Below are 57,671 nucleotides of genomic sequence, written 5' to 3'. Positions count from 1 at the left end.
CATCGAGGTTGCGGAACGCGAGCCGCAGGACCTCGGCGGCCAGGGCGCGTTCCAGGATCTCCGGCCGTTGGAGGGTCAGGTAGGGAGGCGGGGTTGGGTCGTTGGTGATCGATGACGGGTTCGCGAAGTAGTGCTCGTCGTGGCTGCGTCCCCGGCAGACAGTCAGCGCGACCGCGACCGGCGAGGCCCGGCGGCCGGCCCGCCCGACGCGCTGCTGGTAGTTGAAGCGGCTGGGCGGCATGTTGGCCATCAGGACGGCGGACAGCGGTCCGATGTCGACGCCGGCCTCCATGGTGGTGGTGACCGCAAGGAGGTCGATCCCGTGCACGAGCGGGACCTCGGGCGGGTCGTTCAGGAAGACGTGCTGGAAGCGGGCCTGACGGGACTGGGCATCGAGACGGTCCGTCTGGCCCGTCAGCTCGGCGCAGTTGAGGCGGAAGGCGGCGCGGTCACTGGCTGCCTTCCACGCGTAGTAGTCGCCTGCTTCCGGGTTCCTGTCAGGTTCCGGCTGCGCGGGGAGGGTGCTGTGGCACCGCGTGCAGGTACCGGCGCTCGGGGTGAGGTGCCGGCGCCCGCACTGGCCGCACCGCCACGAGTGGCTGGGGGAAGGCTGGACGGCCGCCTTCCTCGGGTCGATGAGGTACTCCCGTACCGTATCGCCCCACGCGGCCTCGGCGGCGATCTGCACATCGTCGGGGTGCTTGTCCTGGTGCTGTGCGACGGCTTTCCAGTACTCCCGGAGCTGCGCCGGAGGCTGGTCCCTGCCGTCGCGGAGGTCCTGGAAGCGGCGTAGTTCGGCGAGGATCCGCAGGCTGGCGCGGCCGAGGCCGTCAGGGTCGGGGACAGCTGGTGAGGGGGCGACAGAGCCCAGTCCGAGCGATTCGATATCGCGTCCGGCACCGGAGAAGAGGGCTTCGAGGGTGTTCTCCAGGAGCCCGTTCTCGGAGCTCAGGGCAGCCCTCTGGGCGTCTGAGGTTCCCAGCTGAAGCGCGGGGGGCTGCTGTTCCCAGTCGAAGAGCTCGTGCCAGGGCAGGTCATTGACGTGCTGCACGCTCGGCTTCGGGCCCGCGGGGTTGACTCCCAGGGAGAGCAGGCGCTTGTTGACGTGCACCTTGGCCAGAGCCTCGAGGGCTGGCGGGGATGCGAGCCGTGCTTCCGATGCGGCCGCGTCGGCTTCATTCTGGAGCAGTAGTGCCAGGCGCAGGGCGTTCAGGTCGTCTTTGTTCTGCGCGCTGAGGCGTTCGACGGCAGCGGTACCGGCCTCGGACTGCCCTTGCGGATCGGCGCGAACGGCAGCCACGTCTTCAGCGGCTCGGGCAGACCGTCCCAGCTCGTCCAGGGCGAGCAGCCGGATGAGGTCCTGGTAGTGCCGCAGGGCGATGCCTGCGGAGAGCTTGGCGGCGTCCTGCCGGCTGTCCGTGAAGACGATCAGCTTGCGCTCGGCAGGGTCGGTGAACTGCTCGGCGAGCTCGTCCGACAGCACCTGGTTGATCTTCTCGAAACCGGTCCTCATCGTCCGCACGGACGATGCCAGCCGCGCGGGGTCGGTGATGGGCCTGCGTGTGCCGTGCTTGGTGTAGAGGCGCTCCCAGTCGGCTCCGCAGCACGGGCTGCGGGTGGGGAAGGGCGGGAACGAGGAGAGCGCGTGCTTGGGCCGGCCGGTGTTCTTGTCGACAGGCGTGCTCACATGGAAGCTCCAGCCGGTGGCCTTGGCTGCCCCGTTGGACAGCAGCCCGGTAGCCGGATCGTAGGCACTGCGACGGAAGGCGAACGTGACACTGCTGTTGTCGGCGCTCCACTCAGCGTCGTCGTCAGCGCGCTGCGGGCCCTTGGAGGGCCAGTAGACGATGTAGTTCTCCGCTGACCGGTCCTTGCCGGCCTGGTCGGGGGCACGGGACAGGTCAGGGCTGTCAGGCAGCAGGACGGACTTGAAGACTCCGCGTCCGGTAGCGCTCTGCGGCACGTAGCCGCCCAGCATGGCCTCGCCGCAGGACTGGCAGTAGAGCAGTTCCAGGACGCGGGCGCCGCAGTCGCAGAAGGTGCGGGGGACGGAGTAGATCCTGCCGACGGACCGTGACGGGTCCTGGAAGGGGGCAGGGACCTCCGGGCACCGGGGGTCCGAGCAGGCCCACATGCCGGCCACGTTGCGGAAGAAGAGGTGGATGCGGATCCTGGGCAGGCCGTCGACCCCGGCCTCGGCAGCAGCACGGATGGCGGCCGCCGTCCCCTGCAGGGCCTTGCCGGCTTCCTCGCTGCTGCTGGAGGGGAACAGCTTCCTGGCGAGGGCCGCAGAGGCCATGGCCGGGGCGGAGGGACCGGCCGACCCGGCACCGAGCGCGCTGGCCAGCGCCTGCGCCGCACCGGTCGCGGAGAGCAGCTCGGCGGCCTCAGCGGGACCGGGCTCAGTCCCGGCGTACCGTGCCAGCCCAGGGGCGGCTGCGGAGATGTCCTCCGGGCCCGCGGCACGGGGAGCAGCCTCTCCGGAGATGAAGTGGAAGGACTTCTCCCCTGCAGCGAAGAACTCCTGGAGGAAGCGGCGGTCCTTCTCACGGGTCTCGTCCAGTGATGCGGAAGCGGCGAGGATCCTGAGCTTCTCTGGGCGCTGGTTCAGGCCGAGCCGGTGGAGGAGGTTGCGGACCAGGTAGGCGGTCTCGGTGCCCTGCGTGCCCCGGTACATGTGGAGTTCGTCGAGCACCAGGGTGAACCGGGCGTCGTCGTGCGAGTCCAGCCACTGCGCGGTGCGGAGGAAGAAGTCCTCGTCGCGGCTGCGCCGGAGCATCACGTTGAGCATGGAGTAGTTGGTGATCAGGATGTCGGGGGACGAGTGGTACATGTCCCACCTGCTGCGCATCTCCGCCCCGTCCAGGCGGGGGGCGAAGTAGCGGATGTCCTCTCTGCAGCTCTCCTCGGCGGCCGCACGGGCGCGCTCGCCGCGGGCAGCGGTTGCCTTCAGGTAGCTGCGCAGCTCGTCGACGGCGTAGCGCTGCTCCTGGCTGCCGGTCACGGGGGTGCTGCCGGTGAAGCGCCCGAAGTAGAAGCGGTGGCCGCCGCGGTGGGCGCGAAGCCACGTGCGGGCCCGGTCGCTGTCCAGGGCCCGCCTGAGCCTGACGAGCTGGTCGTCCACGAGTGCGTTCATGGGGTAGAGGATCATCGCCCGGACTGCGGGCGTGTGCCCGGTCTCGCCCTGCCGCTGGGGGCAGTAGTCCGCTGAAGACCGCTCCCACCACGGGTTGGGCACTGCGGGCTCGCCCTTCCAGTCCTGTGACTCGCGCAGCAGGTCGGCCAGGATGGGCAGGAGGAATGCTTCAGTCTTCCCTGACCCGGTGCCGGCTGTGATCACTGCGTTCCGGCCGGCGGCCATGGTGCTGGCCAGGGTCCGTTCCTGGTGGGTGTAGAGCTCCATCCCCTTCTCGAAGAGCCCGCACTCGGCGAAGTCGGCCAGTTCGGGGGGAGCTCCGGCTGCCGTGGCTGATTCGGCGATGCTGCGCCCTGTGAGGGCGTAGTCCGGCCGGAGTTCGACGAAGGGGTCGGCGAAGACGCCGCCGGGCTGGTCGAGCAGAGCCCGGCGTTCCGCTTGGAGGCTGTTGTTGCGAAGCCGGAAGGCGGTGTCGTAGTAGCGCAGGTAGGCCTCGGCCAAGGCGTTGTGCGTCGTGAAGGCGTCCAGGCCGGGCAGGGGTGTGCTCATTCAGTCTCCAGACGGCGGTGCAGGGTGCGGGCAATGCGGTCGGCGATGAAGAAGGGGACCCCGTCGTAGTGCTCCGTGCCTGCTGTGCGCAGGCTCGCCAGCCCTGTGCACAGGACCGCTGCCCGTTCGTGGGCCAGCGGCAGGGGCGCCCTGCGGTCAACGGTCATGCGTCCCAGCGTGCCGGCGCTTCGGCTGCCTGTTCGGTCGGCTTTCCAGCGCAGGGGGAACGCTGCCGGCGGGATGACGTGGTGGATGCCTGCCCTCCGGTCGACGCTGTGCCAGGTCTGCTCCGGGAACGGGTCGGGAGTGTGCAGACGGCCGGGAGCCGAGGGCAGCCTGGGCCGGTGGAGCAGGGAGTAGCGCTGCAGGCGGTTGTACTGCGTGAACCGGTACAGGCCGGGGGCGGGCCAGCTGCCGCCGAGGGCGACGGGGACGAACCGGCCGGCGACGGGGTCGAACCGTTCGGCTGGGCTGTCGCGCGCCGGGGGAGCCGCCGCAGGCCCCAGGGTGAACGGACGTAGGGACCTGGCGGCGGACTCAGCCGCGCACGGGACGGCCGCGGAGCCGGTGGACGCCGCGAACTCATGGAGGCGGGAGCGCTCCGAGTACTGCAGCCATACGGCCGTCGGCAGGGGTATCCCGGACTCTTCAGGTTCCTGGGGTACGGCCGTCACCGCTCCGTGCTCCTGGTAGAAGCCCGGCCCGACGGGCCGCGCACCGGTGAGGACGGCGGTCTGGGTGTTCCCGGGCAGGTCCGTGATCTCGCAGGCGTTCGCGCTCCACCGGCCGGTTCGCCAGTCGATCGTGACGGCGCCGAGGGCTTCGATGCGGCTGAGCCACTGGGTGGCGGGCCGCCTGTCGCAGCCGGCGGCCCATGATGTGTGGCGGATGAGCGCGGCCAGGGGGCCGCTGCCCTGCTGTGCCATCCAGGAGATGAAGTGGTCCGGGTCAAACACGTGTGAATCCCCCTCGCGGGAACTGGCTGAGGGCTGCCTCCCTGTAGCGCTTCCACAGGGTCGAGTGGGCTGTGCCGGCCAGGTCGAGCAGGACGAGCCGGCTCCAGTAGTCCTTGGCAGCCCGGCTGAGGGAGCCGAAGTCCGGCTCCTGCGGCTGCAGCAGGGTGACGGCGGGCTCGCCGGCGCCGGAAGCAGCCACCAGCCAGACAGCGCCGGGCGGAACCGGTATGCGGGCTGTCCCGCCGCCGCAGAGCGCGGGGGCGCGGTCCCTCCACCACGCGGGCTCCTGAGGCCGCCGGGCCGCGAGGAAGTGGCCTTGGGCGGTGAGGAAGCGCACGTCGCCGCCCAGGGGAACGGCGACGGTTCCCGGCGGGGCACCGGGCACGGGGCCGCCCGGAGCGTCGGCCAGGGGCTCCGGCGCCGATGCGAGGTAGAAGTCAGCGGCGGTGCCGCCGGCTGCCAGTACGTGCCGCCCGGGGGCGAGGCCCTTCCCCCGCAGCACCGTCAGGCCGTCCGGCGGGACGGCCAGCGGCTGGCCGTCCAGTGTCACCAGGCCGGGCCGGCGGTAGGCCTCGGGGACCATGGCATCGGGCTCCCCGCCCAGTAGGAAGAGCGAGCGGTGCCGCCACCCGCGTTCGACGAGCAGCCCGTTGCGAAGGCTCAGGCGCTGCTGCGGATGGTGGCGGACGCTCCCGACAGCGGACCGGGACAGAGCCGCGGCCAGGGCCTGCTCGTCGTCGAACCGCAGCTCGGGAGTGACCTGCCAGCCCGGAACCGGGACGGGCTCAGGGCGGCGCCACTGATGGCCTGCATCGGCCAGGAGGCTCTGCAGCGGACCCTGGCCGGACGGGTTGAACAGGAACACATAGGGCTCGAGGGCTGTCAGCACATCGGTTTCCGTCCAGCCGCCGGCGAGAGGGTCCTCGCGCAGCGCCAGGACACTGCGTCCGCCTTCGACGCAGGCTTCGGCCACCGCCCCGCGTGCACAGAGCCCGTGCTGCAGGGCCTGGGCCAGGTCAGGTATCGCCCCGGAGAGTTCGTACACCTGGTCCGCGAGCGCGATTTCCAGCGCTCCGGCGGGATGCCGGAGTAGGTCGTGCTCCACACCGGACACGGCCTCCGCGTGCCAGCGCGCTTCCCATCCTGTGAATTCGTCCTCGAGGACGACGCGCAGGCGCACCTGGGGCAGGCCGCTGCTGCCGTGTCCCAGGTTCGTGCTCCCGTCCCAGCCCTCGAACAGGGTGACCAGCAAAGGCTCCAGGAGCGGACCCTCTGCATGGGAGCCGAGCGCCTGGCGAAGCCGCTGGGACAGGCCCCCTGGATTGACGGAGCTCCACATCTGGAGCTTCTCCAGCAGCCGCCTTCCGTGGACTTCCTGGCCTGGCGACAGGTTCTCCGAGCGGAAGAACCGCCGCAGGGCCGCGTGGTCGGACGCCCTGACCAGAGCCTGGGACTGGGCGTAGCCGATCTTCCGTAGGGCCGGGTTCCTCCTGATAGTGCTGAGGCCGCGTGCCCCGCCCTGCTCCCGGAGCCATTCATCCAGGCACAGCCACTGGCCGACGACGGCCTCGTAGTTGCTCTCAAGCGGCTTCCGGTGCCGCTCCCCGCCCCAAGAAGGACAGAGCACCTCGGCAAGGCGCGCGTAGTACGCGGGAGCGCCGGGCCCCGCTTCAGTCCGCTGCATCCTGGCAGCTGCCAGCACAGCTGTCGCGAGGAGCGGGAGGCAGGGCGGAGGATCCTCGCGCTTTCCGCGCCTCCATACGCGGCAGCGGTCCGAGACCGGTTGGTACGGGTCCCCATGCCAGGCGAGCACGGAACTGACGGCTGTGCTGAGGCCCTGGACCTCGGCGTTGCCCTGGAGCTCGCGTAGCTCGTTGTCATTGATGAAGAAGAGGACCGGTGTGTCTTTGCGGTGCCCGCCGAAGAACGCCTCGGCAAGGCGGGTCTGCCACCACTCGTATGCGGCCCAGCGGCTGCCCGGCCCGTCGCCGGACTCATCCCTCACCTGTCGGTTCCATGTCCGCGACCAGTCCCGGCAGCCCGGACCTCGGCCTGGCCGCGCGCAGGCAGTGCAGCGGCCGCGCTCACATGCATGAATAGCCCCCCAGCTCAGGAACATGCTGATGATCAGTCAGCACTGCTCAGATTTATCATCTTGGCCGGGCTGTTCATAACCAGCAGCTTCATGGAAGGAGACGAGGCTAGGCTGGCTCGGAGGTTTCTTCAAAGGGCACACGAACGCGTCTGCCTGAATGTAGGGTTGAAGATTGTCCAGCCCTGGGCGAACTGGTTGGCCTCGCCTTCCTGCGGTGACGACGCCGCCCCAAGGCGGTGTGCACCCGGCGGACTTCAGCTGTACGGCAGGAGCCGGGACGGTCCTGGGGCCCGGACTGGTTCGGCAGGCGCCGGATGGACACGTCCCGCGGGGCCTTCGCTGCCTGTCACAGCAGCCTGGGGTCGACCGAGACTGTAGCCAGGCCGGCGGGACCGTAGAGATGGATCACCAGACCGGTAGTGCCCCTGTCCACGGCGATGCCGTGGACAGGGGCACCTGTCAGGACGGTGTGGACGAGATCGCCGGTGCGCGGGTCCCAGATCCTCACGCCGCTGGTGCCGCCTGAGACGAGCAGCGTCCGGCCGCCGGGGAGGGGCAGGCCCGTCATGGCGAAGGTGTCCGGGGACTTCCACACGGTGGTCTGCGTCAGGGTGGCCACGTCCCAGACGCCGATGTCCGTGCCGTTGGACATCGCCAGCAGCAGGCCCCTGCCGCCGGGCAGAGTGCACAGGACACTGCCGTGGCCGCCCTTGTGGTCCCAGTCGGACAGCGTGCCGGCAAGCCGCCCGGAGGCGGCATCGATGAGCACCGTCTCCAGGCCGACCCCTGCCACGACAGCGACAGCACCGGACGGGGAAGGGGGCAGGGCTCCCAGGAGGCGGACGGCTGATCCGCCCGTGTCGGCGCTGAGCGGGAGCGTCCTGAAGACGGGCTGCCCGTTCTCGTAGTCAAGGACGACGGTGGTGAGGTTCGGGCCGCTGCCAGTGGCGGCCAGGGAGACAGACATCGGCAGTCCGTCTGCATTCCATGCGACGCATGAGGACAGGGTGGACTGGGACAGCTCCTTCCGGACCGTCATCACCTTCTGTCCCGACGGGAGGTCCCAGACAGACAGGTTGCCATCCGGGTCGCTGACAGCCACCCGTGCCTCCGTACGGGCGAGCGGCAGGACCTGCCCGACAAGACCCGTACCGATCCGCTTGAGCAGGAGGCCCGTCGTTGCGCTGTGGATGTCGAGTCCGCTCCGGGTCGCGAGGACGAGGACGTCGCTTCCCGGGGACTCACCGTCGGCGGGCAGGAACGACCTGCACATAGACCAGGTGGGCGCACTCCGTCGGCGCCTGTCCAGCGAGGGGCCCCGGTAGGCCGACTCGTCCAGCCCGTCCTCGTACAGCGGCCCGCCGAGCCCGGGATCCCAGACCCGGATGCCTTCCGGGCCGGCCGACATCACTCGCGGCCCTGCCGGGTCCTCCGCAACCGCGAGGGCGTCTACGGCCGGGATTTCAGCGTCGAACGTGCGGACTGTGCCCTCGTCAAGGCTCTGCAGGACGATGCGGTTGCGTGCGACGTAGGCGAACGCCGTCCCGCGGGCACCGGCCACTGCCGTGCTGCCGCCTTCCCGGCTGGACGCCACCTGCTCGAAGGTGAAGGGGTTCCACACCCGCAGGGGTACCAGGGGATTGGGGGACTCGGCAATCAGGAGGTCGTCCCCCTCCAGCCGGGTGACGCCCACCAGTCCGGCGACCTGGCTGCCTCCGAAGGGAGCGCTCACGGTCGTTCCCGACACGGGGTCCCACAGACGGATCCCGTCCTCACAGCAGACAGCGACGACGGCCTTGCCGTCCCTGGAGCGGACCACTGCTGTCAGTGACGGCTGTCGCCGGGAGGGTTCCTGGACCTGGCCGTACCTCTGCGTGATCCCGTCCGGGAAGCCGGGAGCTTCGAACAGCCTGTTAGCCCGCGGCCTCCACAGGAATGCGCCCTTGCGGGTCAGGACGAGCAGTTTCCACAGAGCCGGGCCGTCTGCCAGGACGTGCACATCGTATGTCCGCGGGACCGGCGTCTGGGCGATGGGCTGTCCGGAGACCGGGTCGTAGATCCGCACCTCGTACTGACCGCTGTCCGACCGTCCCGCTGTCACGAGGAAGGTGCGCCCGCCTGTGGCCATGATGGTGCACATGCGGTGGACTGTCCCGGTAGCCAGGTCCGCGACAGGCCTGCCCGTCCTCGCGTCCCAGACCCGGACACCGCCGGCATCGGCCGCCAGCGCAGCCAGTTGGCGCCCGTCCGGTGTCGGCACCACGCACATGGCCTTCGTGTGCCCCGGTGCAGGCGCCAGTACGTTCACACGTGCCGCCCACCGGCCCCACAACGGCTTTACCGGCAGCCGGTCAAGCACGTCGGGCCGAATGCCGCCCTCCCCGTCCAGGCCTCGGACAGCACGGTGGAAGGCAATGCTGCCCAGGCGCGAGGCGTAGTCCGCGCCCGCACCGGCGAACGGCTCGATCAGGGCCGCCGCCGTCAGGTTCCGCCGCCCGGGGTCTCCGGCCGGAAGCGGCAGAGCGAGGCGGGCGCGCAGCGTCCCGGAGGACTCCTGCGCGAGGAGCTCCACTGGCACCTCGGAGTCGGTCAGAACGCCGCCGGCGTCGGCATGGTGCAGCAGGTGCCTGCGCACGTACGGATGGGCCAGATGCGGCGTAGTCCGCTCCACCAGCCCCGCTAGCGCACGGGAGATCGCAGCCTGCGCAGCCGTGAGCGCCTGCGGATCGTCGCGGTCCTCCCGGCCAGCAGCCGCAGCTGTCGGCTCCAGCAGGCGGGTGCAGCCGGTCAGCAGGAGGTCGGTCAGCCGCTGGTGGACAGGCCGGTAGACAGCTCGGCCATCCTCCTCAGCGCTGGCGAGGTACCCGGTGAGACGGCCGGAACGGAGGATGCGGATGGCGTGGTCGGCCGCCTCGACGTCCGTGAAGCCGGGACCGTATGCCTCCGAGGCCAGTGCGACGGTGACCGCGGGCCAGACCTCAGCCCACGGCAGCCCGGCCCCTGGTGCGAACGCAGTCGCGCGAAGCGCGGCGACCAGGAGGCTGCTCTCCACCCCCGCCGCAGAGGCCACAGCCCGGATGTCCTCGCGCAGGAGCCCGGTAGTGCCGTCAGCGAGGCGCTTCAGCCACCCGGTCTCCTCCAGGTCCTGGCAGGCACCGGCCGTCCTGAGCTGCTCGGCAGCGATCCGGGCATCGAGGAAGGAGGGAGCGACCGCCTCAGCGACGTGGAGCGCCGCTGCGTCCGCAGCCTCCGGCTCTCCGTGGTACGGGCTAGCCTGCGGGGCGCCCAGCAGCGCAGCGGTGTACGCGGCGATGTCACTCGTGCAGTCAGGCCCGTCGGTGCGCAGGATCTGCGAAGCGACGCCCTCTGTACGGAGGGCGTCGGCCAGCCGCTGCAGCAGCTGGTCCGCCCGCTCGTCCCTCAGGGCCCCTCCCGACGCGTACTCACCGCTCGAGGGCGAGCTGCGGACACCTACCACGAGCCGGACGGCCCGCCTCTCCCCGAGCCGGGACAGCGGGACGATGACATCGCCGACACAGGCCAGCGGATCCTCGGCCTCATCCAGTGCGTCGATGACCACGTTGACGGGTCCACCGGAGCCGGAGGCCCTCGCGGCCAGGAGGCCGAGCAGGCTCTGCAGCGGGAGCTCGCCGTTGCTCGGGGCGCCGCCGAGCGCGGCCAGCAGCTCCTCCACGACCACCCGGGCCGACTTGTTGCGGGCCAGGACGGCTACGTCGACCGCTCCCGGGTCCGGCCGCAGTTCGCCAGGGATGCCTGCCACCACGTCGGCATACCTCGGGTCGGCTGCGAACCCGGTGTCCGCCAGGGTCACCAGACGCGCCAGAAGGGCGGACTTCCCGGACCCGGCAGCTCCGGTGACGACAAGGACACCCGTGCCGTTCCGGATGAAGGCGACCATGCGCCCCATCGGCTCAGCACGCCCGCTGAAGTACCAGCCGGGATCGTCAGCTCCTGTCCGCCCCGAAGCCCGCTCCAGCCAGAACTCATCCAGCGGCCCGGAACCGAGTGCGAGCTGGCGCAGCGCGGGGCCGGCCACGCTCTCCACCGGCCGGAAACGCGGATTGGGCAGGCACGCGCTCGGAGCACTGCCGCGTGAACTCGGCACGACCCACTCGGCGCTGACCAGCCCCTTGTCCGCACCGTCTTCATCCAGGCCTACCTGGTGCAGGAGCTGCTCCCACTCCGCGAACGACAAGTGGGAGCCGGTGTAGCCGGCGGCCTCGTCGCGCATCCGCTCCCAAGCCAGGGCGACGCGCCGGGTGAAGGAACCCACCAGGGGCTTCTCGTAGTGGTGGCCGGCGGTGACGACCGCGGCCCCTTTGTGGCTGTGGCGTTCGTCGGACAAATCCTGGAACAGGCTTGCGAGTTCGGCGTGGAGCGTTCCGGAGTGGCATGAGTCGACGAGCACCAGGACGTGCTCGGACTGGCTGTCCAGGACTGTGGTGATGAGCTCGCTCGTCGGGAACGCGGTTGCCAGTAGGCGTTCCTCCTCCGTAGCCGGAAGCGTCAGGTAGTGGCGCGGGGAATTGCGGCGCAGCCCGTGGCCGGTGATATACACCACCACCGCCTCCTTGTAGCTGGCCGCTGCCAGCTTCTGGTCGTGCAGGAAGGCGCGCAGATCGTCCACTGAGCGGGGCGAGTGCTCGGCCTTCACCACCTCGAAGCGGCGGTCGTCGCCGAGCGCGGGGTCGGCCAGCCATCCGGTGATCCGCTCCACCTGCGCGGCGACGGCCTCGGTGAAGCCTTCCTGCCCGTCCTCGTAGCTGTCGACCGCGACGACAACCAGCCGCCTGCGGACGATGCCGTCCAGTCCCTCTGTGCTCAAACCCGCCCCCCTCTGTCTGGCCTTGCCAGCCTAGCCTGGCCTGTACCGGCTGCCGCGAGCCTGGCTACCATCAGCCGTCTACAGGCTGCTGAGGCAGCGGATGGGGGGATTCATGAGCGCGCTGCAGATCGTCGGGGTGCACGGAATCAGGCAGGGGGCGGGGGCGACCACGACCGGGCTGAGCTCAAGATGGCAGACCAGCATCGACGGTGCGCTGGCTGCCGTCTCGCCCGCCGCCCCCGGGGTCGCTGTGACCGTTCCCTCCTACCAGGCGGTCTTCCCCCGGACGCCTACCCGGTTCATCCGGCTCGGCGGCCCGGAGGCGGGCTCCCCCTCCCAGGACGGGCCTGTCGGCGAGGAGGAAGAGGCCTTCATCCTCGAGGCGCTGGCGGCTTATGCCCCGTCGGCTGTCGAAGACGCTTCGCCCGGGGCGGGCCTGACGCTCGGGGAGAACGCCCTCACACCACGGATCGTGCGCAGGATCCAGGCGGTGGACAGGAAGGTGGGCAGAGGAGTCACGAGCCGCCTGCTGTGGCTCGTCCGTGAGGCCTACACCTATCTGCGTCATGAGGAGACGGCCTACGCCGTGCGCGCAGAAGTCGCCAGGGTTCTGGCAGCGACAGGTGCGCGTTTGGTCATTGCCCACTCCCTCGGCAGTGTAGTCGTCTACGACTTGCTCAGCCGCGGTGAAGCTCCCGGTGTGACAAGGCTGGTGACGTGCGGCTCCCCGCTCAGCTGGCTCGCGGGCCGCAAGGGAATCCATTCAGAGGGCGAACCGCTCGCAGTCCCCGCCGGAGTGGAGTGGACGAACCTGTACGCGTCGAAGGACTTCGTGACCGGGTGCGCCGGCCTGTCCCGGCTCGCCACCGGCATCACGGACATCGAGGTGAACAACGGCGGTTTCCCCTCCTCCCACGACGTCCACCGCTACCTCGACAAGCCGGACCTAGCCGCTCTCATCCTCAAGAGCTGCACCGCCTGAGGAGTACGGCCCGGCCTGCGGCATACCCCGCGCCCCGCCACGGTCCGAATCTGTACCAGGGCGCGGGGATACGCGTCGGACGCAGATCAGCCGGCGTGCTCCGCGAGGACGGCGGCTACCGCCTCCTTCTCCTGCTCGGACGCCTTCTTGTCCCGGAGGTTGTTCTTGATGATCGTGGGGATCAGCGAGGTGTCGAGCTCGAGCGACCTCAGGGTGTAGACCTCGCTGCCGCCCTCATGGCTGGTCGCGATGTCGAGGCCCAGCTCCCGCAGTTCCCGGGTGCGGCGCTCCGTGTGGACGGAGTCCCTGGTGACCACGCGCAGGAGGGCCGCACTCACCGGCTGCCCGAGCCTGCGCAGGAGCATGGAGAACAGCTGCTCGTGGGTACGGCTGCCGTAGGGCACGGTGAGGTAGCGCTCCGGGATCCGCTCCCCGTACTCCTCGGCCATCCGCTCGGCGAGTTGCGCACGGAGGTCCCGGAAGGTGTCGCACTCTGGGGGCAGGTCGGTCCGTACGAGGGCCTGCATGGACTCGGCCAGCAGGCGCTTGGCGTAGAGGTAGGCGTCGAGGAGGTTCTGGGCGTCGGCCTCGGCACCGTCCTTCTTCAGCAGGTCGAGGACGCCCTCGACCGCGAGGGCGGTGTCCGGCTTGAGCCGGTGCCAGTCGGCGGCGGGGTCGGTGGGGTGGTCGGCCATGTTCAGGGAGTCCTATCGTTTCGCCGCAGCCGTGATCGAGCTGTCGGGTGGGTAGCGGAGGATGTGCACGTCCTCTCCGGCGTCCTCGACCGCTTCGAGGTCGTCGAGCCATTCGCGGAGGAACTGCTCGCCCTCCTGGTCCGCGCGGTTGGCCCGCATGAACCTGACCTCGCTGCCGATCGTCACCCGGGGGTCGCGGGCAGCGCCGCCCCGGGTGCTGAGCGAGTCCTGGAGGCTCAGGCCCGCGGCGAAGCGGCGGATGTCGGAGACGAAGTCCAGGACGACGACCTTCTCCTTGCCGGGGGCCAGGCGCAGTCCGCGGCCGAGCTGCTGGACGAAGATCCGGCGGCTGTGGGTGACCCGCTGGAAGACCACGATGTTGACGTCCGGGACGTCGACGCCCTCGTTGAGGACGTCGACCGCGCAGAGGATGCCGGTGCGGCCGTCGGCGAAGTCCCACAGGAGGCGGTTGCGGGTGGCTGCGTCCACCGCCCTGCCGTCTCCCGTGCGCGAGGCGATCACCTCGGCGCTGGTGAACCCGAGCGCGTTGATCCGGCCTGCCATCCGCTCCGCGTGGTCGATGGTCCCGCAGAAGACGATGCCCCTCGGGCTCTTCTGCTCGGCCCATGCCTCGGCGAGGCGGTCGACGACTGCGTCGTCCCACTCGTCGATGAAGACGGTCCGGTTGATCCCCCGGGGTGTGAGCGCGGGGGCGGTCTCGGCGAGCCCGGCTGCCAGAGCGTCCCAGTCGATGTTGTCGGTGAACATCCGGTAGTCGACATTGGCGAGGTACCCCTCGCGCAGTCCGCGCACCATGTCGATGTCCACGACGGGGAAGTCGAACCAGGTGTGCAGGGACTTCCCGTCGGGCCGCCAGGGGGTCGCGGTCATCCCGAGGAGGAACGCGCCGCCGTCGGCGGCCGACAGCTCGCCGAGCACGGCGTTGTAGGCGGTGGTTCCGAGGTGGTGGCACTCGTCGACGACGACCAGGCCGAACTCCGGCAGGTCGCGCCCGGCCTCGACGGCGGTGGCGACGCTGTCCACGCAGGCGAACACGACGTCCAGGTCGTTGAGCGCGTCCTTGTCCGGGCGCTCGTAGCCGTTCCACACCCCGGTCGCCGCAGAAGCGGGCAGCAGGGGCCAGAACGCGCGCTCGAGCTGGTAGACGAGCTCGTTCCGGTGGGCGAGGACGAGGGTCTTCGCCCCGGGCCGCAGGGCGCGGGCGCGCCGGTGGAACTCGGCGGCCACGAAGGTCTTGCCGAGTCCGGTCGCGAGGACGACGAGTGCGCTGCGGGCACCGTTCACCAGCTCGTTCATCAGCCCGTCCACCGCGCGCTCCTGGTAGGGGCGGAGCTGGAAGCGGTCCGGGTCCTGCAGCGCCGGCGGCGTGTCCGGGACGCGCTCCGCCTGCTTGCGGAGCGTGCGCCGGTCCCACAGCTGCAGGGGGATCCCCCTGGCCGCGAGCTGCTCCTGCTGGGCCCGGACGGAGGCCTCGAACCCGTTCAGGCTGACGACGACCGGGATCTGCGCGTCGTAGCGCCGGCAGGCGTCGACAGTCTGTGCGATGACCTCGGGCCCTACCGGGGACCGCCACCGCTTCATCTGGAACAGCCAGCGCCGCCCGTTGAGGCTGCCGATGACGTCCGCTCCGCCGTCGCCGGAGGCTCCTGCCAGCTGCACCCCGGTGTACCCGCGCGCCATGACGAGGCGCTGCACGGTCCGCTCGAAGGACTGCCAGCCCGTCCCGGCCAGGTTGAGGTCGGTGACGATGCGCTGGGTCATGCGAGCTTCCCGGCCAGGAAGTCGACGGCGGCCCGCGCACGGACGACGATGAGCCGTTCGGGCTGGTCGTAGCGGAGGTAGGAGGCGCAGTCCTCGAGGCAGCGCAGGTACTTGACCCGGAGGTCCTCCTGGAGCTTCCGTGCGATCAGGGGGCCCGCCTCGTTCTCGCTGGGCCACGGGTCCTCCCAGACCAGGCCGTTGAACCAGCCCTCGGGGTGGCGGCCGAAGAAGGCGCTGACCGTGTCGCGGTCGCAGTAGCGGAGGTAGCCGCCCGTGGACTTGAGGCGTCCGAGCTCCGCGAGGTCGGCACCGGATTTGATCATCGACTCGGCGAGCGCGAGCTGCTGCGCCTCGTCGAGCTCGTCGTAGAAGCGGTCCGCGTGCGGCGCCCTGAGGATCCGCTCCGTGATCTGGTCGAACAGCGACTTGATGTCGTTCCGGACGCCGTCGGCGCTGTCCGTCACCGCGTCGCCCCAGCCCTTCTTGAGGACTTCAGCGGTCAGTACGGCGGCCGTGTGCCCGGGCCGGCCCTGGAGGTTGCGGTGGAGGGAGTGGAGGAACTGGGCGACCTCGGTCGCGACCAGGAACTCCGGCCGCAGCCCCATCGCCGTGAACACGGGGTGGGTGGGGTCGATGTAGACGGTGATCTGCCGGGTGTCCGCACTGGTGACGAGCGGCACCGCCGGCTGCCCGAAGGCCGGGAGGATCGGCCGGTGCGTCGCACGGACCCGGACGTCCAGCGGGCTGCTCGGCTTCCCGTCCGCCAGCACGACGGCGAGCTGCTCCGCGCTGAGCTCCTCGACGTCCGCGGACGCGGAGCCCAGGGCGGCGGGGCTGGCCGGGTGCGGCGCGTCCTTGACGTGCCCGCACTGCTCGCAGCGCTCCGTCCCCGCCTTGTTCTCCTGGGCGCAGAACGTGCACTTCCAGGGCAGCTGGACCCTGGGCACCTGGGACATGCCGCAGTGCGGGCAGACCGTCGCGGAGCGCAGGATCTGCTTGCCGCACCCCGCGTCCAGGCACGGCTTCCCGTCGAGCACCTCTCCGCAGCCTCCGCACTCCTCGGCCGTCGGCGTGTTCTGGAAGCCGCACTCCGGGCACTCGGGGAGCACCTGGATCGGAGGCTCTGCGGCCGTCTCGACGAGCTCCCACCACTTCGCGTCGTCGTAGTAGCCGGGTTCGCGGTTGAGGAAGCGCCGGTAGTACTCCTCCTCGACGCTCCGCGGGATCCGGTCGGCCTTGCCCTTGGCCGGGTTGTACTTCCCCATGTACATGTCGCCGCGGCCGAAGTTGCGGACCTTCCGGTACCCCTGGAAGAGCAGCGACACCGGCGAGTCGTTCACCTCGCCGTCGGTCCAGTTGTTGGGCAGCAGCGAACCCCCGCGCAGGAAGCCGATGGCCTCCTGCCACTCGTCGGAGGCCAGCTGGAAGTGCTGCTTCTGGAAGTCGACCGGCACCTGGTCGAGGTGGACCTCGCCGACGATCCGGCCGTACTGCTGGTCCACCGGGTACTCACGCTCGACGCGCCCGGTGGTCTCGTCGGCGAACTCGAAGAACGCCGCCTTCTCCGCCTGGCGGATAGCCCGCCCGTTGCGGATCAGGTCGATCCCGAAGTCGTTCTGGTCGTCGAAGCGCTGGATGCCCACCCAGCCGCGCACCCGGTGCCTTATCTCCCGGCTCTCCGTCCCGCCGCACCGGGGGCAGGCGTCGTGCTCGCCGAAGTCGGTGCCGTCGTGGAGGCAGCGCCTCGCACTGCTGATGACCCGGTCAAAGCTGATCTGGGCGGGGATCTTGCCGTGGGACTTCCGCTCGACGAAGCGTTCCGGCGACCACACGCAGTGCTCGAAGGCCTGGCAGCGCTCGTTGTTGACCGTGATGACCACCGGCTCGGCCGCGCCCGGCCGCAGCAGGGTGGCGTACCGCCGCCCCAGCCGGCTGCGCAGCGTCTTCTTCGGCATCCTCGCGAGCTCGCGGATGAAGCCGCTGTTGGCGTCCCCCTCAGGCCACCAGCTCCGGACCTCCACGACGGTGCCATGGCGCAGGCCCTGCGGCTTCTCGATCTGCTCGGCGCGCGCAGTGAAGGTCTGGGACTGCATGAGCTCGGGCAGGTCGAGCGTGACCTGGACGGCGTGGTCGTCCTCCTCGCGCGCGGAGACCACCCGCGTGATGCGCCCGAGCTTCCCGGTGGCGATGTTGAATCCCATGCCGAACAGGCCCAGGGTGTCGAAGTGGTTCTTGGAGGTGTAGCCGGCCCGCATCGAATCGGCGATCTGCCCCTCGGTGAGGCCCGGCCCGGTGTCGCGGACGCGGACCACCCCCTCGCCCCGCGCGACCTCGGCGGATCCCGGAACCTCGATGATCACCTGGCGGACCGACGAGGGGGCTCCCGAGGTGGCAGCGGTCCGGAAGGAGTCGACGGCATTGTCGATGAGCTCGCTGAGCGCGTCGATCGGAAGGATCGGGGTGCGCGTGAGCGCCACGAGCACCTTGGGGTCGGGGGTGATGTCGATCGGCTTGTGCGCCATCTTCTGGTCGGCTCCGTGTCCAAAATCCGAGTAGTGGGTCCGCCTCCTCGCGAGCGCACCGGCCCTCAACGGGCCGTCCGCACGAGCACCGGCGGTCAGGCCTTCGGCTGCACCTGGCGCGCGGCCAGCCTCTGCAGCGGCAGCCGGTCGGTCTCGCCGGCGTCCTGCACCAGCTGGACGAACCAGGGCGCCACCCAGGTGTCGCTGCGGTACGGCCACTCGCCCTGGGCGAGGGCGGACCCGGGATACCACTCCGGAGCGGGCCTGGTCTCCGACCGGACTGCTGCGCAGAGCTCCACGAGGGGCTCGTCGTCGTCAGGCACACGGAATCCGAGCTCGGCCGTCACTCCGATCAGCCACCACTGGAAGTGCCGGCGCCGTTCCGACTCCGCGAGCTGCCTCACCGTACGGGTCGTGAGGCCCGCCGCACGGTAGGCCTCCAGCGCCAGCCCGTCCGGCGGCGCGATGACATGGGCGTTGTCGTCCGTCACCGAGAAGTCCGCCTCGGCGCCGCGCTGCGCCACCGCCCCCGCCGCCCGGTCGATCTCGTCGTAGGCGGCGGTGGTGAGCTCGGTGCCCGGTGCGAGGAACTCCTCGATGCCCTGGAAGAACTGCCCCGGCTGCTCGATGCGCAGCTCGGCGCCCGTCCGCTGCCGCAGCTCCTCGAAGAGCTGCGGCCACGGGCGCTTCCCGCCCTTGCCGTCGAGCTCCTCGTACCAGTCCTTCTTCGAATCAGCGGACACGAGCAGGACCCGTTTCACTGCCGGGTCAGCCGCCCTGTCCAGGATCTCGGCCCAGACGAGGTAGTCGCCGACCCGGTCCAGGGGCTTGCCCTTCCCGTCGTCAGCGAATCCAGGAGGGATCTCGTTCGGGAACCGGAAGGACAGGGCCTCCTCCAGCCTGCGCTGCACCACCGCATACTCGGTCGGCGGGGCGAGGCGGTCCCCGAAAAGCGCCGCCACCTCCGGCAGGACGGGATCGTCGGACTCGACAGCAGCGGGCAGGAGGTCGTGGCCGGACTTGAGCTGCTTGGCGTGGTCCCTCAGGAGGTCCTGCCACCCGGCCAGCAGGGCCTTGACGGACGCCTGGTTGATCGTCTCGTCCAGACCGCTCTGCGCCGCGTCGTCATTGGCGTACTTCTTCAGAAGCCGCTTCACGTGCGCGCTGGCAGCCAGCACCGATTTGTAGGCCTGCTGCAGGTGCCGGTCGATCACGGCCGGGGCGTCGCCGAGCTCCTTGCTGCGCTCGATGATCACACGGCGCCGGCCCCGCACAAACTCCTGCCCGACCTGGTACGGAAGCCAGAGGCGCCCGGAAATCTGCGCCAGGAGCGACAGAACCTGGTTGCGCACGGCAGGGTTGTACTCGTACAGGCTGAGGAGCACGTTGGTGTCGAGCACGACGAGGGCGTCCTCGAAGAACGCCTTCCGGTCGGCTGCTGCCACACCGCTGTCGGGGAGGATCCAGGATCGGAACTGCTCCACCAGCGGCAGGTCTGCCTGGTCCACGCTTTCTTGCTCCCTCCCCAGCTGCGGGTTCACCATCCTGTCGAGGCAAGCGGAACCCGTCAAGGCACAATTACGGAGCGCAGTCGCGTTAACGGTCCTGAGCCCTTCCCCCGGCTGTGCAGCGGGTCCTCTGTGCCCGGTGCGACCCCGCCCGGGAGCACCAGACCGGGGCGGCACCGCCCCCCTGCCCGGAGGCGAGCAGCGACCCGGGCGCCGGAGCGCGGCGTTTTGGGCTGTGTCACAGGTGTCGCCTACTCTTCAGGTTCTGCTGGTGCCACCTGTCACAGGGAAGCCTGCAAGCACATCCGGCCCGGATACCGGGCACATGCTCGCGAGGCGGCCGCCAGCAGCGGCAGCAGAGCAGGCGGCTGCCACTGGCAGAGGAATACGTCGGCGTCCGCTTCGAGGGCGGCGCCACCGAGAGGAGGTCTCATGGCACCTGAGCGCCTTGAGGTGGTAGAGATCTGCGCCGGCGCGGGCGGACAGTCCCTCGGCCTGCACAATGCGGGATTCACGCACAGGCTCGCCCTGGAGCTCGACCAGAACGCCGCCGCAACCCTCCGCCACAACCTCGCCCGGCTCATGGAGGCCGAGGGCGCGAGCCCCGAGGACGCCGCACTCCACGCGGAGGCCGTCGTCAAGATCGGGGACGTCGCCGATCCCTTGCTCTGGGACCCCAGCGCACACAAGGACGTCGACCTCCTCGCCGGGGGCGTCCCCTGCCCTCCGTTCAGCATCGCCGGCAACCAGCTCGGCGCGACGGACGAGCGGGACCTCTTCGCCTGGGCCGTGCACCTGTGCAGGGACATCCAGCCGAAGGCGCTGCTCCTGGAGAACGTCAAGGGCCTGAGCGGCAACCGGTTCTCCGCCTACCGCCAGCACATCCTCGAGCTCCTCCACGGCGCCGGATACGTCGGGGAATGGCGCCTGCTGGAGGCCCACCAGTTCGGCGTCTCCCAGCTCCGGCCGCGGTTCGTCCTGGTTGCCCTGCAGAAGGAGTTCGCCGAGTACTTCCACTGGCCCGAGCCCTCCAAGGAACCGGCTCCCACTGTGGGCGAGCTGCTCAAGGACCTCATGGGTGCCAACGGCTGGGCCGAAGAGCACGTGGAGGCGTGGGCCGAGAAGGCCTCCGCCATTGCGCCCACCATCGTCGGGGGCTCCAAGAAGCACGGCGGCGCCGACCTCGGCCCTACCCGGGCCAAGGCCGCGTGGCGTGCGCTGGGGGTCGACGCCATGGGCGTCGCCGACTCCGCCCCCGGGCCGGACACAGACGGCGACCACCTCCCGAAGCTCACCACCGCCATGGTCGCCCGCATCCAGGGCTGGTACGGCAAGGACTACCACTGGGAGTTCCAGGGCCGTAAGACCACGGTCTACCGCCAGATCGGCAACGCATTCCCACCGCCCGTCGCGGAGGCGCTCGGCAAGGCGATCGCCAGCGCCCTGCGCAAGGAGGAGAAGCGGCCCGACTCGGTCGAATGGGAGCACCCGGAACTCGACCCGGTCTACCTGCTGCTCCGCCACCACCCGGTCAAGACCCTCACCGCCCAGAAGATGGCCGACCTCATCGCCAGGTCCGGCGCGAAGAAGCTCCCGCCGCCAGAGATCGAGCGGCGCATCGCCCACATCGAGCGCGACTTCCACGTGGAGAAGACAGCGCGGAAGAACGGAGAGCTGGTGTACCGGCTCGGTGAGTTCAAGGCCTTCGTCGGCCAGCAGGACCACGCCCGCCACGACTACTTCGCCCAGCACCGGGGGAAGGTCAGCTGACGGTACCGCCTGCGCGCCGCTGCCGGACCTGGTCCACCACCATCGGCGCGCAGGCCGCCGGGGACTCGTGCTCCCAGAAGCGCAGTACGAGCCATCCCTCGGCCGCGAGCCGGGCGTCGGTGTCACGGTCCCGCTGGACGTTGCGGCCGATCTTCTCCCGCCAGTAGTCGGGGTTCGTCTTGGGCGGGACGAAATGCTCTGGGCACCCGTGCCAGAAGCAGCCGTCGACGAACACTGCGACCCGGGTCTGCCGGAACACCAGGTCGGCACTGCGACGCATGCCCTGCAGGGGCTTCGCAGCCACGCGGTACCGGAGCCCCGCAGCGTGGACGAGACGCCGGAGCGCGAGCTCCGGCTGGGTGTCCCGGCTGCGGTTGCCCAGCATGCTCCGCCGGTTGGCCGCCGACGACGCCCAGGACCCGGGCGGCGGGGCCCACTCCTGCGGTGTCTCCCCCGGTGTGCCAGTGGCCACGACACAGGCTCCTGTTGCTCGGGAGGACCGGGCGTCCGCCGCCGACGGGCGCCGGAAAGTCCTCGCTGCTGTTCCCCAATCGGGCGGTAGCCAGCCTAGTACTCCGCCACGACTTCGATGTCCTGCCTGTTCAGAAGGCTGCGCGGCGCTGAGGGCGCGGGCGCGCCGGGCTCCGTGCCGTGACCACACTCGGGATGCTATCGACGCCGCACCGTGCGCGGGCGGGATCGTCCTGGCGGCCACGGCTTCCTGGCTCCAGCCCGCCCCATGCCGGCATAGGAGGCAGCCCGGTGGGGATGGGCTCTGGCATGGCAGGAAGTCCCGACACGGTGCTGGTGGTGGTACGCGGCCCGGGCGGCGCGGGGAAGTCGAGCGTCGCCGCACGGCTGCGCGCCGCCTACGGGCGCGGCATCGCCGTCGTCGCCCAGGACCTGCTGCGGCGCACCGTACTGCGCGAGCGCGACGTCCCGGAAGGAGCAAACATCGGGCTTATCGACCTGGTGGCGCGCCACGCTCTCGACCACGGCTTCCACGTTGTCGTCGAGGGCATCCTCGACGCCGAGCGCTACGGGGGGATGCTGGCCCGGCTCACCGCCGACCACCGCGGGCGCAACCACCTCTACTACCTCGACGTCGACTTCGACGAGACCGTACGCCGGCACGCCACCCGCCCCCAGGCCGCCGAGTTCTCCCCCGACGACATGGCCGGGTGGTACCGGGCTCACGACCTCCTCCCCCACGGCACCGAACACGTCATCAGCCGGCACAGCACCCTCGACGAGACCGTCCAGCGGATCCTCATCGACACCGCCCTCACCCCGACCGGCTGGACTCCCCGCCCCTGACCGCGCACTCCGACCGGAACGCCGCTCGCGGGATACGCGTGGGGAACGGCTCGGCCGACGCCGCCCTGTGCGCAGCAGCCGCTGAAGCTGATCGGCGGTGGGGACTTTCAGAGTGCCGCACGCGGAGGACGTCCGAGCGCAGGGCAATGGTCGAGCCGTTCGGCAGGCTGCGCCGCACGGGAAGGCAGTCCGTCCCGGCGAGGACGGCTCGGCCGGTTCGACGGCACCGCCCTGGTTGTCGTTGTCGTCGGGCAGGGCGCGTTCTGACGGGTGCCCACGGTCGTCGTCGGGCTGGCTGCCTCGCGGGATATCCGGTGTTCCTGGCAGCCTCCAAGCCGCCACGACCGGTGCAGGTCGCCTTCGACGTCGGCCTGCGCGAGCAGGGGCGGTGAAGAACCGCTCCCAGGTTCCGTCGATCGCCCAGTACCGGAGCCGGGTGTAGGCCCCTTCTACAAGCCGTACTTCGCGGGCAGGAACCAGGGACGCTACGCCCAGCAAGATGTCGAGGGCCGTGCAGACCGCTCTCAGACTGCCGCCGCTACCGCGGGTCGCGGCTGAGGCAGGCCGAATGCCGCAGCAGCGACGTGTGCGGCAAGCAGAGGCGGCACGGCGTTGCCCGCCTGCTCGTACTGCTTCGTCTGGGTTCCCTGCCACGGATAGCCTGCGGGGAAGGACTGCAGCAGGCCCGCCTCCTGGACCGTGATGCGCGCTGTGTCGGGTGCGGCGGTGCGGCCCTTCCACAAGCCTCGGTCGCGGGACTCGGCAAGAGCGCGGCGGGCCTGGGTCGGGAAGGGCTCGGCACCGCCGGTCTTCCCCCCTCCGGCAGTGACTGTGGGGGCCGGCCGGTCGGTGGCACCCCAGCCGATGCCCTCCGCCATGGAGACCCAGCGGGCGCGCGCCTCCCCGAAGAGGCTGCCTTCCTCCCCGTATTCGGTGTGGGTGGGCTCGGGAGGCTGTGCGGTGCGCAGCCTCGACGCGATAAGGATGGCGCGGCGTCGGCTCTGCGGGACGCCGTAGTCGGCCGCGTTCAGGTTGCCGCACCAGGTGCTGTAGCCCCAGCTGCGGAGCACCTCCGCATAGTGGCGGAACAGGGGGAGGGCGTCGGGGACCTCCTCCATCACCACGTCCTCGGGGCGCAGACCGCTGAGGTAGCGCATGGGCTCAGCAGCGAGGAGGGAACGGGGGTCCTTGCAAGCGGCCAGCAGCTCCGCCCGTGTATCACGGTCGCGGGCAAGGTCATCGATAGCTTGGTGAACTAGGGGTTGGTCCTCGAGTCCGAGCTGCTTGCCTGCCCGCGACCAAGCCTGGCAGGGCGGAGACGCGATGAGACGACGGATACGGCCGGCCATTGGCGCAGTCGCGATCTGGGCGACGTCCGCACGAACAGTCCGGTGTCGCGCACTCGCTCGCGTCTGGCAGGCCGCGGCATCCCATTCGACCCCGATGTCAGTGATGCCGTGAAAGGCGCGCAGCCCCTCAGACCAGCCGCCGGGCCCGGCGAAGAGGTCCAGGGTGTCAGGGGCATCAGGGGCAGGCATTAGGTCTCTCCGAAGCAAGTGCGGTGGCAGAATGGCGCGGTCAGGCCCAATTTGCCGCACCGTGTGGGGCTGATGGTGCGGAAACGACCGGCAGCCGACTCGAACGACCATACAGGCGCGGACCGTCAATGCGGCTGCCGGGACGGAGCAGCCGCCTCCACGGGGCCCTTCATGCACAGACCCGCTGGTCCAGGCTTGCGGGCCTTCCTGCACCGAGCAAGTTCCGCACCGAACACCGGGCCCTCTGCTGACCGCTTTCACTCGCGTGTCCGCTGCCCCTCATGGCTCACCCATTCCGAAGCACTCATCATGAGCGCACTTCCCTAATGTGCTTGTGCGCGCAAGCACATACCCAGCCTCAGAATCGCACGGCTGGCCCGGCACCGGGGTGGCAACCGCGGCCAGGTCCTCCCGCGGGCCGCCGCCTCGCGGCCGGACCGCATCAGGGCCGCATGGACCAGGCGGGCGCCACGCCGCCGACGGCCCCGTGCAGACCCGTGAGGTACGCCTAGAGGTTTTTCTGCGCGGACCGGAACGGCTCGTCCTCCCAGACAGCCTCCCCCAGCAGGTCTGTGAAGACGGTAGGCATCGGGGTGGCCGTCAGCTGTCATCTACGGGGTACCCGAGGGCGCGGGCTTCGCCGGCGATGGTGGCGAAGTCGCCGCGGGCCGAGAGCGCGGTGACCGTGCGGCGGTCGAGCGGGGCGCCGTTGAGGACGGCCGCGACGGCATCCTCGTCGACGGTGCGCGTGTAGTAGTCCTGGGCGTAGTCGGCGAAGGCCCGAGTGCCGTCAGGCGCGGTGAGGAGGTCGAAGAGCCAGTCGGCACCGTCCGTGTCGCCGTCGGCGAACTCGACCGGCCCGCATCGCCAGGCGGTGGATCCGGTCTCGTACCAGGCGCACACGGTCGCGTCGAAGAAGCCGTCGAACAGGAATTCCTCCGCCTGTGCGTAGGGCGCGAGTGAGGCGGGCAGCCCGTCGAGCAGTCCGGGCCAGTGGGCGCGGTCCTCCTCGCGCCATGGCGTGGCGTCGCTCTCGTGGTCGAAGCCATAGAGGAACACGCCGGCCGGGTCGAATACGACGGCGTACTGGTCACCGGAGCCGGTGTCCATGAAGGCCAGGTCGACGCCCGAGCGCCAGTCGACGGTGAAGGTGTGGCCGGGGGCGTACGGCACGGAGACGATCGCGTCGAGCAGTGCCACAGCGCGGCAGCGGGCCCGCAGGTCGTCAGGTCGGGGCAAGGCGGCGATGAGGTCGTGGACAGTCATAACGCTACCCAACACGACGCCACCGACAAGCCGCCCTCGGAGACCTTCGGGGCCGCAGTGGGACCGGTGCCGGTCGTTGGGTCAGGTCGGGCGGCCTGAGCCGCTGGCGGCGGTACCCGCTCCGAGCGCCGGTTCAGCTCGTTCATCGTGGGCCTGTTCGTCGGGGCGGAATGCTGTGCACGGCTGGGGCTCGGGGGCGTGCTGGTGCCCGGTGGTGCGGGCCGCGGCGTGCAGTGGACAAGCTGTGATGTCGAACGGCGTGAACGGACCCGCGCCGAACACCTGGGCCAGCCAGGAGGCGGAGGCCTTCGCCGCCCACCTGCGGCGCACCCGCCGCGCGTCCTGTGGCTGACCGACCCGCTGGAACGGGCCTCGGCCTCCTGCAGGGTGCGGCACGACGGAGTGCCGCGGACGGTCAGTCCCGGGACCGATCCGAACGGCCTGCTGGCCGCGCTCGGCGCCGGCCGGCTGCCTGTCGACCCGGGCCGGGGCCGGGGCCGGGGCCGGGTGCGGCTCACGGTCCGAGGGGTCGGCCCCCGGGGGGCTCGCCGCGTCAGGTGCCGGGGAGCAGGGAGGCGAGGTAGGCCTGGGTCTCGGGGTCGGTGGAGTAGAGGCGGGTGCCGCGGGTGGCCCGGGTGGCGAGGACGCGGTAGGTGTTCAGGGCGTAGAACCGGTAGCGCTCGGGCGGGAGGGTGCGCAGCTGTCGGGCGTCGTGGCTGGCTTCGGGGTGGGCCTGCCAGCGGTCGCGGCGGCGGACGAGGTCGGGGCCGAGGATGACGGCGCCGAAGGCGTATTCGAGGCCTTGGGCGGTGTAGATGCAGCCGACCTGGTCGTGGCCGCCGCGGTCGGTCGCCCAGTAGGGGCGGGCCGGGACGTCGGGGAAGCCGGGGACGGGCTGTTCGGCGCGCAGGTTCCAGGGGCGGGCCCAGGAGCGTTCGTCGTGGTCCGGGCCGTGCCAGCGGATGGCGACCTCCGGCTCGAGCGGGGGGACGTCGGTCGCGTTCCAGGGCCAGCAGAAGCCCGCGGTGATCCGGGCGCTGTGGCCGCGCGCGGTGTGGCCGTCGACCCAGGAGGCGAGCGTCTCGGGGTCGGCGGCCAGGGCGAGGTCGTAGCCGGCGCCGCTCCATGGGAGTGGGGTGCCGGTCTCGGAGAACAGGGTGTCGACCCAGTGGTGGTAGGCCTGGGAGCCGTTGCAGCGGAACTGGGTGTCGAGGTCGATACGCCGGAACGCCGCCCCGGCGGCGTGCGCGTGGTGTTCCAGTTCGTCGGCCTTGAGGCCTTCGGTGGGGCGCACGATCTGGCGCTCGTCGAGGAACAGGACGAGGACGGCGACCTGTTCGAGGAGCTTGCGCAGGACGATGGGGAAGCCGGGGCCGCGCTGGTCCGGGTAGGTGGCGGCGCGGTGGGCCTCGTCGAGGAGGACGACGCTGCTCTTGTCCAGGCCGCCTGGATTCTTGTTCTTGAACGTCGCGACGAGGCCGCGGGCGTCCTCGCTGAGCAGCCGCTGGAGCTGGCGGGTGAGGGTGCCGGAGGGGGTCAGCAGGCGGGGGTTGCTGCCGGATGTGCCGCACAGGTCGCCCATGACGCGGGCGGCGATGGCCGTCTTGCCGGTCCCCGGGCCGCCGGTGACGACGACCATGGCGCCCGGCCGCGCTTCCCCGTCGGTGGGGGTCCGGTGAGCGGCCGCCTGTGTGACGGCGTCGAGGATCGCCAGACGGGCCCGGTCCTGTTCGCCGATGAGGAAGAACTGGCGGCGGCGCTCGATGTTGGCCGCCAGCCGCTCCAGGACGCGCTCGGAGGGCCGGTGGCGGCCTTCGAGGAAGCGGTCGACGGCGTCCTGCGGTGCGGGCCCGAGGCCGGCGCAGCCGAGGCGTCGCGCGAGTTCCTCGGCGGGCACACTGCTCGCGAGGTCGTCGCGGCCGAGGAGGGGGAACTCGGCGCTCGGCCCACCGGCGGAGGCCATGCCCCGCAGGCGGTCGATCAGGTCGGCGGGGGCGTTGTGAAGGACCACCGTGCCCTTGGCCCGTACGCCGCTGCCGCCGTCGGCCCAGTCCCGCAGGTAGTGGACGTAGCCGCCGACCTGGCGGGCGGGATGGGGGACGGTCCGCCCACCGACCTCCAGCGACGCGGAGAGTCCCGGTGACGGCCGGGCCCACGTCCACTGCTTCAGCTCGACCACCACGACGGTCAGGATGCCGTCCGCGTCCTGGCCGACGACCGCGGCGTCGACGCGCTCGCCCGTCCCCGGGAGGGAGAGCTCCAGCAGGACGTCGAGGTCCCCGAGTCCCGCGCGCACCAACGCGTCGAGGAGGACCGGCCAGCTGCGCTGCCAGCTGGCGATCTCCTGCGGCCCCGGCTCCGCGCCGTGCAGGGCTTCGAACCGCTTCGTGCACTCGCCGATGAACGCCGGCTGCGCGGCTCGCCGCGCGACGTCGCCGATGACCCCCCGGTGTACGTACATGACCGATGCATATCACCGGTGTCTGACAGGACGTCACGGGAGGGTGCCGTCGGAGGTGAGGGCCTCGAGGGGGCTGCGCCCTCGCATGGTGTTCAGAGGACGGGTGCGGCGGGTCCGGTCAGGGCGGGTTCGGGGGCCGGCGGCGCGGCGGAGTTGTTCCGGTGCCAGTCGAAGTACACGGCGCTCTCCGGTGTGTGGGCGGTGCAGCGGCGGCCTTCGAGGGTCTTGGCGACGGTGAGGAGGTCGGCGGAGGCGGCGCCCTTGGGGGAGACCTCCACGATGCCCTCGGGGGACACCCGGATGAAGCCGTCCTCGAACAGGGCGTCGCAGCCGAGCAGGCAGGCGGCCATCAGGTTCGCGAGGTGGGAGCGCTGTTCGAGGTTGCAGCGTGACCTCTTGCGCACGTGGGCCGCGCGGACGAGCCGGGAGGGCAGCGTCCGCCCACAGAGGTCGCAGCGGATGGAGCCGGCCCCGTTGAACTTCTCGCGGCGGAGCCGGGCCTGCTCTCGGCGGGCGAAGGTGACCACGGCCCGGTCCAGGTTGTCGCCCAGGTCGAGGTAGCGGTCCTGGTTCTGGGCGGAGGTCGGGCCGTGCCAGGAGACGGGGAGCGGCGGCTGCTCGGCGGCGGCTTCCTCAGGGGATGCCGGCTGGTGCTCGATGGAGTCGACCAGCCTGGTCATGACGTCGGGGTCGGCGACGGGGACCGGGGCGCCCTGCTTGTTCGCGGAGAGGCGGAAGGCCTCCATGGCGGCGGCGCCGAGCTGTGCTCCGGCGACGGCGGACTCGAGGTCCAGGACGTCCAGGGGGACGCGCACCGGGTAGACGTCGTCGGGCCAGACCTCGCTCTGGTCGGGGTAGACGGTCCCGGTGACCTGGGCGACGGCCAGTTCGCGCAGGACCGCGTCGGCCCAGTCGCCGGCGGGGACACGGGCGTTCGGTCCCCGGTGGCCGAACAGGATGTAGTCGCCGGGCTTCAGCGCGGCCAGGACTCGCGGGGTGTCGGCCTTGTCGGCGGTATCGCGCTTCCAGCCCCATAGGGACTCGCGCAGGCCGATCTGGAAGTTCCGCTTCGACGGAGCGGGGACGTACACGGCGACGACGGACACGTCGTGGTCCTCCACGGCTCGACTCTCCGCCGCGAAGCGGTGAGTTCGGTGGTTGCGGTCTGACGGTGACGCGGGTCCCGCCGGGCGGGAGATGGCGTCACCGGGGCCAGGTCTACCAGACGGGGCTGACGGTGCGGAAGCGGTTTCCCTGACGACGGAACACCGGACCTGCGTGCCGTGGCTTCGGTCGCTTGGGTCGCTTCGGTGGCTGCGCGGCTCACGGACGTCGGACAGGTCCGTACCTGGGTCGCTTGGGTCGCTTCCGTCGCTGGGAACCGCCCGTCAGGGGAGACGGTCGGCCGGGCTCGGAGGTGGTACGGCCGCTCCTGGAGCTCAGCCGCAGCGACCGAAGCGACGCACTCGTCCCTGTCGGGGGGTGGGTGCTGCGTGCCGGCCGCCTCGAGGGACCTCGCCAGTGCCGGTTCTCCTGCGGTACGCACGGGCGAACCGGAGCCACCGAAGCGACTCAAGCGACCGAAGCAGCGGCTTTTCCGGACAGAAGTCCGTAGATCGAACTGCGGTTCCAGGGGGCAGGGGGCTGCCTTCCGGTCCGGGGCTGAGCTACTGAAGCGACCCAAGCGACCGACAACGGGGTCTTCCAAGCAGCTCCGACACGCGCGACACGCCGAGCGACCGGGCGGGAGAGACTCGGTAGCTTCGGTCGCTGAGCTTCAGTCGCTGGACAAAACCGCAGGTCAGAGGCTGTTAACCTACCTCCGCAGCGACTGAAGCGACTCAAGTTCGGGTATATGAAGACATTCCCGTGTGCGTGTGCGCGTTATAGACCCGGGCTTGAGTCGCTTCAGTCGCTGTTCGGCTGGAAAAAACGGCTTCCACCTGCGGAAACGCCGACAGACCGAGAACAGCGACCGAAGTGGCTCGGTCGCTGCCCCAGGGTTCGGTCGCTCAGTTCCCCCGCGAGGTCCGCCACTCCGCGTGCGCACGTCCTCGCTCGGATAGTCTGTGTGAGCTATCTTCTGGACTTCGGTCGCTTCAGTCGCTGATTCGGCGCTCACCGGTGCCCTGACCTGGGTTTTTGCCCTCAGCGACTGAACGAGCGACCGAACGTCGGACAGCTACCGAGCGACCGAAGCAAGCTGAAGCAGCTACTGAACCGAGGGGGAGGGACCCGCGTGACGGCGCCGCAGGCCGTGGGGAGCGACCGAACGGGCCGCCAGCCGGACACGCTGGCCGTCGCCCGCTGGTGCGCCGCCCAGGGCTGGCCCGTCCATCCGCTGGCCCCCGGCCGCAAGACCCCGCCCGCGAACTGCCAGGCCTGCCAGGACTCCCCCCACTCCCCCACCGAGTGCCCGTGCCCCGGGGCCGGCCGCTGGTGCCACGGCTTCCACGCCGCCACCCTCGACCAGGACGTCATCACCGCCTGGTGGCGGACCAACCCCGACTTCGGCACCGGCGTCGCCTGCGGCCCGGCCGACCTGGTCGTCATCGACGTCGACAGCCACCCCGCCACCGTCCCCGCCAGGGACCGCATCCTGCCCGGCATCCCGATCCACGACCACGTCGACCTCGGCGGGCTGGAGAACGGCTACCACACCCTCGCCCTGCTGGCCGCCCTGCGCCACTGCCCCGACCCGGCCGAGGACACCGGCACCTTGCGCGTGCGCACCCCCTCCGGCGGCCTGCACATCTGGTACCTGGACGACACCCGCCACCGCTTCACCTGCTCCACCGGCTCCTCCACCGGGCGGGCCCTGGCCTGGCAGGTCGACGTCCGCGCCCACGGAGGCTACATCGTCGCCCCCGGCACGACCACGGCCGCCGGCACCTACACGCCCCTGCCCGGTGCGAGAACCCCCGCCCCACTCCCCCGGTGGCTCGCCGAAGAACTCGTCCGCACCGGGCACCTGAAGGTCAGGCAGGACATCCAGCGCCCCGTCCCGGCCCCCGTCCCCGACCGCGCCCGCCAGGCCGTGGTGGCCGCCGGCGGCGGCAAGCGCGGAGCCGAACGCGTCCTCGACACCGTCCTGCAGGACGTCACCGACTGCGCCACCACCCCCGAGGGAGCCGGATTCACCGGCAAGCTCAACCGCGCCGCCTACACCGTCGGAGGCCTCGTCTCCGCCGGGCACCTGACCCACGCCGCCGCCGAGCAGCTCCTCCTCGACGCGGCCCGCACCGCCCGGCCCGCCCAGGACCGGCACAGCTCCGCCGTCATCCGTTCCGGCCTCGCCGCCGGCGCCCGGCAGCCCCTGCACATCGGGAAGGCCCGCGGATGACCGACAGCACCCGCAAGAGGACGGTCTTCGACCCCGTGGCCGCAGCCCAGCAGATCCTGGAGTACCCGCCGGTCCCAGGCCCCTCCCAAGCCCCCTGGCACGGCGCCGTCGTCCAGGACAGCCTCCTCGACGAGCCCGCCGAGGAGACCGTCCAGGGACCCGCGCAGCCCTTCCACACCGCGGCACCGAGCGCACCGGCCGCCCGGGCCCACACCGCCCCCCACGCCGCCCCCCACGCGGGCCCACAGGCCAGCGCCCACGGCCTGCTGCCCGACTCCCTCTCCGACCGCGGCAACGCCAAGCTCTTCGTCCACCTCTACGGACGCGACTACCGCCACGTCCCCGGCATCGGCTGGTACCGCTGGTCCACCCACCGCTGGCAGCTCGACGAGGACGACACCGTCCTGTGGGCCGCCGGCGAGATGGCCGAGAGCATCGCCACCCACGACCCCCGCGGCCTCTACACCAACACCGACCTGCGCCGGCACCGCCGCCGCGCCCTGTCCACCTCCGGCATGAACGCCATGCTCGCCCAGGCCAAGTCCGCGCCCGGCATGGTCCTCAACGCCGCCCTCCTGGACGCCGACGCCTACGCCCTGTGCACCCCCGGCGGCGTGGTCGACCTGCGCACCGGCGCCATCGTGCCGCCGGACCCGAAGGTCCACCACCACTCCCGCTCCACCACCCTCGCCCCCGCCCGGATGCCCACCCCGCGCTGGGACCGCTTCCTTACCGACACCTTCGGCGACGACAAGGAAGGCCGCCAGACCCGCGACTTCCTCCACCTGCTGCTCGGCTACTCGATCAGCGGCGACGTCGGCGCCCAGGTCATGCCCTTCCTCTACGGCCAGGGCAAGAACGGCAAGTCCGTCCTCCTCGACGTCATGATCCAGCTGCTCGGCGACTACGCCGACGCGGCCCCGCCCGGCTTCCTCATGGCCAAGACCTTCGACGGCCACCCCACCGACCTCGCCGAGCTCCACGGCCGGCGCATCATCGTCTGCTCCGAGCTCAAGCCCGGCGACCGCTTCGACGAGGCCCGGGTCAAGCTGCTCACCGGCGGCGACAAGATCAAGGCCCGCCGGATGCGCCAGGACTTCTTCTCCTTCGAGCCCACCCACAAGCTCTGGCTGCTCGGCAACCACCGCCCCGAGGTCGGCACCGGCGGCTTCGCCTTCTGGCGGCGCATGCGCCTGATCCCCTTCGAACGGGTCGTCCCCGAGGAACGCAAGATCGACAACCTCGCCCACGTCCTGGTCGCCGAGGAAGGCCCGGGCATCCTCGCCTGGCTCATCGACGGCGCCCGCCGCTACTTCGCCGGGGAGAAGGACCTCGCCGGCCCGCAGGCCGTCCAGACCGCCACCACCGCCTACGCGGAGACCGAGGACCACGTCGGCCGCTTCCTCAAGGAGGCCTGCGTCACCGGCGAGGGCATGCGCGCCGAACAGGCCCAGCTCTTCGGCGCCTACACCCGGTGGTGCGGATTCGAGGGGGCCAATCCCGTATCCGGGCGGGCCTTCGCCGCACGAGTCCGCGAGACACTGGGTATGACCTCTCCCAAGGAGATGGTCCTGTCCAACAGCCGCAAGTACTACCCGGGCATCGGCCTGATCACTGACGACACAGAGGAGCACACCGCGTGAGCGCGCTGATCGACCCGGCCGAGCTCGCCCACGAAACCGACCTCGTCTGGCTGGAGGACACCTCCGACCTCGACTACGTCCGTCAGTCGCTGGACCGGCTCACCACCCGCCGCGGCCGCCCCGCCTACCACCGCGACGGCCGCATGGTCGGCTACGCGATCCTCGGCCCCGACGCCAAGTCCTCCCGCGCCTCCGGCACCTTCCGCCGCCGCGTCTTCTGGCTGCTCCCCCACGACCGCGACCAGGACCCGGACGGCCTGTACTCCACCGGCGCCCCGTCGGAGGCCGTCGACCCGCGCACCGTGGCCCCCGGGGTCAAGGGCTACAAGACCGAGCGCTCCGAGGGCGGCCCGGCCTCCCCGGCGATGCTCGAGCTGGGGATAACGCTTCCGAAGGCCTGAGCGCGTCGGTCGACGGCGGTGGGGTGCCACCCGAGTCCCGGGTGGCACCCCCTCCGTTGTACTGGCGGCTTTCGCGGCACGGGTTCATCCCGGTGAAGCCCTCACCAGCCCGCCTGAGAACTCATGACGGAGTGACCGCTCGGGGCCGGTTCCTCGTGGTGGAGTGCCGTCGGGCAGCATGGGGCCATGCACGTCGATCAGCCCCTGCCACGCGAGATGAAGGCCGTCGATTCGGCGTCCCTGTTCGGACTTGAGAGGCGGGCGTGTGACCTCGGTCTGAACCAGCGGTTGGACCCGACGTGGTTGCAGGCGAATGCGGCACCCGACGGAACTCACTACCTGCGACCGGCTCTCTGGCACGGCCTCTCCCACCGCCCGGGCGTTCCGCACCAGTTGCGGTGCGAGCTGCTGATCGTTGTGCGGACGGGAGAGCAGGTGATGAGCCTGTTGGACGTGCTCCCCGACGATTTCGCCCCGTTGCCGCGGGTGACCTCACGGGAAGAAGCCATACAGGTCAGCCGGCTCCTCGACCGTGCCCCTTCGGTTGCCGAGTGGCTGCTGAAGGAGAGCGAGGGCTCGGGCGGACTGTGACAGGCGCCCCCGGCAGATGAGTGCGCTACCCGGAGCGAGGAGGGCTCCGTGGATGTCGTCGGGTGCGCGATGCGCCGGTCGGCGGCACTGTGCGGGCCCGTCGGGCCCCGGGGAGCGTTGTCGCTGTCGACGGCTCGACTGTCCGAGCCGCGCACTACGATCCCCCGGTGACCGATGACGAGATCGTCGAAGCCTGCCGGAGGATCGCCCGGGACCGGCACGCTCCCCCACCCGCCCCGCACGAGGCCGTGGCCGAGGCGGAACGCGTCATCGGATTCGCCTTCCCACCGCTCCTGCGGCGTCTGTACACCGAGGTGTCCAACGGCGGCTTCGGCACCCTGGACGGAGTGCTGCCGGTCGACGTGGGGCAGCGGGACGAGCACGTCGCGGAGTCCTACGAGCACGGACCCGACCCCACCGGCGGGGTACCGGACGGCGTGGTGCCTCTCTACGACTGGGGCTGCGCGATGTGGTCGCTGATCGACTTCCGCGAGCCGGACGGTGCGATGTGGTCCGCCTCGGACGGGGACTGCCGACCGCTGGGGATCGGCCTCAACCAGTGGCTGGCGGCCGCGATGGCCGGCGAGCTGCGGTTCGCCTGACCCGGGGGCTTGCCTCCGGGCGGCGAGTGGACTCGGGGGCAGAAACGTTGACCGGGCCGGCCCGTCAGACCACCAGACGTGCCCAGTCCGACAGGAGAACGAAGTCCTCCGCCGTCAGCCCGGTCTTCGGATCGACGCGGTGGAGGAGCGCCGGACCTGGTGGTGGGCCCGGCCCCAGTCGCGGTCCGCGTCCGTGATCAGGTCGTCGACCCAGGCGAACGGGCGGCCCTGTGCCCACTCCACGATCGCCGGGGTCTTCCAGAACACGCCGCCGCCGGGCTGCGGACGCGGATCGGGCCACGTGATGACCGGCAGCGTCGGCAGTCCGAGGACGGGTGAGAGGAAGGTGTTGGCCTCCTCCTCCCACGTCGTCGCCCACACCAGGTCGAAGGGCAGGGCGGCGAGAGCCGGACCATGCGCCGGGTTGAGCCAGACCCGCAGCGGCTTCGGCGCCTTGTGGGCCAGGCCCCACTCCCGGAGCCTGCGGCGTTCGGCCGCCTCCCACCGCGGTGTCATCAGCCGGTGCGTCTCGTAGCCCTCGGGACGGCGGTACGGCTTCGCCGCGTTCGGGTTCAGCGGTCCGTCCACGTCCACCAACAGCATCGGCCGCACCAGGTCACCCCCCGAAGATCGTTCCCGTACCGTACCGGCTGTTCAGCGGCGGACCCAGCGGTTTTCCGGCCCGTAGCCGTCGGCGACCGAGCGAAGGTGCGACCCGCCCAGCACACGGCGTCGGACTCCCAGTGTTGCTGTTCCCTGGGGCCAACTCCCCCGCCTCGCGGATCGTGAACGGTCTCCAGCCGGACGATTTTCCGCGGAAAATTCGGTGGCCCCGGACGGCCGACCGGGGTGGGAGCGGTCCCTGATCGAGTGCCACTGGAGGCGGACCACTCCGCGGTTCGTGCCACCGAACCGCGACCGCCCCGGTCAGACCGGTTCCGGGCCGGTCGAGGGCTTCGTGCCGCCGGACGGCTCCCGGGATTCGCAGTGCCGGGGGCCGAACCGCTCACCGATGTTGTTCCACATGAAGCGGTCCCGCCAGCCCGGCTTCGCACCGGCCCAGCCGAGCAGCGCCCCGAGGACCTTCTCCTGAGAGATCGTCAGCGTCTGGTAGTGCAGCTCGACCACACCGTCCCTGTACTCGAGCTGGAAGACGTTGTCCTCGCGGAGCCGGACCTGGATGTACCGATCTCCGGGCCGCTCCTCCTCCACCCGCTCGAGGATCAGGTGGGCGTTCCCCCGCCCCAGGTCGGCCAGCATCCTTTCGATGGCCGGCGTGGACGGGCGCTTCACCAGGTGGCCGCGCTCGTCAGTCGCAATCAGCATGGCCGAACGATCCAGCACGGCGCTGACACCGCTCGGCGAGATCCCGATCAGGGCTGGCGGCGCCGATGGCACCAACCGGGCCGCAGTCCGCCTTCCGTGGCAGTCCGGTACGGACCGGGGGCACAGGACGAACCCGTGGGCTCCCGAGGGGGAGTCGGGCTCCTCTCCCCTGGGCCCGTGCGTCCCGCCCCTTGAATGAGCCTTGACCGGTGCGGACCCGCAGCCCAGGTCTTCGGCTCGAAGCCCTCCTGGCATCCTGGCCGCATGGACGCTGACGCCCTGACTCCGGTCCACCTCGACATGGTGATGGAGGGGTTGGCACTGAACCCCGCCCTTCCGGCTTCCATGGTCCGGCGACTGTTCGCATGGCGGCAGGGCTACGGGAAAGTGGCGAGCCGGCCGGACCTGACCGACGACATGATCGCCGAGATCATCGCGATCGACGATCCCTGGCTCCTGCACAGCCTGGCGCTCAACGACCGCCTGCCGGACCGGTTCCGCATCCGTCTGGCCGCGCACCGGGACAGCGCGGTGCGGTCCGCGCTCGCTATGCGCGCCGCGACCGCGCCGCGGGAGATGCTGGAGCAGCTCCTCGACGATCCGGATCCCCGGGTCCGCGCGTACCTGGCCCAAAGCCATCACACGCCGTCCGACCTCCGGGCCCGCCTCGCCGTCGACTCCGACGCCAAGGTCCGAGCCGCGCTGGCGAAGTACTGGACACAGGCGCCCGAAGCCGTCCGCAGGAGCCTGCTGACCGATCCCGAAGCTGAGGTCCGCGCCGCGGCCTGTTCCACCTCCTTCGCGCACCGGCCGCATCCGATACCGCCCTCGGACCTGCTGCCGGCCCTGCTGTCCGATCCCGTGACTCGGGCGGGGGCGGTGGTCCACGCCGTTCTCGACACAGACACGCTCCAGCGGCTCGTCGCAGACCCGGACAGCGACGTACGCGCCGAACTCGCCCGGCACCCCGGCTTGCCGCCGTCGGTCCGCGAGGTCCTGGCCGTCGATCCGGCCTTGAGTGTCCGGGTGAAGGTCTTCGCCCGACCCGACACGCCGGAGCCCCTGCGCGCACAGATCCACGCCTCGGTCCACGAAATCTCGCGTTCGATGCCCGATCCGGCCCCTGAAGCCGACGACGGGACAGTCCTTCAGCGGTATCGGAACGCCTTCGCACCCACGGAACTGCGGATCCTGCGCCTGCCATGGGTGACGGCCGATCCGCTGCCGCACATCGACTCGCCCTATGTCAGCTTCCGAGTCTCGGCGGCTGCCGGCAGAACCCTTCCCCTCGACGCAGTGGCCCGACTGCTCGAGGATGAGGAGGAGATCGTCCGCCTCACCATGGCCCACACCGCCCCGCACCTGGTCGACCCCAAGACCGCCGAAAGCATCGAGCGCCGCTACCGCCCTCGGCGGGTCACGTTCTGGTGGGACAAGGCGGAGGTCCTGACGTTCCCGCCGGCAACCCTGCGCCGTTTCGCCACCGACCCCGAGTCCCGGCTCCGCTCGTTCGCGCCCCGCGACCCGGACCTGCCCCCGGACCTCGCCGAGAAGCTTGCCGCCGACCCCGACGACCGCGTCCGCCACGCGGTCGCGGCCCACCGAAACCTCCCGCTCTCCTCCCTGCACCGCCTCATCGCCGACTCCTCGGAGCGCGTCGCGGAGGCCGCCAGCGCCTCGCCGTTCCTTCCCGCTGAGTGCATGGAGCACCTGCTCACCCAGGCGGGCCTTTAGCTAGTGGCACGACGGACGTAGCGACCGTGTGGACGTACTGATGCCGGCCGTCCGCCAGACTGATCCGATGATCTCCTCTCCCCTCACCGAGGCCCGGCTGCGCGGCGCGGCCGCCAACCCGGCCGCGCCCTCCGAGGTGTTGCTGCGGTTGCTCGCACCGCAGGGCCGGGCGGCATGGGCCGTACTGTGCGGGCAGCGGGCGCTACCGGCCGAGGTGGTCGAGGCGGTACTCGCGCATCCGGACCGGGTGGTGCGGCGGCACTTCGCCCGCAACCGGTACGCGGCGCCCGAGGAGCGCGGGCGGCTGGCGCGCGACCCGCACGCCATGGTGCGCGCCGCCCTCGCGGGCGGACCGAGGCCCCTCTGGCCCGGGGCGGTCGCGCCGCTGCCGGACGCCGCGCTGGAGGCGCTGCTGACGGCCCGGGACGAGGACTTCCCCGACGGGCAGTTGCTCACGACGGCCGAGGTCGCCTCGGAGCCGGCCGGCTCCGGGCAGATCCCGCCGGCCTTCCGCCGCCGGATGGCCACCCACCCCGACCCCGAACTGCGGCGCCAGGCCGGCCCGCCCTGGATCTGGCTGACGCCCGAGCAGCGCGCCGCCCTGCTCGCCGACCCGGACCCGGCCGCCGCCGACGAGGCACGCGAGCGCAGCCTCGTGCTCGACCCGGCCGTCATGGAGGCCCGCCTCCCGGAGAAGACATCTCAGGGAGCTAGGGCGTCAAGCGGTACCCCGAGTTGACCGTGCGGCGTGCGGACTTTTGACCGCCTGTCGGTGATGGGGTTTAGGGTGCGGTGCCGTGGACGCTGCTGATCTTGATCGTCAGGCCAGGACTCGGTCCGGCTGTATCCCACCTCCGCTGGTCGCCCAGCTTCTTGAACGTGGCCACGAACGAGAGGTGAAATCACAGGCCGGCCTGGGCGAGTGGTTCTGCGCACGGGCGTGGGCCCAACTCCTTGATGAGCGCGGCCAGCGGGACGACGCGCTGGAGGTCCTCGCTCCGTACGTCGCCACCGGATGGTGGCCGGCTGCCCGGGCCCAGGCGGAGCTGTTGGAGAGCTGGGGGCGGGCGCAGGAGGCGATTGCACTGAGTCGCCCATACGCGGCGGCCGGGGGACAGGCGCTTGAGTTCCTCGCGCGCTTGCTGGCCCGTAACGGCAGTGCCTCGGAGGCGTTCGAGCTGTTGAGCACCGGAATCGAGGACTGGGTCCTCGCCACCGCCTTGGTCGATGTCGCCGATGTCGCCGGCCTGGACGAAGACGCCGCCCTCCTGCTGTCCGACCGCATCCCGGCCGATCACCGCTGCGATTCCCCGTGGTGCTGCCGCAGCGGCCTGGACGCCGACACCGCACTCGGCCTGCTCGCCAAAATCCGGGAGCGTCAAGGCCGGACAGACGAGGCGATCGCCCTGCTGCGCACCCGGCATGTCACCTCCGTCAACGGCCGGGACCAGCTCGCCGATCTGCTGGCTAGACACGGCCGGCTCGACGAACTGCGCGAGTACGCGGCGTCCGACGACCACGGGCACGCCACGCAGCGCCTGGCAGAGGTATTGGAGGAGCGAGGCAACGTCGAAGGCGCGGTCGCGCTCTACCGGCAGGCAGACGGTGCCGCAGCTGACGATCCGAACGCTGCGTACGAGCTCGCGCAGCTCCTGGTCCGACACGGCCGCGGTGACGAGGCGATCGACGTGATGCGTGCCCAGGCCGACACCCGCCCCGGCGAGGACTGGATCCTCCACACCCTGGCCGACCTCTGCCTTGACCAAGGCCGTCCTCACGACGGCCTGGCCCACCTCGACGACCTGAAGGCCAGCCGCGGCGGCGAGGAAGAGTGGGACCTGTTCTGGATCCGCCTGCCGCTGATCGCCGCCAGCGCCGGGGCCGACGCGGCGGTCGAGCAGGCACGGGCTCATCCCGAGGGCGACACCTCGTACGCCGTCGGTCACATCGCCAGGGTGCTGCACGGCGCCGGGCGCACGGAAGAGGCCGTCGTCCTCCTTGACAGGCACATCTCGGCCAACCGCACGGACCTGGCCGGCTACCTCATCGACCTCGGCCGCATCGACGACGCCGTGGCACTCCTCCAGCAGCACGACCCCCGTCCTCCCGCCCGATGGAGCGGCCCTTGGTGCAGCGAGCCTCCATTCTGACGTTGCTCCGCATCTCCATCCGTGGCTACGCCGCCGCTGCGGCAGGTTCCTGTGAGACGTGGAAGGCGAGCTGTTCGTCGAACGGCTGGCGCTTCTGAAGGCAGTGGAAGAGCTGGCCCAGCACGCGGTTGAGGAGGTTGCGCTGGGCGGCGGCGTGCCAACCGCCGTGGTCGCGTCGGCGGCGGTAGTGGGCGTTGGTGCCAGGCGAGGCCCGGAGGGATGAGAGAGCCCAAAGGAATCCTGCGTGCATGAGCCGGTCGTTCTTCACCATGCGCCGGCCCACGTAGCTCTTCTTGCCGGAGGCACGGGTGATGGGCGCTGATCCGGCGTAGGCCTTGAGGCCGCGGGCGTCGGCGAAGCGGGTCCGGTCGTCACCGATCTCTGCCATGACCCGGGCGGCGAGCTGAACGCCGAGACCGGGGAAACTGAGATAGATCTCGGCGTCCGGGTGCTCACGGAAGGCAGCCTCGACCGCCTCGGCGAGATCGTCACCGGACCGTGGCGGGACACGTGTGAGCCTGGCCCTCGATCCCGCAGTCGTCGGAGCCGGCTTCGCCTTTCCCTCGGACCTGTCGGCCTGAATCTCCGCGACCTGGATTGTCACGTCCCGCCGGACGTGACCGGCCCACGTCAGCGCTCTTCGGATTTTCCGCGGAAAATTCCCGCTACGCCGGATCGTGGACGACTCCGCGATCCGGGCCGGTGCGGCATTCCAGTGGGGCCGTCGGGCTCCGCCCGGCGCGGGGCCACAGTCGACCGAATTTTCCGCGGAAAATCGGAGCCCGAAGACGAAGGGTTTGTCGGCTCGGCTGATCGGAGTCCGGGCCGTCAAGCCGTGTCGGCAGCAGGTTGTCACGATGAGCGACTTCCCCGGCCCGGCGGCGTAGCGTTCGACGCGGACGAACTGGATGTGCCTGTTGGGCGGAGGCGTGGCGGCCGGAGAAGGTCGCGCAGCACTTGGACGGAGTCGGTGCGACGTCATGCGTCGCGGCGGGCTGGGCACTGGACCAGACGCGTCCGCACGGCGAGTTCGAGATCGCCGTTCCGGCGGCGGCGTTCCGGATCTCCGGGAAAGCTTTCTCGACTACGTCTTCGACGCGTTGGGTTCGGCAGTGGTCTGGCCGGCAGCCGAAGCTGAAGGCCTGGCCGCCACGCATCAGACCTCGGCGCGCGACCCGGCAAGCGGCCGGCTCCTCTTCGATGTCTTCCGCGAGCCGCACCAAGGCGGCACCTGGACCTACCGACGGGGCGAGAGGCGCCCCGGCTGCCGTACGACACGATCATCGAGCGGACAGTCGACCGGATCCCGTGCCTGGCGCCGGAGCTGGTGCTGCCGTTCAAGCCGAGGCGGCCCCGGCCCAAGGACCAGCCGGACTTCGACGGTGTGCTGCCCCTACGGGGCCGGGAACGGCGGAACCTCCTTGGTGACTGGCTGACGCGCGTGCACCCCGGACATCCGTGGCTGGCGGAGCTCGCGGGGTCGTACGAGGGCACGGGGCTACTCCCGAGTCCATCCCGGCGGGCTCGGAATTTTCCGCAGAAAACTCTCGGCGGGGATCACGGTCAGTCCCGGCGGACCCGCGTCGGCACCGAGAGGTCTGCCAGGTGCTCCGGCTTGCCCTCGAAGTCCACAGCTGTGTCGTCGAGGTAGTGAGCGCACTCCGCGTGCGCCTCGATGGTGAAGAAGCCGCTCCGGTCGTAGTAGTCGACGAAGACGGTGTCGGAGACGCCGCCAGGACCGACGGTCGGGGGAGTCAGCTTCAGTTGGATGTCGCCATGGAGGTCACGGAAGCCGACCGTCCAGCCCTGCCCGGTCAGGGATCCGTCGGCCCGGTCCATCGCCTCGGCGGCCTGTTGGTGCGTGAGCCCGGTGAGCGTGAAGCCCGCGCTGACCGCGGCCGTGCGGGGCTCGTGCGGAGGGGTGTCCTCCAGGTTGTCGACGAAGTGGGCGAGGCCCCGCCGGTGGCAGTCGTAGACGTCGGCCTGCACCCCGAGGCTGTGCCGTAGATCGAGCGACAGCCCGTCGGGCAGGCCGAGCGCGTCGTAGACGGCCAGCGTCCGGTCGTTCAGATGCTCGGCGGTGGCGGCCGGATCGGCCGCCGGGAACGGGTCCCCCTCCCAGGCTCCGGTGACCCTCACCCCGCCGACCGCCGTCGCACCCACCACCACGAAGCCCGCGAGCGCGAGCGCCGCCCCGCGTCCCCGACCACCCTGCCGAAAGCCGATTCCCATGGTTCGTATCGTGGCCGGGGTGGTCCGGCCTCTTCCTGAGTACCCGTACTCAACTCGGCGTCCTGTACTCAACGCTTCGCCTTCCGCCCACTCCCCCCGCCTGCTTCCTCGCTGGCTTCGGTACCGGTACGGCGGCGATGGCGTCCGGAAAGGATCTGGAATGCCGACGCGCGGACCGGCCAGTCGATCGTGTCCACCTCTCCGGGTGCTCTTCCGCCGTGGACTTCAGGCGCTGACTGGCACTTCCATAGGCACGGGGCGGGATCCTACGCGGGCGGTGAGCGGTGGTCTGACGTCCGGGCCGGCGGGCGCAGGTTGCGCGCCGCGGACGATTTTCCGCAGAAAATTCCACGCACCCGGGTGGTTGCCCAGGTGTGTTCCCGTGAGATCGATGGGGCGACGATGTCGCCGACGGCTCGTTGCGTGGCTTACGGCGGCACGAAATTTTCTGCGGAAAATTTCCGAGTCCGGACGACGGACGATCCTGCGGCGGCGGGGGAGCGGCATGGCGCGCAGGGGGCAGCTGGGTCGGCCGATGTTCCGCCGATGTCCCGGCGGCCGGCCGACGATGCCGGCTCTCAGGTGACGGGACGGATGTCAGTGCCCTCGGGCATGCTCGATCCCTTCCGTCATCGATCAGGGGGTTCACAGATGCCGATCCATATCGCCAGCCGGCGCCGCTCGACGGCGTCACTGACCGACGCCTTCCCTGGCGCCGTGACCTCCAAAGGACCGGACCCGTGGGTGCGGCTGAGCCCGTTCTATCCGCACGGAGGCATCCCGGTCCCCTTCAGCGAGGGAGTGACCAGCCAGTCCGTCGAAGGGATCTGGCAAGCCCTCAAGGTCTTCCAGGACGCCGACGTCGACCCCACGAGGCTTGAGATCACCACGATGCGAGGGCTGAAGCGGACGGTGCGCCGACACGGACCGGTCCAGGGCCACCGGGCCGGCCTGGACGGCGACCGGCTCCTGGCCTACGAGACGGCTCGGCGCCGGATCTACTTGCCGTCCTATCGGTGGATCCTTGAGCACCGCGTCGCCGACCTGGTCGAGCTGATCCGGGCCAAGGACGACGTCGTGCTCCTCGACTACACCACCAACGGGGACGTCGCCGACCCCGCTCGCCCGCTCTCGCACGCGGCGCTCATTCAGCGGCACGTGGAGGGACGCTGGCCCCGTGAGGACGAGCTCGGGGAGTCCGGCGGGACTGCTGATCGGATGCCATGAGTGCCCCTGGGGCGCGGGGAGGCGGCTGACGGGCAGGGACCCGCAGATGTCGAGCCGAGGCCGGGGGAGGCCTGCTCGCTGATTTTCTGCGGAAAATTCCTGAGGTCGCCGGTGACGGCGCGGGGCCGGAGTCCATCCACCGGCGGCCTCGCGCCGTGCCACCCGAATCAGCGCCGTCTCGAATTTTCCGCGGAAAATCTCGCGCGTCCGGTGCGGGAACGCGTCGGCCGGTCCCCGGCCCGGAGACCGGAAGCTCAGGTCTCAGACGTCGCGGCGCCAACGATCACCGACGAAGCGGGTCAGCGCGCGTTCCAGCTCGGGCGGCATCAGCTCGGTGGAACCCAGCTCCCAGACCCGGACCCAGCCGCGCGCATCGGTGAGGTGCCGAGGGGTGGCCAGCCCGGACACCGGCTTCATCACCAGACAGTAGGAGACGTTCACACTGGGAGCGCCGTCCTCCGCGTTCCGGCTGAACCGGATCCGCCGCACCTGGACCTCTGTCACCTGGTCCCATCGCAGCCGCAGTCGACGGCCACCGTTGAGCTGCACGCCCTCGCCGTCGATGCGCAGCCGCGTCGCAACCACCCGCAAAGCCAGTCCGCCCAGGACGAGGACACCGATTCCGGCCAGCAGCAGAGGCCACCAGCGCAGCAGCAGGAGCCGGCTCTGGTGCAGATCGGCACGGAACTCCGGCCCCGAAGCCATCGGGGAGACCACCAGAAGGAAGACGGCGGTCAGCGCCGACAGGTCGGATGCCAGCGCCCGCAGGGCCCTGACGGTGCTCACGCTGCTCCTGAGGACCACCTCGCGTGGAGCCTCGGGGCTGTCGGCCGTCCCGCCTGGTGCCGCACCCGCGAGCCTGTCCCTGAGCGCGGCGTGCCGGAACTGGTAGACCGTGCCGACCTGCCGGAGCACGCCCAGCCGGCGCCCCTCCTCGAGGAAGCCGAGGACATCCCGTGGCAGACGTCGCCGTCCCGCCAGGTAGAGGCGTGTGGCGTACCAGCGGCCCCATCGGCTGAGAGCCACCAGCACCGCGGCCGAGCACGACCAGGCGATGGCGAGCCCGCCGGTGATGAGCAGCGGATCACCGTAGAGCCAGTGGAAGAACGCCATGGACGTCCCCGCGACGGCCGGAGCGACCACCACGGCCTCGACCCGGGCGATCCTGCGTTCGCCGCGCAGCAGCTGTGTCGGTCCGGTCGCCAGATCGGACTCGGACGAGCGGGTCAGCAGCACACCGGACAGCAGGGGGAGGACGAAGACGCACAGGTACGCCGCTGTGCTGCCGGGCAGGGACACACCGACTGCCGCCGTGGCCAGCGCGGCCGTCGCCAGGAGGACCGGTCCGCTGGTACCGGGCGCCGGCTGCCGCGGTCGGTCGTCGAAGCCGGCGAACAGGTGCCTCGTCAGCACTCGTCCGAACGCCGTGGTGATGATGGCGACCGAGGCGACGGCACCGAGTGCCTGGCCCACGCCCGAGATCCCGAGTCCGGGCCGTGGGGGAGGGGCTCCGAAGAAGGCGGCGAGCCCTGCGAACGCGTAGCTCGCCGATGTGCCGCAGACTGCCACTGCGACGATGACGACGGCGCCCCAGACACCCGGTTCGGTCAGCCGGCTCCGCAGCTGCCACCACGCGATGGTGTGGGTGCGCCGGCGGTGGAGCTCGGCCGCGAGGAAGCGGCAGTACCCGGGTGCCCTGGTGGGCCTCCAGCGGCGCACCACTGGACCGGGCAGGTCGGACGGCCGTGGTCCCAGTGCGCAGACGGCGGGGACCAATCCGTCCACCAGGTGTCCCTCGACGTCGAGCCGCGTGGGAAGCCGCTCCGTGTCGAGCAGCTCACGCGGATCGGCTTCCTGCGGTGTGTAGACCGCCGCCGCGAGCGCCAGCATCAGGGGCGAGGAGAGGGCTTGGGCGACCGGGCTCTCGGGATCGTTCTCCAACGCCTCGAAGACCGGCTTCCAGGACTCGAGGCGTTCTTGATCGCAGGATCGGGCGAGATAGCTCCTCCCGGCCTCGGGCGGAACCGGCAGGACGCGTAGCACCGGAACACGCCTCAGGAGGGGGACCTTCGTGACGGCACGCTGATAGGCCTCCGGTCGGGAGGTCAGGACCAGAGTCTCCCCGGTGTCGAACAACAGGCTCAGCGCTTTCGCCGCGTCCTGACGGGCGAGCGGCGGTAGCTCGTCGAAGCCGTCCAGGACCGGCACGATCCGGCGTCCGCGGACCAGCGATCTCACCGAGCCGGGGTCGAGACCTTCGACGTGCTCCCTGTAGTCCTCGCACACCCGCTTGATGACCCAGTCCCAGAAGTGCACCTCCGGGTCCCAGTCCGACAGTGACAGGATGACGGGGACGTTCTCCACGGAGGCCCGTTTACCCTCCCCCAGCAGTTCGAGGACGAGCAGGACGGCGATGGAGGACTTACCTGCCCCGGGCGGCCCGGTGATCACCAGTTGATGCGGCGAGAGCGCCTTGGCACGCGTGACCAGAGCGTCGAGCCCGACCGACTCGGCCCGTACCCCGTCGGGCCCGTCTTCGTGCCCCTGCTCCAGCTCCCACGCAAGCGCCAGCGGAACCTGCACCTGCCCCCGCAGACCACGGACGTTGGCCTCCTCCCGCCACTGGTCCTGGACCACACTGGCCAGCCCGTCCAGCAGATCGATCTCGGCTGCGGCGGCGGTGGAGCGTGGGAGGAAGGAGGAGCCGATGTGGATGGTGCCGACGCTGTCTGCCTGGATCAGGTTCCGGACCGAACCGCTGTTGCTGTTGTGTACCTCACCAGTCATCTCGACATGCTGTCAGGCGGGGCGGGCATGTGGAGGGGCTTCCGGCGGGCTGGCTGGAGCGCACCTGCGGCTGACGGAGTGTGACGGGGGAGGAGGTCTTCACTGGAACGCGAGTTCTGCTAATCGACGGTCTGTGTTTCACGCCTCTTGACATAAAAGACACTCATAAACCTCTTCTAGACATGCTGCGGTCAGGACACGCGTTGCGACGAAGTCGATCATGGGAATGAGCGCAGCCTGACCTAGCGAGGTCCGGATCTCCCGGTGCGGCTGACCCCCGCGGGTGCGGGGAGGACCCGGCCGTGTCTGCGGCGACGTCGTCGGCCTTCGGCTGACCCCCGCAGGTTCGGGGAGGACGGCGCGAAGAGCTCGGCCTGTCCATGGCACAGCGGCTGACCCCCGCGGGTGCGGGGAGGACAGGCGGCCGCACCCCCGGCGGATCCGCCGGCTCGGCTGACCCCCGCGGGTGCGGGGAGGACTCCAGGCCGAACCCGGCCGTGCCAGCGCCGTCCGGCTGACCCCCGCGGGTGCGGGGAGGACAGATCCGCCCCGGCCTCGATGGCGGCGCGCATCGGCTGACCCCCGCGGGTGCGGGGAGGGCGGACCAGGTCAACGCGGTGTCGTCGTTCGCGTCGGCTGACCCCCGCGGGTGCGGGGAGGACGGCACCGGCCGCACCTGAAGGCGGACAAGCACCGGCTGACCCCGCGGGTGCGGGGAGGACAAGCGCAGCCCGGGCGGCAGCCAGTTCGTCCACGGCTGACCCCGCGGGTGCGGGGAGGACTCTCGCTCACTCGCAGTCCCCCACTCCGTTGTCGGCTGACCCCCGCGGGTGCGGGGAGGACTTGCTGGCACCCGGTGTCGTTCTGCGTAGACACGGCTGACCCCCGCGGGTGCGGGGAGGACTCGGCGGTCACCTGGTCGAGCCACTGCCGTGCCGGCTGACCCCCGCGGGTGCGGGGAGGACGAGGCGGTGCGCATGAGGAACAGGACGCCGACCGGCTGACCCCCGCAGGTGCGGGGAGGACGATCTTCTGGGGGATTCGGGTCACGTGGGTTCCGGCTGACCCCCGCGGGTGCGGGGAGGACCCGATCTGGATCGCCAGCGCACCCGCGCTCGCCGGCTGACCCCCGCGGGTGCGGGAGGACGCCACCTTCAGGACTTGGACCTGAGGCTCGCTGGGCTGACCCCCGCGGGTGCGGGGAGGACCCGCCGCCGCGGTTGGCGAACGCGGCGACGTCCGGCTGACCCCCGCGGGTGCGGGGAGGACCCGCCGCCGCGGTTGGCGAACGCGGCGACGTCCGGCTGACCCCCGCGGGTGCGGGGAGGACCGCGCCGCCCGGAAGCTCATCGCCTTGAGTGACGGCTGACCCCCGCGGGTGCGGGGAGGACGAGGCCGCCGCCGCCCGGGTCGCGGGCAAGCACGGCTGACCCCCACGGGTGCGGGGAGGACAGGACGACGGCCAGCGCGAGCCAGCCGGCCACTGGCTGACCCCCGCGGGTGCGGGGAGGACCGCTCAAGGGCTGCAAGCGAGGCGACGGACAGCGGCTGACCCCCGCGGGTGCGGGGAGGACCTGGCGGGAGCTGCCTGCGGCGCGGTGGCCGACGGCTGACCCCCGCGGGTGCGGGGAGGACGTCAGAGACGAAACCGAGTCGACGCGGTACACCGGCTGACCCCCGCGGGTGCGGGGAGGACGGGCCGAGCGTGACGGCCGCATCCGGGCGGAGCGGCTGACCCCCGCGGGTGCGGGGAGGACGACCAGCGGTGGTACAGGACGTCCTCCAGGTCCGGCTGACCCCCGCGGGTGCGGGGAGGACCCGTTGTAGCCGTACCAGCGGCACAGGAACTCGGGCTGACCCCCGCGGGTGCGGGGAGGACTCGGTCCCGCGCTCCCGCTGGCACTGCTCCCGCGGCTGACCCCCGCGGGTGCGGGGAGGACGGTTCGGGTTGGCCTGCTGCACACGGCTGATGCGGCTGACCCCCGCGGGTGCGGGGAGGACGTAGAACCGACCGCCGCCGCTGTAGCGCTTCGCGGCTGACCCCCGCGGGTGCGGGGAGGACCGCGCGGTGAAGCACAGTGGGGCGGGAGGCCGACGGCTGACCCCCGCGGGTGCGGGGAGGACCATGCAGGTCTGGATTTTCAGGCGGGCTTGGTCGGCTGACCCCCGCGGGTGCGGGGAGGACCCGTACGGAAGAAGTCGGCGCCCCGCGGACCCCGGCTGACCCCCGCGGGTGCGGGGAGGACCGGTCGTCCACGGCGGGCGCGGTGAGGAGTTGCGGCTGACCCCCGCGGGTGCGGGGAGGACCCGGCGCCGAGGACGACGAGCTGACGTTCTGACGGCTGCCCCCCGCGGGTGCGGGGAGGACCGAAGCCGACAGCAATCTCACCAGCCTTGATGCGGCTGACCCCCGCGGGTGCGGGGAGGACGAGCCCGTACGCGGTGGCACGGGCCTGCGAGGCGGCTGACCCCCGCGGGTGCGGGGAGGACGACCAGCCGCGCGGTGTCGTCCGACTCGCCGTCGGCTGACCCCCGCGGGTGCGGGGAGGACTCCTCCCAGGTGTCGCCGTAGACGGTCTTGCGCGGCTGACCCCCGCGGGTGCGGGGAGGACTGGACCTCGCTCTACGCGAAGGCCACACGCCACGGCTGACCCCCGCGGGTGCGGGGAGGACGGATGGTGGTGGGGTCGGGGATTGCGGTGCCGTGGCTGACCCCCGCGGGTGCGGGGAGGACGTGTCCGCCGTGAGGCGGGGCCGGTCGGCGGGTGGCTGACCCCCGCGGGTGCGGGGAGGACACTTCGTGACCTGGAGCGTTGTGGAGGCTTTGCGATTTCTTGACCATGCGGGCGGTGAGTCTGATGCCCAGTATCGAGGCGTCGAGGAGCGCTCACATGATGCCATGGGCGCTGGGGGACAAGTGGCCGACCGGTGGCGATGGATGGTGGTTGTTCAGAGGCGCCCGGCTTGGGTCGCAGGGCGCCCTTTGCTATGCGGTGAGCGGGCAGGGGTCGGTGACAGGCGGCGGCCTCCCGCAGAGTAGGGAGTCAGCCTGATCGCGGATGCTCCCCGCTGTGATGCCGGACCCGCGAGTGGCCAAAAGCTCCAACGTAAAGGGTGGTTGGGCCTGGCTGGCGGTGTCTGAATCGTTACACGAAGTACCGCGCACGCATCCTCGGATGCCAGGGACCTCGGACGATGCGTCGAGGGTCCCCCAGCCAGGCCCTTGCCTGCCCTCGAATCCGGTGTGAGGGCCATGAGGATTGTCAGTGCTGGCTGATATGTCATCAGACATGAACGAAAGCAAGTCCGTTGACGGATTCGGGTCGGTCGATCCCGACTCCCGCCTGTGGGGCAAGAGTGCCGGCCTGCCCGGTCCCTACCCCGTGATCTGCCACCTTCTGGACACTGCCGCCGTCGCCGGCGCGTTGTGGGACGCGATCCTCAGTGAGCGTGTGCGGGCGCGGATCGCCGGGGCCATGGGTGTCAGCGAGGGCGAGGCCCGACAGATGGTGATGTTGTGGGCCGGGCTCCACGACGTCGGGAAGATCTCGCTGCACTTCCAGCGGCAGGTCACCGAGGAGTTCGCGAAGCTGGCGGGGGATCCGGCGTACGCGGAGGACAACCCGGCTGCCAAGCGCAGCGGGAATCTGAGGCACGAGACGGCCACGCACTGGGGGCTGGTCGAGTTCTTCAAGCAGTGCGGCTATCCGCTCCACAAGCCCGTCAGGAAGTCGCCGGCGCACCAGATCGCCCAGCTGCTCGGCGGTCATCACGGATGCTTCGCCGCCACGCTGCAGGTGAAGGAGATCAACAATCCGTCGGGCTACCAGCCGGCTCTCGGCACCGCCGCGGTCTGGCGGGAGCAGCGGCTGGCGCACGCCCACGCGGTCCGTCGGACGGTCGAGGCCGGCACGCCCCTGGAGTCCGTGCTGCCCGGTGAGCTGGCGGTGGTGGTCACCGGGCTGGTCGTGGTGGCCGACTGGCTGGCCAGCCAGGTCGACGTCATCGAGCCGCGGATGCCCGGGGAGGACTGGAAGACTGGAGACGCGGAGCTCGCCGAGCACTTCGAGGCGGCGGCCGAGGCCGCGCCGCAGTGGGTCCGGGACGCGGGCCTCGGGCGGGCGGCGTTCCCGGGCAGGCCCTTCACGCGGCAGTTCCCGTTTCCCCCGAACAAGCTCCAGGCCGACGTCGCGGAGCACCTGCCCGCCGTGGTGAAGGGGCCCGGCCTGCTTCTGGTCACCGCCCCGACCGGGGACGGCAAGACCGAGACCGCCCTGCACGCGGCCTCCGTGATCGCGCGGGCCTCAGGCGCTTCCGGCGTCTACTTCGCGCTGCCGACGATGGCCACGGCGGACGCGATGTTCACCAGGTTCCGCAGGTTCGCGGAGGACAACGTCGAGGGCGATCGCGCGCTCACGCTGCTGCACAGCATGGCCTGGTTGAGCCCGGACTACGCCCCGGGTGAGGGGGTGACGGACGGGCCGGCCGTTCTCGCGGACACCGAGGCCGGTCAGTGGCTGCGGACGGGGCGGCGGGGTCTGCTGGCGCCGCTCGCCAACGGCACGGTCGACCAGGCGCTCACCGGTGTCCTGCCGGTCCGCTACGGCTTCCTGCGGCTGTTCGGCCTGTCGAACAAGGTGCTGGTGGTGGACGAGGCGCACGCCTACGGCCCGTGGATGCACAGCCTGCTGGTGCGGCTGCTGGAGTGGCTCGGCGCGTTCGGCGCCCCGGTCGTGCTTCTGTCGGCGACCCTGACCGGCGAGGCGGCCTCGTCGCTCGTCGACGCCTACCGGCGCGGCGCGGGCTTCCGTGAGCCGTCCGCGGTGGAGCCCTGCTATCCGGGCTGGCTCTTCGTGGACGCGGGCAGCGGAGAGGTGTCCACGCCGCGCGAGGTCGGCAGCAGTCGCAGGCGGACCCTGCGTGTGGAGACCCGGAGGGTGCACTGGGACGTCCGTGACCAGGACGTCGTCAAGAGCCCGGACGTGCAGGGGCGCCGTGACGCCCTGCGCGAGATCCTCGAACCGGTCACCGCCGAGGGCGGCTGCGTCCTCGTCTGCTGCACCACCGTGGACGAGGCCCAGCGCACCTACCGCTACCTGGCGTCGGCCCTGCCCGAGCTCGCCGCGCGCGAGGGCGGTCTGCGGCTGCTCCACTCCCGCTACCCCGCCCACGAGCGCCAGCGCATCACCACCGCGTGCGAGGCCGCGTACGGGAAGCCCGCGAACGTCGCGGCGGCGGCCACCCCGCGCGAAGGCTCGATCCTGGTGGCCACCCAGATCGTCGAACAGTCCCTCGACCTGGACTTCGACCTGATCGTCTCGGACCTCGCCCCGCTGGCACAGCTCCTGCAGCGGGCCGGCCGCGGCAAGCGCCACGACCGCCCCAACCGTCCGGTCTGGACGGGCCCGCCCACCGAGCCGCGCATGATCGTGCTGGAGCCGACCGACGAGAAGGGACGCGTGGCCGCCCCCCGCTCCTGGGGCACCGTCTACGACGCGTCCCTGCTGCGCCGGACCAGCCTGCTGCTCGAAAGGCAGTCCGGCGGTGCGATCGAGGTCCCGGGAGACGTCCAGGAGCTCGTGGACGAGGTCTACGCAGACGACTTCGGGGCCGGCCTGGACAAGGCCGCCTCGGCGGAACTCGACCGGATGGACGCCGAGCGCATCGCCTCGGCTGCCGCCGAGGAGCAGCTGGCGGAGATCACCGTCATCCCCGCACCGTACGACGTGGTCGACGACCTCTCCCGACTCAGCGAGCGTGGCTTCGCCGTCTCGGACGATCTGCTGACCACCCGCCTCGGCGCGGACAGCGGCCGCGCCGTGTGCGTCTTCGAACGGGAGGACGGATGGAGCCTCGACCCCGACCGCGACGTCCCGCTGCCCAGGGCTGCGGCGAACCGGGACGAGATCGCGCTGATCATGCGGCACACCGTGCCGCTGCCCGGCCGCTGGCTCGCCGGCCGCACGGAGGAGAACGCCGTGCCGAAGGCGTGGGACGACAGGCCCTTGCTCGCGGGCCTGGCGCTGCTGCGCATGCGCCCTGACGGTGACCGGTGGACGGGCCGGCTGGGGGAGCGGCTGCTCATGTACTCGAACGTGGGAATTTCCGAGAACTAGCGTCATAGGCACCGCACTTGACGATACGTTGGCTACGCCGGTCCCAGAGAGGGTTGTCGCCCCTCCAGGGACCGGCGTGACCCCCGCTTGCGCGGGGACAGGTCTGCCGACACGGCCGTTTCCTAGGCACCGCACGGCTCACCCCCGGCTCATGCCCGGGGACCGGGCAGAGCCTACCCACCTTGTGATCACCCGTACCCGCACTCGCCTCGCCGGAGGCCGCATGCCGTCCGCACCCCCCGCCTACGACCTCCTCGACGAACCGTGGATCCCCGTCCGCTGGATCCCCCGTCAGGAGACGAACGACACGGTGGACTCCACCACGGCCCGTCCACCCGAAGTCGGCCTGCGCGAACTCCTCCTGCGCGCCCACGAGATCGCGCAGATCGCGGTCGCCGATCCGCCGGCGCTCTCCGCGCTGTACCGCGTCCTGTACGCGATCACCGCCCGGGTCGCGGAGCTCGACGAAGCCGGTCCGGGCGACTGGTCCACGCGCCGCGAGGATCTGGTCACCCGGGGAAGCCTCAGCGAAGAACAGGTCGCCCGCTACCTGACGCCGATCCGCAGCCGCTTCGACCTCTTCGACCCCGCGCGGCCCTTCCTGCAGGACCCGAGGCTCGCCGAGCAGTGCGACCCGGCGAACAGCGCCGGTGTCGACAAGCTCATCACCACCCGCCCCTCGGGCAACAACCACTCCTGGTTCCAGCACGTCAACAGCGCCGACCCTGAGCTGCCCACCCCCGACCAGGCCGTCCTGCACCTGCTCGTCTGGCACTACTACGGCCCCTCCGGACGCTGCTCCAGCCGTACCGTCGGCGGCGTCAAGGCGGCCAGCAGCAAGGCAGGACCCCTGCGAAGCACGCTCTCCTACCATCCGGAGGGCGAGACCCTGTTCGAGACCCTCCTGGCCGGCCTGCCCGAGCCAGGCAGGGACGTCTCCCGTGACAGTGACCAGTGCCCGTGGGAGCGGGACGAGCTGCCCGACCCCGTGGCCGCCCCGCCACCTCTGAAAGGCCCGTGCTCCGCGCTCACGGCCCGCTCCCAGCACGCGCTGCTGCTCGTGCCCGACGCCACCGGCCAGTACGTGCGGGACGCGTTCATCACCTGGGCGAACCAACACAAGATCTCCCGCGAGGGCGACCCGTACCTGATCTGGCAGACCAGCAAAGAGGGCAACCCCTACCCCCGTCCCGCCGACTCCCAGCGCGCGCTCTGGCGCGATCTGGACGCGCTGCTGCTCAAGAATCCCGCAGGCAGCACCCGACCGCGCCGCCCGGACGTGTTCCGCACCGCGCTGGAGGTCTCGGAGGACCTGAGGGTCCGTGCGCTGGGATTCGAGCAGGACGGACAGGCCAAGGACATCCAGTTCGTCGACGCGGCCACCCCGCCGGTACTCGGGCTCGCAGAGGACAACGAACCCGCGGTCGCGGTCGCGGTCGCGGTCGCGGTCGAGATCGGCCGCCTGCGCGTCCTGGGGGAGCGGTACGGCAACCGGCTCGACCGGGCCGTCAAGAAGGCCTGGGCCGACTTCACCACCGCCCCCAAGATCCGCGACTGCACCTGGGCCGTCGACGCCGCCGCCCGCTACTGGCCCGCCGCCGAGGCCGAGTTCTGGAAGCGCCTGAACACACGCGACTTCGACGGCGCCGCCGCGGCGTTCCGCATCCTCGCCGAGCAGGCCTACGACACCGTCACCTACGGCGCGCTCGGGACCATGCGCGGAGCCAAGGCCTGCACCACCGCCCGCCTCGAGCTGTACGGCGGGCCGGTGAAGCGCCCCGCCAAGACCGGCGCGGCCGGCACCACCGGCCGCGGCGACACCCGTACGGAGGACACATGAGCACGACCGGTACCATCCCCGGGCCCGCCAAACCGGCGGACGACGCGGTCACCCCGCCGAGGGAACCCTCCCTGATCCCCTCGCTGGCACGGGCACGCGCCTTCACCGCCAGGATCGACAAGCGCAGCCACGAGGACCCCGGCGTCCGCGCGGCCCTTCGCCGCGGCGTCGGCAAGGACCTGGACTCCGTACCCTTCATGCACCGCTACGTGGCCTCCTGGCTCACCGAGGAGCAGACCCGCAGCCGCGACGTCCAGCGCGCCTTCTACACCGTCGCCTCCCTGATCGCCGCGCAGCGCCGCGACCAGTACGCCGCCGCGAAGGCCGAGACCTCGAAGAAGAACGGGTCGAAGGACCAGCCGGCGGGCGAGGAGGCGACGGCCGCCGGGGCGGCACCGGCCGCGCCCGGCCACCCGGCGGACCGTCCGGAGGACGCGGAGGCCGCCACCGCCAAGCGGATCCCCCCGCGCAGCCTCGGCCACGCCTTCGCCGACGGCGTCATCAAGGGCGGCCAGGCGGGCGGTCTGCGCGAGACCTCGGCCGAGACCCGCCTCAATCTCCTGAGCCGGCAGAGCGTCGACGGCCTGCACCGCCACCTGCCCGGCGCGGTCCGCCAACTGCGCGGCAGCGATGTCGAGGTCGACTGGGCCCAGCTGCTCATCGACCTCTGCCAGTGGCGGCGCCGCTCCGGCACCGTCAAGCGCATCTGGCTCCAGGACTACCACCGGGCCCTGCAGAAAGACGGCGAGCGCCGGGCCCGCGAGCACGACGACGAGCAGAACGACGTGACGGACACCCCCGACGCCGGCACCCCCGACGCCCATGCCACGGACGGCGCCGCGCCCGAGGCCTGAGAGCCCCGACCCCGTACAGACCACCGCACACACCGACCCCCAGGAGCAGAGCATGCCCGGCCCCGACCGCACCACCGCCCGCTACCTCGACATCCACGTCGTCCAGAGCGTCCCGTTCGCCAACCTCAACCGCGACGACAACAACTCCGTCAAGACCGTCCGCTACGGCGACACCGAGCGCACCCGGGTCAGCAGCCAGTCCTGGAAGCGCGCCGTCCGCGAGTACTTCCAGGACAGCTTCGGCGAGCGGGCCCTGCGCACCCGCCGCATCGGGGCCCGCGTCACGCGCCTCCTCGAGGACCAGCACGGCTGGCCCGCCGAACTCGCCCAGCGCGCAGGCCAGCACGTCGCCGCCGGCAGCAGCATCAAGTTCGAGACGGCCAAGGACTCGCCCGTCATCACCACCAACGCCATGGTCTACGTGCCCGAGAGCGCCGTCGCCGAACTCGCCGCCCTCGCCGAGGAGCACCGCGCCGAACTCGAGAGCGCCAAGGACATCAAGAAGGCCGGAGACAAGAGCGTCCTGCCCAAGGAGGCCATCGACGCCGTCCTGCGCGGCCGCAACGGCGTCATCAACCTCTTCGGCCGCATGCTCGCCGAAGTCGACGACGCCGGCGTCGACGGCGCCGTGCAGGTCGCCCACGCCCTGACCACCCACGGCACCGACGTCGAACTCGACTACTTCTCCGCGGTCGACGACGTCACCTCCGCCTGGGGCGACACCACCGGCAGCGCCCACATGGGCCACGCCGAATTCAGCGCCGGCGTCTTCTACCGCTACGCCACCGTCGACCTCGCCGACCTGGCGACCAACCTCGGCGGCGACCGCGAAGCCGCCCGCGAACTCGCCGCCGGGTTCGCCGAGGCGTTCATCCTCTCCCTCCCCCGCGCGAAGAAGACCGCCACCGCCCCGCACACCATCCCCGACCTCGTCCACATCGCCGTCCGCAGCGACCGCCCGCTCTCCTACGCCGCCGCCTTCGAACAGCCCGTCGCCTCCCACGAGAGCGGCGGCTACGGCCCCGCCTCCCGCACGGCCCTGGCCCGCTATGCCACGGCCGCCCACAAGCTCCTCGGTGGCCGCGGCACCGTCACCGCCGCCTGGGCCAGCCTGGAGGACAAGGAACTCGAGGGCCTCGGCACCCGCGTCGACTCCTTCCCCCAGCTCATCGACACCGCCATCGACGCGGCCTTCACCACCGGCTCCACGTCCGCTTCCGTCACCGCCGGGGCCGGCGCATGAGCACCCCCACCGCCCCCACTCGAGGACTGCTGCTGCGCCTGGCCGCGCCACTGCAGTCCTGGGGCGAGACCGGCCGGTTCAACGAGCGCGACACCGCGCCGTTCCCCACCCGCTCCGGCGTCATCGGCCTGCTCGCCGCGGCCCTCGGCCGCAAACGGGGAGAGGACATCGACGACCTCGCCGCCCTCTCGCTGACCGTCCGCACCGACCGGGCGGGCGTCATCCTGCGCGACCTGCACACCGTCGGCGGCGGCCTACCCGCCGCCCGCACGGTCACCACCGCCGAGGGCAAGAAGCGCACCGGCGCCACCGCCACCCTGCTGTCCCACCGCTACTACCTCGCCGACGCCGCCTTCACCGCCGTCGTCACCGCGCCCCCCGAGCACCTCGACGAGTGGGCCCAGGCGCTGCGCGACCCGCACTGGCCCCCCTACCTGGGACGCCGCTCCTGCCCGCCCGAAGGCCCCCTCCTGCTCGGCCTGGTCGACGACCCGCTGCACCACCTCGTCCACCTGCCGCTCTCCCGGAGGGCCCGCGCGGGCAGCAGGACCGTCGACGTCGTCTTCCACGGCGACCAGCCGCTCGACCGCCTCGGCGACCACCCCCAGCCCGGGGACGACGACGGCAGCACCCCCGCCGGCGAGGTCACCGACGACCCCATCGACTTCCACCCACGGAGCCGGGCCTACCGCGCCCGCCCCCGCTACCAGCGCACCCTCACGCTGCCCGCCGACCGCTGCAAGGGCCTCGCCGCCGGCTACCTGACCGCCCTCGGCGACTACCTGACCCGGTACACCACCCGCCCGGAAAGCATCCCCGCATGACCCTCTGGCTCACCCGCATCGTCCCCGACCCGCGCAGCCGCGAGGCCCGCCGCGACACCGCCGGCGCCGTCGACCTGCACCACCGCATGATGTCGCTCTTCCCCGACCAGGTGGCCGACGAGGAACCACGCCGCCGCCTCGGCGTTCTCTTCCGCGCCGAATCGACGCCCGCCGGGGACCAGATCCTCCTCCAGAGCGCCGAGCGACCCGACCTCGAGCGCCTCCCCGCCGGCTACGGGCAGGCGGTGACCAAGGACCTCACCCCGCTCCTGGACGCCCTGCGCCCCGGTCTCCACATCCGCTACCGCATCGCCGCCAACCCCATCCGCAAGCCCAGCCGGGCCACCCGCGAGCTCTACCGGCTCAAAGCCGTCGTCCCCCTCCAAGGCGCGGCCGCCGACGAATGGTGGGCCCGCCAGGCCCAGTCCTCCGGCCTCGACCTCGGCACCCTCCACTCCAGCCCCCTCGAAGCCGCCAAGGGCAACCGCCGCAGCGACCAACGACCCATCAAGCACGACCGCGTCCTCTTCGAAGGAACCGCCGCCATCACCGACCCCGACCTCCTGCGCACCCGCCTCACCCACGGCATCGGCAAGGGCAAGGCCTACGGCTGCGGCCTGCTCAGCATCGCCCCCCACCGGGGGCCCCAGTGACCGCCCGCCGCCCCGACCCCGGCGGGGCCCGGCGCAAACTCGCCGCCCCCACCGTCGCCATGCTGCCCCGCATCGCCGACTCCCTCTCCTTCCTGTACCTCGACATCGTCCGCATCGTCCAGGACGACACCGGCGTCTGCGCCGAGGTCACCAGCCCCCACCGCGGCACCGAAACCGTCTATCTGCCCACCGCCGCCCTCAGCTGCGTCCTCCTCGGCCCCGGCACCTCCATCACCGCCCGCGCCCTGTCGACCCTCGCCCGCCACGGCACCACCGTCGTCATCGCCGGATCCGGCGGCGTCCGCTGCTACGCCGCCGCCGTCCCCGAGTCCCTCAGCACCACCTGGCTCGAACGCCAGGCCCGCGCCTGGGCGGACGACGCCACCCGTCTCGCCGTGGCCACCGCCATGTACGAGCAGCGCTTCGGCCGCGGCACCGCCCCGGCCGGCAGCGGCCTCACCCAGCTCCGAGGGCTGGAAGGCCAACGGGTCAAGGCCCACTACCGCCTCCTCGCCCAGCAGCACCGCATCGGCCGCTTCCGCCGCACCTACGACCCGAACGCCTGGGACACCCAGGACCCCGTCAACCAGGCCCTCTCCGCGGCCAACACCTGTCTCTACGGCATCGTCCACGCGGCCGTCCTCGCCCTCGGCTGCTCACCCGCCCTCGGCTTCGTCCACAG

At 71.3% G+C, this 57,671-nt stretch carries 35 protein-coding genes, 2 pseudogenes and 2 CRISPR repeat arrays (2 of these 39 running past the window's edge); of the genes and pseudogenes, 19 read left to right on the top strand and 18 right to left on the bottom strand.

All coding sequences use genetic code 11. The features are described 5' to 3' along the window. The 4 genes from ACZ6Y7_RS26205 to ACZ6Y7_RS26190 all read right to left on the bottom strand — a co-directional run. Nucleotides 1-3,685, bottom strand: the 5' portion of a protein-coding gene (locus tag ACZ6Y7_RS26205) for a DEAD/DEAH box helicase (protein WP_465760377.1). It extends 1,691 nt beyond the left edge of the window; the window shows 3,685 of its 5,376 coding nt (coding positions 1-3,685); the start codon lies at nt 3,683-3,685; its stop codon lies off the left edge, out of view. Further along, nucleotides 3,682-4,641 (bottom strand): hypothetical protein, encoded by a 960-nt coding sequence (locus tag ACZ6Y7_RS26200; protein ID WP_402224330.1) that lies wholly within the window; start codon nt 4,639-4,641, stop codon nt 3,682-3,684. The genes ACZ6Y7_RS26205 and ACZ6Y7_RS26200 overlap by 4 nt, the downstream gene beginning before the upstream one ends. Further along, complete coding sequence (locus tag ACZ6Y7_RS26195) at nt 4,634-6,646, bottom strand: hypothetical protein (RefSeq protein WP_465760376.1); 2,013 nt, start codon at nt 6,644-6,646, stop codon at nt 4,634-4,636. The genes ACZ6Y7_RS26200 and ACZ6Y7_RS26195 overlap by 8 nt, the downstream gene beginning before the upstream one ends. A 436-nt stretch (nt 6,647-7,082) precedes the next feature. Beyond that, entirely contained in the window at nt 7,083-11,582 is a 4,500-nt protein-coding gene (locus tag ACZ6Y7_RS26190) for an AAA family ATPase (protein WP_465760375.1), read from the bottom strand. A gap of 112 nt (nt 11,583-11,694) precedes the next feature. Between ACZ6Y7_RS26190 and ACZ6Y7_RS26185 the strand changes: the two genes are divergently transcribed. Beyond that, nucleotides 11,695-12,564, top strand: a complete 870-nt coding sequence (locus ACZ6Y7_RS26185) for a lipase family protein (protein WP_465760374.1) — start codon at nt 11,695-11,697, stop codon at nt 12,562-12,564. A gap of 86 nt (nt 12,565-12,650) precedes the next feature. Here ACZ6Y7_RS26185 and ACZ6Y7_RS26180 read toward each other — a convergent pair whose 3' ends face one another. The 4 genes from ACZ6Y7_RS26180 to ACZ6Y7_RS26165 all read right to left on the bottom strand — a co-directional run bounded on the left by ACZ6Y7_RS26180 (nt 12,651) and on the right by ACZ6Y7_RS26165 (nt 19,071). Next, entirely contained in the window at nt 12,651-13,259 is a 609-nt protein-coding gene (locus ACZ6Y7_RS26180; RefSeq protein ID WP_465760373.1) for a hypothetical protein, read from the bottom strand. 12 nt (nt 13,260-13,271) lie between these two features. Next, on the bottom strand, nt 13,272-15,041 hold the full coding sequence (locus tag ACZ6Y7_RS26175; protein WP_402224341.1) for a DEAD/DEAH box helicase family protein: 1,770 nt from the start codon (nt 15,039-15,041) through the stop codon (nt 13,272-13,274). After that, the gene (locus ACZ6Y7_RS26170) at nt 15,038-17,563 is read right to left on the bottom strand and encodes an ATP-binding protein (protein ID WP_465760372.1); all 2,526 of its coding nucleotides are present in this window, start codon (nt 17,561-17,563) and stop codon (nt 15,038-15,040) included. Before ACZ6Y7_RS26170 ends, ACZ6Y7_RS26175 begins: the two co-directional genes overlap by 4 nt. Nucleotides 17,564-17,658: 95 nt before the next feature. Continuing rightward, the gene (locus tag ACZ6Y7_RS26165; RefSeq protein ID WP_465760371.1) at nt 17,659-19,071 is read right to left on the bottom strand and encodes a PIN-like domain-containing protein; all 1,413 of its coding nucleotides are present in this window, start codon (nt 19,069-19,071) and stop codon (nt 17,659-17,661) included. 432 nt (nt 19,072-19,503) lie between these two features. On the opposite strand from ACZ6Y7_RS26165, the gene ACZ6Y7_RS26160 reads away from it, so the two are divergent. Next, entirely contained in the window at nt 19,504-20,841 is a 1,338-nt protein-coding gene (locus ACZ6Y7_RS26160; RefSeq protein ID WP_465760370.1) for a DNA cytosine methyltransferase, read from the top strand. Here the strand turns inward: ACZ6Y7_RS26160 and ACZ6Y7_RS26155 are convergent. After that, nucleotides 20,834-21,313: a very short patch repair endonuclease gene (locus ACZ6Y7_RS26155; protein WP_465760369.1), complete on the bottom strand. Its 480-nt coding sequence runs from the start codon at nt 21,311-21,313 to the stop codon at nt 20,834-20,836. The two genes, ACZ6Y7_RS26160 and ACZ6Y7_RS26155, sit on opposite strands and share 8 nt — an antisense overlap. A 308-nt stretch (nt 21,314-21,621) precedes the next feature. Here ACZ6Y7_RS26155 and ACZ6Y7_RS26150 point away from each other — a divergent pair, with 308 nt between their 5' ends. Beyond that, the gene (locus ACZ6Y7_RS26150; protein ID WP_465760368.1) at nt 21,622-22,158 is read left to right on the top strand and encodes an AAA family ATPase; all 537 of its coding nucleotides are present in this window, start codon (nt 21,622-21,624) and stop codon (nt 22,156-22,158) included. A gap of 524 nt (nt 22,159-22,682) precedes the next feature. Here ACZ6Y7_RS26150 and ACZ6Y7_RS26145 read toward each other — a convergent pair. The 4 genes from ACZ6Y7_RS26145 to ACZ6Y7_RS26130 all read right to left on the bottom strand — a co-directional run bounded on the left by ACZ6Y7_RS26145 (nt 22,683) and on the right by ACZ6Y7_RS26130 (nt 28,544). Further along, entirely contained in the window at nt 22,683-23,696 is a 1,014-nt protein-coding gene (locus ACZ6Y7_RS26145) for a DNA cytosine methyltransferase (protein ID WP_465760367.1), read from the bottom strand. Nucleotides 23,697-24,296: 600 nt separating this feature from the next. Further along, complete coding sequence (locus ACZ6Y7_RS26140; RefSeq protein WP_465760366.1) at nt 24,297-24,962, bottom strand: hypothetical protein; 666 nt, start codon at nt 24,960-24,962, stop codon at nt 24,297-24,299. A 553-nt stretch (nt 24,963-25,515) separates the two neighbouring features. Further along, entirely contained in the window at nt 25,516-27,423 is a 1,908-nt protein-coding gene (locus ACZ6Y7_RS26135; RefSeq protein ID WP_465760365.1) for a DNA/RNA helicase domain-containing protein, read from the bottom strand. 92 nt (nt 27,424-27,515) lie between these two features. Then, nucleotides 27,516-28,544, bottom strand: coding sequence for a hypothetical protein (locus ACZ6Y7_RS26130; protein WP_465760364.1), 1,029 nt, complete (start codon nt 28,542-28,544; stop codon nt 27,516-27,518). A 1,118-nt stretch (nt 28,545-29,662) separates the two neighbouring features. On the opposite strand from ACZ6Y7_RS26130, the gene ACZ6Y7_RS26125 reads away from it, so the two are divergent. From ACZ6Y7_RS26125 to ACZ6Y7_RS26105, 5 genes are all read left to right on the top strand, one after another. Then, the gene (locus ACZ6Y7_RS26125) at nt 29,663-30,766 is read left to right on the top strand and encodes a bifunctional DNA primase/polymerase (protein ID WP_465760363.1); all 1,104 of its coding nucleotides are present in this window, start codon (nt 29,663-29,665) and stop codon (nt 30,764-30,766) included. Further along, entirely contained in the window at nt 30,763-32,409 is a 1,647-nt protein-coding gene (locus tag ACZ6Y7_RS26120; RefSeq protein WP_465760362.1) for a DNA primase family protein, read from the top strand. The genes ACZ6Y7_RS26125 and ACZ6Y7_RS26120 overlap by 4 nt, the downstream gene beginning before the upstream one ends. Then, nucleotides 32,406-32,810, top strand: a complete 405-nt coding sequence (locus tag ACZ6Y7_RS26115; RefSeq protein WP_030240262.1) for a DUF6009 family protein — start codon at nt 32,406-32,408, stop codon at nt 32,808-32,810. The genes ACZ6Y7_RS26120 and ACZ6Y7_RS26115 overlap by 4 nt, the downstream gene beginning before the upstream one ends. Nucleotides 32,811-32,996: 186 nt before the next feature. Continuing rightward, nucleotides 32,997-33,401 (top strand): hypothetical protein, encoded by a 405-nt coding sequence (locus ACZ6Y7_RS26110; RefSeq protein WP_465760361.1) that lies wholly within the window; start codon nt 32,997-32,999, stop codon nt 33,399-33,401. A 167-nt stretch (nt 33,402-33,568) separates the two neighbouring features. Then, nucleotides 33,569-34,003 (top strand): SMI1/KNR4 family protein, encoded by a 435-nt coding sequence (locus tag ACZ6Y7_RS26105; protein WP_465760360.1) that lies wholly within the window; start codon nt 33,569-33,571, stop codon nt 34,001-34,003. A 64-nt stretch (nt 34,004-34,067) separates the two neighbouring features. Here ACZ6Y7_RS26105 and ACZ6Y7_RS26100 read toward each other — a convergent pair. Together ACZ6Y7_RS26100 and ACZ6Y7_RS26095 are read right to left on the bottom strand one after the other, a co-directional pair. After that, nucleotides 34,068-34,606: pseudogene (locus ACZ6Y7_RS26100) on the bottom strand (HAD domain-containing protein). A 324-nt stretch (nt 34,607-34,930) separates the two neighbouring features. Continuing rightward, nucleotides 34,931-35,329 carry a hypothetical protein gene (locus tag ACZ6Y7_RS26095; protein WP_465760359.1) on the bottom strand — a complete coding sequence of 133 codons (399 nt, stop codon included), beginning with the start codon at nt 35,327-35,329 and terminating at the stop codon, nt 34,931-34,933. Between the two features lie 264 nt (nt 35,330-35,593). Between ACZ6Y7_RS26095 and ACZ6Y7_RS26090 the strand changes: the two genes are divergently transcribed. The 3 genes from ACZ6Y7_RS26090 (at nt 35,594) to ACZ6Y7_RS26080 (ending at nt 39,213) form a co-directional block, all read left to right on the top strand. Beyond that, nucleotides 35,594-37,063, top strand: a complete 1,470-nt coding sequence (locus tag ACZ6Y7_RS26090) for a hypothetical protein (RefSeq protein WP_465760358.1) — start codon at nt 35,594-35,596, stop codon at nt 37,061-37,063. A 67-nt stretch (nt 37,064-37,130) separates the two neighbouring features. After that, entirely contained in the window at nt 37,131-37,802 is a 672-nt protein-coding gene (locus tag ACZ6Y7_RS26085; protein ID WP_465760357.1) for a hypothetical protein, read from the top strand. A 58-nt stretch (nt 37,803-37,860) separates the two neighbouring features. Next, nucleotides 37,861-39,213 carry a tetratricopeptide repeat protein gene (locus ACZ6Y7_RS26080; protein ID WP_465760356.1) on the top strand — a complete coding sequence of 451 codons (1,353 nt, stop codon included), beginning with the start codon at nt 37,861-37,863 and terminating at the stop codon, nt 39,211-39,213. A 25-nt stretch (nt 39,214-39,238) separates the two neighbouring features. On the opposite strand, the pseudogene ACZ6Y7_RS26075 reads toward ACZ6Y7_RS26080, so the two are convergent. After that, nucleotides 39,239-39,709 (bottom strand): annotated as a pseudogene (locus ACZ6Y7_RS26075) (transposase); the annotation flags it as partial. 1,067 nt (nt 39,710-40,776) lie between these two features. Further along, on the bottom strand, nt 40,777-41,445 hold the full coding sequence (locus ACZ6Y7_RS26070) for a hypothetical protein (protein WP_465760355.1): 669 nt from the start codon (nt 41,443-41,445) through the stop codon (nt 40,777-40,779). Nucleotides 41,446-42,039: 594 nt separating this feature from the next. Between ACZ6Y7_RS26070 and ACZ6Y7_RS26065 the strand changes: the two genes are divergently transcribed. After that, nucleotides 42,040-42,672 (top strand): DUF6939 family protein, encoded by a 633-nt coding sequence (locus ACZ6Y7_RS26065; protein ID WP_465760447.1) that lies wholly within the window; start codon nt 42,040-42,042, stop codon nt 42,670-42,672. Nucleotides 42,673-42,933: 261 nt separating this feature from the next. On the opposite strand, the gene ACZ6Y7_RS26060 is transcribed toward ACZ6Y7_RS26065, so the two are convergent. Then, nucleotides 42,934-45,459 (bottom strand): NACHT domain-containing protein, encoded by a 2,526-nt coding sequence (locus ACZ6Y7_RS26060; protein WP_465760354.1) that lies wholly within the window; start codon nt 45,457-45,459, stop codon nt 42,934-42,936. A 267-nt stretch (nt 45,460-45,726) separates the two neighbouring features. Further along, a CRISPR array of direct repeats spans nt 45,727-46,121; the repeat unit is 29 nt; unit sequence CGGCTGACCCCCGCGGGTGCGGGGAGGAC. Nucleotides 46,122-46,272: 151 nt separating this feature from the next. Then, nucleotides 46,273-48,254: a CRISPR direct-repeat array (repeat unit 29 nt; unit sequence CGGCTGACCCCCGCGGGTGCGGGGAGGAC). 495 nt (nt 48,255-48,749) lie between these two features. Between ACZ6Y7_RS26060 and cas3 the strand changes: the two genes are divergently transcribed. The 7 genes from cas3 to cas1e all read left to right on the top strand — a co-directional run. Continuing rightward, nucleotides 48,750-51,575, top strand: a complete 2,826-nt coding sequence (gene cas3 / locus ACZ6Y7_RS26055) for a CRISPR-associated helicase Cas3' (RefSeq protein ID WP_465760353.1) — start codon at nt 48,750-48,752, stop codon at nt 51,573-51,575. Nucleotides 51,576-51,798: 223 nt separating this feature from the next. Beyond that, a complete protein-coding gene (gene casA, locus ACZ6Y7_RS26050) occupies nt 51,799-53,415 on the top strand; it encodes a type I-E CRISPR-associated protein Cse1/CasA (protein ID WP_465760352.1) in 1,617 nt (538 codons plus the stop codon). After that, nucleotides 53,412-54,269, top strand: a complete 858-nt coding sequence (gene casB, locus ACZ6Y7_RS26045; RefSeq protein WP_465760351.1) for a type I-E CRISPR-associated protein Cse2/CasB — start codon at nt 53,412-53,414, stop codon at nt 54,267-54,269. Before casA ends, casB begins: the two co-directional genes overlap by 4 nt. Before the next feature lie 52 nt (nt 54,270-54,321). Next, complete coding sequence (gene cas7e / locus ACZ6Y7_RS26040; RefSeq protein ID WP_465760350.1) at nt 54,322-55,512, top strand: type I-E CRISPR-associated protein Cas7/Cse4/CasC; 1,191 nt, start codon at nt 54,322-54,324, stop codon at nt 55,510-55,512. Further along, nucleotides 55,509-56,336, top strand: coding sequence for a type I-E CRISPR-associated protein Cas5/CasD (gene cas5e / locus ACZ6Y7_RS26035; protein WP_465760349.1), 828 nt, complete (start codon nt 55,509-55,511; stop codon nt 56,334-56,336). The genes cas7e and cas5e overlap by 4 nt, the downstream gene beginning before the upstream one ends. Further along, nucleotides 56,333-56,989 carry a type I-E CRISPR-associated protein Cas6/Cse3/CasE gene (gene cas6e / locus ACZ6Y7_RS26030; protein WP_465760348.1) on the top strand — a complete coding sequence of 219 codons (657 nt, stop codon included), beginning with the start codon at nt 56,333-56,335 and terminating at the stop codon, nt 56,987-56,989. Before cas5e ends, cas6e begins: the two co-directional genes overlap by 4 nt. Before the next feature lie 59 nt (nt 56,990-57,048). Continuing rightward, on the top strand, nt 57,049-57,671 hold the 5' portion of the coding sequence (gene cas1e, locus ACZ6Y7_RS26025) for a type I-E CRISPR-associated endonuclease Cas1e (protein ID WP_465760446.1). The gene runs 292 nt beyond the window's last position; the window shows 623 of its 915 coding nt (coding positions 1-623); the start codon lies at nt 57,049-57,051; its stop codon lies off the right edge, out of view.

The sequence above is a fragment of the Kitasatospora sp. NPDC053308 genome (assembly GCF_055585785.1).
Note: the sequence above shows the minus strand (reverse complement) of the source record. Positions and strands in the feature narration are given on the sequence as shown.

Bases quoted from the DNA above. Each gene is read 5' to 3' on its own strand.
- ACZ6Y7_RS26185 (WP_465760374.1), top strand. From the start codon at position 11,695: ATGAGCGCGCTGCAGATCGTCGGGGTGCACGGAATCAGGCAGGGGGCG.
- ACZ6Y7_RS26180 (WP_465760373.1), bottom strand. From the start codon at position 13,259: ATGGCCGACCACCCCACCGACCCCGCCGCCGACTGGCACCGGCTCAAG.
- ACZ6Y7_RS26175 (WP_402224341.1), bottom strand. From the start codon at position 15,041: ATGACCCAGCGCATCGTCACCGACCTCAACCTGGCCGGGACGGGCTGG.
- ACZ6Y7_RS26170 (WP_465760372.1), bottom strand. From the start codon at position 17,563: ATGGCGCACAAGCCGATCGACATCACCCCCGACCCCAAGGTGCTCGTG.
- ACZ6Y7_RS26160 (WP_465760370.1), top strand. From the start codon at position 19,504: ATGGCACCTGAGCGCCTTGAGGTGGTAGAGATCTGCGCCGGCGCGGGC.
- ACZ6Y7_RS26150 (WP_465760368.1), top strand. From the start codon at position 21,622: ATGGCAGGAAGTCCCGACACGGTGCTGGTGGTGGTACGCGGCCCGGGC.
- ACZ6Y7_RS26145 (WP_465760367.1), bottom strand. From the start codon at position 23,696: ATGCCTGCCCCTGATGCCCCTGACACCCTGGACCTCTTCGCCGGGCCC.
- ACZ6Y7_RS26140 (WP_465760366.1), bottom strand. From the start codon at position 24,962: ATGACTGTCCACGACCTCATCGCCGCCTTGCCCCGACCTGACGACCTG.
- ACZ6Y7_RS26135 (WP_465760365.1), bottom strand. From the start codon at position 27,423: ATGTACGTACACCGGGGGGTCATCGGCGACGTCGCGCGGCGAGCCGCG.
- ACZ6Y7_RS26120 (WP_465760362.1), top strand. From the start codon at position 30,763: ATGACCGACAGCACCCGCAAGAGGACGGTCTTCGACCCCGTGGCCGCA.
- ACZ6Y7_RS26110 (WP_465760361.1), top strand. From the start codon at position 32,997: ATGCACGTCGATCAGCCCCTGCCACGCGAGATGAAGGCCGTCGATTCG.
- ACZ6Y7_RS26095 (WP_465760359.1), bottom strand. From the start codon at position 35,329: ATGCTGATTGCGACTGACGAGCGCGGCCACCTGGTGAAGCGCCCGTCC.
- ACZ6Y7_RS26090 (WP_465760358.1), top strand. From the start codon at position 35,594: ATGGACGCTGACGCCCTGACTCCGGTCCACCTCGACATGGTGATGGAG.
- ACZ6Y7_RS26085 (WP_465760357.1), top strand. From the start codon at position 37,131: ATGATCTCCTCTCCCCTCACCGAGGCCCGGCTGCGCGGCGCGGCCGCC.
- ACZ6Y7_RS26070 (WP_465760355.1), bottom strand. From the start codon at position 41,445: ATGGGAATCGGCTTTCGGCAGGGTGGTCGGGGACGCGGGGCGGCGCTC.
- ACZ6Y7_RS26065 (WP_465760447.1), top strand. From the start codon at position 42,040: ATGTCAGTGCCCTCGGGCATGCTCGATCCCTTCCGTCATCGATCAGGG.
- ACZ6Y7_RS26060 (WP_465760354.1), bottom strand. From the start codon at position 45,459: ATGACTGGTGAGGTACACAACAGCAACAGCGGTTCGGTCCGGAACCTG.
- cas3 (WP_465760353.1), top strand. From the start codon at position 48,750: ATGAACGAAAGCAAGTCCGTTGACGGATTCGGGTCGGTCGATCCCGAC.
- casA (WP_465760352.1), top strand. From the start codon at position 51,799: ATGCCGTCCGCACCCCCCGCCTACGACCTCCTCGACGAACCGTGGATC.
- casB (WP_465760351.1), top strand. From the start codon at position 53,412: ATGAGCACGACCGGTACCATCCCCGGGCCCGCCAAACCGGCGGACGAC.
- cas7e (WP_465760350.1), top strand. From the start codon at position 54,322: ATGCCCGGCCCCGACCGCACCACCGCCCGCTACCTCGACATCCACGTC.
- cas5e (WP_465760349.1), top strand. From the start codon at position 55,509: ATGAGCACCCCCACCGCCCCCACTCGAGGACTGCTGCTGCGCCTGGCC.
- cas6e (WP_465760348.1), top strand. From the start codon at position 56,333: ATGACCCTCTGGCTCACCCGCATCGTCCCCGACCCGCGCAGCCGCGAG.